A 57,671-nucleotide genomic window follows, 5' to 3' on the forward strand; every position below is an offset into this window, starting at 1 on the left:
ACAATTACCCAAAGGGGTCAATATGCTCCAGAATGAATCAAAAATAAATGTCTAGGGGGTCAATATACGCCAGAATGTCACTAGAAAACAAGCCAATAATGTGCTTTTAGCATTCATTATTACCCTGAGTACAAGGGGTCAACATGCTCCAGAATATCCACTCAATGCCGTTGTTCTATACAGTTATCAAAATAAAGAAGTTCTGGAACTTCAGGGCTCCGTTTTTGGCTCTACCAACATACACCAATACTATTGTGATGGGGAGAAACTGGATTTGTTAGACCCCGTCCAATATGAAGATTTTAAGCAGAATCGCCTTGAAAAGTCAGTTCTGTACGGTACAAAAGTTTGGAACTAATTACCTTTTTAGTGCCACGCACAGATTATCCCTTTGGAACTTTTAACCCCTTAGTTGCTGTCTCGTTCTCAAATGAATCGGACAGACATATGATTAAGAAAATAGGATTTTTATCTTTCGGGCATTGGTCGCACCAGCAGGCTTATAATGCCCAGACGGCGAGTGACACGCTGCTACAGTCCATAGACCTGGCCGTGGCTGCCGAAGAGATCGGTTTAGATGGGGCTTATTTTCGGGTGCATCATTTTGCCTCTCAATTAGCATCACCATTTCCGTTGCTTGCGGCTATAGGCGCCAAAACAAGCAAAATAGAGATTGGGACGGGGGTAATTGATATGCGCTATGAAAACCCACTCTATATGGTGGAGGATGCCGGAGCGGCAGACTTGATCTCCGAGGGGCGGCTGCAACTGGGGGTAAGCCGGGGTTCGCCGGAACAAGTGATAGACGGCTGGAGGTATTTTGGATATGAACCGGCTGAGGGAGAGACCGATGCGGATATGGGACGCCGTAAGGCCCTCGAATTCCTGGAAAGGCTAAAGGGCAAGGGGTTTGCTCAGCCCAATCCGAACCCGATGTTCCCGAACCCTCCTGGCCTATTGCGGTTGGAGCCCCATTCCGAAGGATTACGGGAACGTATCTGGTGGGGTGCCGCCTCCAATGCAACGGCCGTTTGGGCCGCCGAAAATGGAATGAACCTACAAAGTTCGACCTTGAAATATGATGAAGGGGGTAAGCCTTTTCATGTGCAACAGGCGGAGCAGATTAGGCAATACAAAGATGCCTGGAAGAAAGCGGGATACCAGCGCGAACCAAGGGTGTCGGTAAGCCGGTCTATATTTGCATTGGTAAACGATCAGGATCGCTATTATTTCGGTCAGGAAGCGAATCGGAGAGATAAGATCGGAAATATCGAAAGGGGCAAGCAGGCGATTTTTGGTAGAAGCTACGCCGCAGAGCCCGATCAACTCATCAAAGAGTTGGCGCAAGACGAAGCGATTCAGGAAGCCGACACCCTCCTCTTGACGATACCCAATACGCTGGGAGTCGACTATAATGTACATGTGTTGTCCTCTATTTTGGACCATGTGGCACCTGGATTGGGTTGGCGCTAGCAGTGCCTCATGGCATGGCAAGGCCGAGTTAAGCAGGGCGCTGCCATGCCATTTGGAGTATAGCTGCATCCAGCGACGGCGCGGGACTACCAGTCTTTTATCTACGCTAATCTGCCAGATCAGCTCCGGATCTCCCGGCGCATGAAAAGGTAGTAAGACAGTGCAAAACATAAAACCGTAGCTGCTAGCAATCCGCTAACCTGAGGCCAGACGATCATCAGGCTTTCCTTGAAGGGTAGGGGGGAAGGAATAGCCATGGCCATTTGCTCCATGGTTAACGGACCCAAACTACGAACCGAGGGCATCAACAAGGTGGTGGTAGCGTCGGTGTAAAGTTGGCTGGGGTCTAGGCGTAGAAAATTACTTATCAACTCTTGGTAAGCCAATGCCTGCTGGGGAGCAAGAAATGCTGGATCGGGAAACAATGCTTTGGTTACCAGATTGACGACAAGCTTGTAAAACACCGTTAGGAAAAGCCAGATGCCAATGCCCGTAAGGGCAGAGGTGGCCGTTTGCTTGAAGCGGATGGAAAGTAAAATGGATAAACTAAGCCAAAATCCAACATAAACGAAGCTAATAAAAACGAAGGCGAAGATACGTAGTACCTCTTCGGGTTCAATTTTGACTCCCGTGATGAGCAGCCCTGCACCGATCATCAGCAAGGCAAGGGACACGAAGAGGCAGCCTACCATGACCATGGCGCTTACGAATTTTGATAGTATCAAGTTATCCCTATAAAGCGGCTGGGCCATGAGGCGCGTTAGGGTGCCGGCATTTTGCTCCGAATTGATGGTGTCAAACCCTAGGCTAATCCCTAACAGTGGCCCCAAAAAGCTAAGAAGTACATGAAAAGGAGGCAAGGTGCCATCGGTTGTGGTGAGGAGTTTCAGGTATAAAAATAGGCGATCGGGATCTTGCGTATTGGAGACGGCCGATTTGATATTACTTAATGATACATATAGGGCACCGAAAAAAGTAAGCCCTATCAGCGATAACAAGACGATAAAACGCCAGCTGCGTAGGTGGTCGGCAATTTCCTTCCCTACCATAATGCTGAATGGACTTGCTGGAAATACAGCTCCTTCAGACGAATGATTGTAATCTTTATTTTTTAAAGAAAGACTTCTGGAAAACACGGTTAGGCTTTTCATTGGTATTACTTTCTGCTAAGTTGTTTTCAAAATATTTCTCGTATATATCATCGAGTCCATATTCCTTTTTATGGACCCCCGTCACATCCAGACCTTTATGAACAAAGAACCGAACGAGGCTGGGAGTAATATCGCTGAGGCACGAAATCTCCACCACATTATCGGTTACGGCAACTCGTTGTACTCGTTCGAGTCGATGCAGGTCGTCTTCAAACTCCCAAGGGGTAGGTACTGCCTCTGCTAAGCTGATACTAACCACGTTCGTTTCATTTTTGAAAAGACTTCGGGAAAGTTTATCGACACTCCCTTCTACCAGCATTTTACCACCTACGAATATCCCAACACGGTCGCAAACCTGCTGTACCTGATGCAGATGGTGTGATGATAATAGTACGGTGATTCCATGTTGTCGGCTGAGTTGACGAATCAGTTTTAGGAATTCTTTGACCCCGCTGGGATCAATCCCTAGCGTAGGCTCGTCGAGTATGATGACCTCCGGTTGCTTAATAAGCACATCGGCCAGGCCTAGCCTTTGCTTCATACCCCTGGAAAATGCGGAGGTCTTTTTGTCGGCGGCGTCACGGAGTCCGATGGCCGTCATGACTTCAAAGGCACGGTCTTTAACTTCGGCTTCTGGAATACCATTGAGCCTGCCGATATAAGTTAAATTTTCGAGAGCCGTCATGCTATCATAAAAGCCGACGCTGTCGGGCAGATAACCTACTTTTCTTTTTACAGCGATGGGGTTGGTGGTGGCATTATAGCCGCAAACGGTAGCCGTTCCTGCCGTGGGTTCGGTAAGCCCTAGCATCATCATAATGGTGGTGGTCTTTCCCGCACCGTTGGGTCCTAACAGACCGAATATCTCCCCTTTTTGAATGGTTAGGTCCAGGTTGTCAACGGCCTTTAGGCTACCATAGCATTTTGTCAAACCCCTCAATTCAATGATTGGCTTCTCCATAATACTTATCGTCTGCCGTATTTACGAATTAAAGAATATACAAGACCTATCGAGAGCAATATGACTATGATGCCGATCCAACCCGAAAGGAGGGACGTTTTAACGGTAATTCTAAAAGTCGAATTGGCGGATGCATTCGTATTCTTAGCAGTAAACGTGGTGATATAGTCGCCCGCGATCGTTTTGTCGGGGACTTTTACCTTCGCCTTAACGTCAACCGTTTTATTAGGATCGAGTCTGTCGATTTTGGATGGCTCAAAGGTCACGTCCCAGTGGGAGGGTGACTGTGCGGTCAACTCTACGTTTTCTAGCGGTAGGGTGGCGCTATTTCTGACGACCAGGTGTATCTCTTTGGTGCTTCCCTCAGTAAGTTCATCACTCAGCCGACCGGTAGGGGTAGTCAGCTCTATGCCATAGGCTCCTTTTAAGGCCGCCTCCAAATTGAGGGTCAGACTGTCACTAGCCGATGTAGCCGTCACCAAAACACTGTATTTGGAAGGTTTTGAATCGGGGCGTGCTTTTAATTCTATGGTAACATCCTGCGATTTTTTTGCCTCGACACTGACGGAGGTAACCGGGCTACCCATAGTCATGTAAGTAACCGACCATCCGTCTGGTACCTGTGCCTGCAATTGGTAGATTTTTGTTTCGGACGTCCCGTTATATAGGACGGTGTTGTACCTGAACGTTTCATTGGCAGTGGCCTCTATATTCATGAGGTTGGCTTTGAAGGAGGATGTGCCGCCCGTGGCGTTGGGTACTTGAGCGAAGAGGTGGGTGGTGGTTAGCAGTCCAGAAATAAAAAACACTAGCAAACCATAAAACTGTAGATTGTACTTTTTTGAATTGGGACAAATAGTGGTCATGATCTAATAAACAAAAGGTATTAAGTTCGATTTATTAAAAAATGGTTTGACTGGTCCTAATGGAAGAACAGTCCTGAAATCTGAACCCAAAAATAATAAAACGCTAAAATTTCAAAAAAAATGAAATGGAATTTTTTTTTGAAATTTTTCGAGTTTTATTTGGATACTAAGCGAGCCAAAACAGCTCATGTCCGAAATAATGAGCGGGCTTGTATTTGAAAATGCTCGTTGGGTAGCGATTGTATTAGCTTGGTTCTATAATTCAGCTTAAATCCCCCTGCGAGTACAAAATGAGCCCTTGTTTATCGGATAGGTCAATCGAAAATAAGGATCATATTGATTAACACCCTGCATAGGCCGCCCGGAAAACTCCATTGAGGGCGATGATTGTGTTTTCTTCGATTATCCTGCCATCGTTGAGTGCTATATATGGATTTGGAACATCCCTATGAATTTCCTGAATAATTCCTTCGGCTCGTTCCAATCCGTTGAGGTCCAAAATCATTTCTGCTTTTGCCCCCCGGTTTTTACAATCGATTAACATTTCCAGAAAGGTTTCGGTCATTGATAAGGTTGTACGTAAGTCCATATATTTTGTGGTGGTTTCTTGCTGGTCAAGCAGATGGGTGAAACAAAATATTTCCTCTTTGTATACGCCACTACGTCACAAATGGTTCAATCCCATTTTTCGATACTTTCAATCATGGATTTGTGCTAACATCTAAGGGCTGGCGTCTGTCTCCGGCCTTTGACATTAACCCATCCATGGATCAAGATGGTCTTGCTATCAATATCGATATGGATGATAATTAACTGGATGTCGAGATAGCAAAACAGGTTGGAATATACTTTCGTCTGGGTGAAAAGGAGATGAACCAAATCATAGATCAGGTCCAATCATCTGTTTCAAAATGGCAGGTGAAATAGGGATTTTCAGGGCTGAGCAGATATTGATGACTTCTGCTTTTCGGGTGTCCTATTTGGTGCTATGATACTCCTATTTTATTAGAACAAATACGGGTAGGAATGAACTCAGCCCTTATCGACCGGGTTGTTGCCGTAAGCCGTAAGCCGTAAGCCGTAAGCCGTAAGCCGTAAGCCGTAAGCCGTAAGCCGTAAGCCGTAAGCCGTAAGCCTATTAAAGCCCACAAAAAAAGACTGCCTAAAAAGACAGCCTTAAAACTGGGAGGAAGACGGGTCTCGAACCCGCGACCTCTAGAACCACAATCTAGCGCTCTAACCAACTGAGCTACAACCTCCGTTTGAGGTCACAAAAATACAAAAAGGTTTACAGCTTGCAACAAAATGGATAAATATTTTTTTGCTGCTGTAAACCTTTTTTATGATCTATTAAATTATTTTGCTGCAACAAACAGAGCGTCAGCGGCTTTCCAGTCTACTACGTTCCAGTAAGCATCGATATAATCGGGGCGCTTGTTTTGGTATTTTAGGTAGTATGCATGCTCCCAAACATCCAGTCCTAAGATGGGGCTGCCTTTTACCTCAGCAATATCCATTAAAGTATTGTCTTGGTTGGGGGTAGAAGTTACCGCCAATTCACCATCTTTTACGATAAGCCAAGCCCAGCCCGAACCGAAACGGGTAGCGGCGGCTTTTTTGAATTCTTCTTTAAAGGCTGAGAAAGAGCCAAATTTGGCGTCAATGGCCTTAGCAAGCTCACCAGTAGGTTCACCACCTCCGTTAGGAGAAAGTGACTTCCAGAAAAAGCTGTGGTTGAAATGACCACCTCCGTTATTGCGAACGGCTGCAGGAGCCTTGCTGATTCCGCTTAATATATCTTCAATGCTTTTACCCTCAAGTTCACTACCCGCAATAGCGGCGTTCAGATTGTTTACATAAGCCTGGTGGTGACGGTCATGGTGTATTTCCATGGTAAGTGCGTCGAAGTTAGGCTCCAATGCATTATTTGCGTATGGTAAGGGATCTAGTGTAAATGCCATCTTAAAAATGAAGTTTATGGTTAATATGATTAAACAGTAATTCTCTAACAATAGATAGTGGGATTATGTTCTTAGCTTCGAAAAAAAGTTCTGCAATAGCGCTTTGCTTTCCTCAGCCATAATGCCTTCTATCAGTATGGTTTTAGGGTGTAAAAGATTCATGCCATAGCGGCGAAACCCTCGTTTTTCATCAGTAGCACCCATGACGACCCGGCTAATCTGCGACCAGTTGAGCGCTCCCGCACACATTACACAAGGTTCGAGGGTGACATATAGGGTGCAATTTTTAAGATATTTGGCACCCAAATGATCGGCAGCGGCCGTAATCGCCAGCATTTCGGCATGGGCAGTCACATCCTGAAGGCGCTCGGTTTGGTTATACCCTTTGCCCAATATGCGCTCTCCATGCGTTACCAAAGCTCCTACTGGTATCTCCCCCACTGCATAGGCTTCTTGAGCCAGCCTATAGGCCTCTTGCATAAAGTAATGATCCATTAAATCGGCTTGTATATTCATTTTTCTTTTGAACTGCTACCTAAATTCTAATAAAGAGGATCGGGACTTTTTGTCGCGATCCCCTTTATTCAGGCCTAGGGCTTAAATACTCTCTGTACCTGGTTGAGGTCACCATTCTCGATACGGATCAGATAGATTCCCGACGACATAGCCGAGAAATCGAGTTCGCTAAATGCTTCCCGAGTAGTCTTCTTTTTCAATACCACGCCTCTCGTATCGAGCAGCTGTATGGTAGCGCCCTCTCCCACAATCGTGTTGGTGATTTCTATTAAACATTTTTGTTCGATTAGGGTAGGGTATACCTTCACCCATTCGGTTACTGGAGGTTCTACACCCAAAATGGGGTCTACCTGTACCCGAGCGGTCCCTTTTCCTAAGCCAGTTCCGCAGCCATTACTTACGGTAGTAATAGCATATGTGGTGGTTTTGGCAGGGGCCACTTCTATACTATAAGGAGTAGTGGTAGCCGTATAAAGACTGTCGGTACTGCCGTTGTTGACATAAAACTGCCAGGGTCCTATTCCCGTGAGGGCCACATTCAATTGGGCCTTATCGCCGATGACGATCGTCTGGTTACCCGTTATTGTAGCAGTAGGAATCGGATTGATTTTTAATGTAATCTCACTGATGGTTCCTGGCTGGGTGAATTCAGGGTTGGGATTCTCACTGGCTACCCGTACATAATAGGTACCTCCTTGGGTACTATCGGGTATGGTGGCCACTATCGACGAACCTGTTACCAAGGAAGGGATTGAATAGAAGGTGCTATCCCAAGTGGAAGTGCTGAGTTGTACGACCATTTTGCTGTCGGTAGGGAAGTCGCCAGATTTTTGGAAAAGAATCTGGAAATCGCCTCCTGCACAGGCCTCTGCCACCGACGGGTTGCCCGTGGTGATGGTGGGAACCAGTACATTGACAATGGCTACCCCCAATTGAATCCCCTTACCACAGGCATTGGAGACTTCGGTAACCGAATAGGTGGTGGTAACGGCCGGTTGAACGGGTACTTGAGTCGTGGACGTTGTAGAGGTTCCTGTCGTTCCGTCCGAAAGGGTATAGCTCCAGGGACCATCGCTGGTGAAGGCCAGTTTGACCGAAGCGGTTTCACCAAATTTGATGGTAGAGTTTCCTGAAATCGTTGCGGACGGGAAAGCCTTAATATGAATTTTGATCTCTTCTTTCGGACTCTCACATCCATTTACTTGTCCTGTTTGGGTAACATAGAAAGAGTAATCCTCTACCTTCTCCGTAAAGGGAGTAAAGGGGTAGCCCTGCCATTCTCCGTCTACTGTGCGGTACCATTTTAGCGCATAACCAGTGGCGTCCAAAATAGGAGCGGTCTCGCCTTGGCAATAAGCCAGGGAAGTGGTGGTGGCGGGTTTGGGAGTGGTGTTGACTTGTACGTCTATTTTGGTCCTGTCACCGGCACAGCCGTTGAGGGTTTGTCCAACATAATACGATGTGGTTCCTCCTGTTTCCGTCGATGGAACGGGGGCCGTTGGGCTGGCGGTACCTCCAGTAGCTACTGTTCCAAACCAATCGAGGGTGGCCCCCGTTTGAGGAGTGGCTTGTAGGGCAACGGCCTTGTCGAACTGGCAATATACCAGGCTTGGCTGAGGCAAGACCGGTAAGGCAGGAAGTGGCTTGACGGTGATCGTTTTCGCTACCCGAGTAGCACTCTCACAATTTTTGGCACTTACCTGTACTGCATAATAGGTAACGTCACCAGGAGCTTTTAAGTTGACCGTTGGTGTGGCCGTTAATGCGGTACCTCCTGTTGCTGCCGTATACCAGGCAATGGTGTTGCCGGTGGTAGGTGTTGCAGCAAAAGAATAGGTCTTATCGGCTTTTTCTTGACAAAACTCCTCGCCAATAACGGTGGCTGCCGTAGGTGTGGGGTTTATAACGACACTTACCAGGCTCCGTGGCCCTTCACAGACCAGGTTGGTGGTGCCAACTGGATAGGTGGTATTTTGAGAAACATAATAATTGGTGGTTCCAGCAGTAGTCGTTGAGGGTACAGGGGTACTGCTCAGCGGGGTAGTGGCTGTGGCTGTCGGATACCAGCTGTAAGCGGCACCAGAAGGTGTAAGGGCCGTGGCTGTGGTTCCTACACAATATTCGATTTGCGGAGTTACGGTCGGTGCCAGCGGTGTATCTTTTATGACCACGTCAATTTTAAGACGTGGACTTTCGCAGGCATTGGTCGTCGTTTGACTTACATAATAGCTGGTGGTGCCTACGGTAGTCGTTGGCGGTACTGGAGCGCTAGCGAGAGCCGTAGTTGCTGTGGCGGTGCTGTACCATTTTAATGCGGTTCCGCTAGCAGTAAGTGCCGCTGCGGTGCTATTTTGGCATAGCGTAACGGTAGGCATGGTGGTGGTAGGAAGTACAGAGAGGGCCTTCGTCGTCACTATAATTTCTGCCTTTTCACTTTCACAACCATTGACCGTCTGGGTTACAAAATAACTCTTGACTCCGGCTACGGTAGTAGTTGGTACGGGTGCAGTGGTCGAAGAGGTCGTGGCTGTTGCGGTGCTGTACCATTTAAGTGCCGTACCCGTTGCTGTAAGAGCCGTAGCGGTTTCGTTTAAGCAATAGGGGGCAGGGGTACTAATTACCGGAACTGCCGTTTCTATGACTACTACATCTATTTTGGCCCGAGGACTTTCACAGGGGCCGACCGTTTGCGTTACATAATAGCTTTTGGTTCCTACCACAGCAGTTGAGGGAACTGGAGCCGTAGCTGTTCCCGTTCCGCCGGTGGCCGTCGTATACCATTTAAGTGCGGTGCCAGTCGCAGTAAGTGCCGTTGCGGTTGCTCCCTTACAATAGGTGATATTGGCGACTGTCGGTGCTAATACCGCACAAGCGGACACGGTAACGGTGATCAGTGCTCTCGCACTTTCACAGCTACCTACTGTTTGAGTGACCCAGAAACTCTGCGTACCAGCTGCTGTGGTAGAGGGTGTCGGTGCGGTAGTGACCCCTGCACCTCCTGTGGCAGTAGTATACCATTTAAGTGCCGTACCCGTTGCCGTCAATGCTGCTGGGGTATCGCCGACGGTATAGGAAACATTGGCGACGGTGGGTGCTGCCGGCGGCACACAAGCGGACACGGTTACGGTGATGAGTGCTCTCGGGCTTTCACAGCTGCCTACTGTTTGGGTTACCCAAAAACTCTGCGTGCCTGCGGCCGTGGTAGTGGGTGTCGGTGCGGTAGTGACCCCTGCACCTCCTGTGGCAGTAGTATACCATTTTAGTGCCGTACCCGTTGCCGTCAATGCTGCTGGGGTATCGCCGACGGTATAGGAAATATTGGCGACGGTGGGTGCTGCCGGCGGCACACAAGCGGACACGGTAACGGTGATAAGAGCTCTCGCACTTTCACAGCTGCCTACTGTTTGAGTGACCCAGAAACTCTGCGTACCTGCTGCCGTGGTAGTGGGTGTCGGTGCGGTAGCGACGCCTGCACCTCCTGTGGCAGTAGTATACCATTTTAGTGCTGTTCCAGTAGCGGTTAGTGCTGCTGGCGTGTCTCCAACTGTATAGTTTACATTGGCAACGGTGGGTGCTGCTGGCGGCACACAAGCGGACACGGTAACGGTGATAAGAGCTCTCGGACTTTCACAACTACCTACTGTTTGGGTTACCCAAAAACTCTGTGTACCTGCTGCCGTGGTAGTGGGTGTCGGTGCGGTAGTGACCCCTGTACCTCCTGTTGCAGTAGTATACCATTTAAGTGCCGTACCCGTAGCCGTCAATGCCGCTGGGGTATCGCCGACGGTATAGGAAACATTGGCGACGGTGGGTGCTGCTGGCGGCACACAAGCGGAGACGGTAACGGTGATCAGTGCTCTCGGGCTTTCACAGCTGCCTACTGTTTGGGTTACCCAGTAGCTCTGAGTGCCTGCCGCCGTTGTAGTGGGTACTGGCGCTGCTGCTAAGGCGGTTCCTCCTGTAGCTACGTCATACCATTTTAGGGCTGTTCCAGTAGCCGTCAATGCTACTGGCGTATCTCCAACTGTATAGTTTACATTGGCAACTGTCGGTGCCGCTGGTGGTGTACAAGCCGCGACTGTCACGGTAATGAGTGCTCTCGGGCTTTCACAGCCTCCAACGGTTTGTGTTACCCAGTAGCTCTGAGTGCCTGCCGCCGTTGCGGTGGGTACTGGCGCTGCTGCTAAGGCGGTTCCTCCTGTAGCTACGTCATACCATTTTAGTGCTGTTCCAGTAGCCGTCAATGCTACTGGCGTATCTCCAACCGTATAGTTTACATTGGCAACTGTAGGAGCTGCTGGCGGTGTACAAGCCGCGACTGTCACGGTAATGAGTGCTCTCGGGCTTTCACAGCCTCCAACGGTTTGTGTTACCCAGTAGCTCTGAGTGCCTGCCGCCGTTGTTGTGGGTACTGGCGCTGCTGCTAAGGCGGTTCCTCCTGTAGCTACGTCATACCATTTTAGGGCTGTTCCAGTAGCGGTCAGTGCTACTGGCGTGTCTCCAACTGTATAGTTTACATTGGCAACGGTGGGTGCTGCTGGTGGTGTACAAGCCGCGACTGTCACGGTGATGAGTGCTCTCGGGCTTTCACAGCCCCCAACGGTTTGAGTGACCCAGTAGCTCTGAGTGCCTGCGGCCGTTGTGGTGGGTACTGGTGCTGCTGCTAAGGCTGTTCCTCCTGTAGCCACGTCATACCATTTTAGTGCTGTTCCAGTAGCGGTCAGTGCTACTGGCGTATCTCCAACTGTATAGTTTACATTGGCAACTGTCGGTGCTGCTGGCGGGGCACAAGCGACTGTCACGGTAATGAGTGCTCTCGGGCTTTCGCAGCCTCCAACGGTTTGTGTTACCCAGTAGCTCTGAGTACCTGCTGCCGTTGCGGTGGGCACTGGCGCTGCTGCTAAGGCGGTTCCTCCTGTAGCCACGTCATACCATTGTAAGGCTGTTCCAGTAGCGGTCAATGCTACTGGGGTGTCTCCAACTGTATAGTTTACATTGGCGACTGTCGGTGCTGGCGGTAGGGCTGATATCGTAACTGCAGCACTCTCGGTACCCGTCACGGCGGGAGTGGCGCTAGTGATTCTAATTTTGTAGGCCGTACCTGCGGCGGCGGCGGCGGGAATGGTAGCAGTAATGGGTGTGCTAGTGCCAGAACCTATGGCCGTTGGGCTCGTAAAATCACCGGCATCATCGGAAAGTTCTACGGTATAGGTCGTTGAGGTAGGGAAAGTTCCGGTCGTTGCAAAGGCAACGGATACGGTGCTTCCTGCGCAAACTGCGCCCGGAGTAACGGTTCCAGTGGTGATAGTCTGTGCAAATGTGGTGGCCGCAAATAATACGAGCATCAGATTTACAAGAATATTTCTGGGGGTAAACAATTTTTTCATGTACAGGTTTATATTACTTTACCAGATTTCAGTTTAACGGTAAAGTTAGATATAATTTTCAAATACACGGACTTAGGGTAGGATGCTTTTGTGATCGGTAATAGAGGCATAGACCGTATCTTGAATTCTACGTCTAATTTTATGGGTGTTAATTTGGTTGTTTCTGGCTGAGGGATATACCCGGTTAGAAAGGAAAATAAATGTCAAATCTTCATCTGGATCCATCCATACCATGGTTCCTGTAAATCCGCTGTGGCCAAAGGAGTTGGGCGAAACCATGTCAGAAACGTAGGAGCTATTGCCGGAGCTAGGCACTTTATCCCAGCCTAAGCCGCGATGATGGGCTTCATCGTATAGCCTACTGAAATAGGGTACCGTTTCTTTTTCGAATATTTTTTTATCGCCATACTGTCCTTTCCATAGGTTCATCTGGCAGAGGATAGCCAGGTCTTGAGCCGTACCAAATAGCCCTGCATGACCAGATACTCCCCCTACCTCGGCGGCCATTTGATCGTGAACGGTGCCTTGAAGGAGCTGGTTTCGATAATGATGATCGAGCTCGGTAGGGGCTATTTGATCGGACGAAAACTGGTTAAGTGGATTGAATACGAGTCGTTTAAGGCCTAAAGGTGCGTAGATATGGTCGTTAACAAATTGGTCCATGGGGGCTTTTGTGATCCTTTCCACTACCTTTTGAAGGGTTAGGAACCCTAGGTCGCTATACAAAAAACCATATTGGCCCGATCGTAGCCTTTTGGTGTTTAGCGGGGATTCGACAACCCACTTCCAAACCGAATCCTTGATAGCCGCTTTGGCATAGAGCTTGGGGGCGATGCGTAAGGAATAAACCGAATCGGGCTGGGAGCTATAGTACTCAGGCAAAAGTCCTCCTCCTTTGGTTTTGGTCCTATTCCACAGGGTGGGGTAAAACGATAGGAGTCCTGACTGGTGCAGCAGCAGGTTTCTAATGGTGATTTTTTCTTTGTTGGTTCCGATTAGCTCGGGTAGATAGTACGATGCACGCTGGTCGAGGTCTATTCGCTTTTGGTCATACAAAAGCATAATGGCCTGGAGGGTTGCCGTAACTTTGGTTAGCGAGGCTAAGTCATATAAAGTTTGATCGTTAACCTTGTCTGTTGTGCGATAGTCCAAGGTGCCAAATTGACGGTTGTATACGATCTTTCCTTGACGAGCCACCAAAATCTGACAACCAGGAAAAGCCTTTTGGCTGATACCGTCCTGGGCTATGGATTCGATTTTTTGAAGCGTTTTGGAACTCATTCCTACCTTTTCTGGGTGGGACGATGCCATTAAGTTTTCGCTAGTTGTATGCATCTTGATCCCTGTTCCCGCCTTGAAAGCATGGGTAGAGACCGGTAGCAAGCCCTTGGTAGGGGTTTCTCCAAATAACATTTGAGGAACAATTTCGAGTTGTTCAGCGCCACCGGCATTGGCGCATAAAAGGGCATCTACTTCTGGGAAGTAAGAAAGGCTATAGGCGGGGCCAAATACACAAAGTACCACCTTTTTGCCCTGGCCTTTTAATTGAGAAATAAAGGATACCGCTTTAGGGTTTACCCGGTAGTTGCGATTAGGCCGGCTGGAAAGTCCTTGTACCCCCACAATCACGGTCTTATAAGGTGCCAAATGGTCGAGCATTTCTGCGATTTCTTGCTGGGACCCTGGGCCATCATAGAAATTGTACCGGGGTATGGGGCTGATGGAGGTCACGCTCTCGTTGAAGGTAGAAGAGAGACTTCTTTCGCCAATAGAGACTACGGCTAACTCTTCCTTTTGGTCTACCGGAAGGGGGAGAAGCTCTTCGTCGTTTTTCACTAAGGTGATCGACGCCTCACAAAGGGCTTTATATAGTGCCTGGCTGCTCTCCTGATTGAGATCGGCATACAAACCATCGATTTTTATAGGCTCGTAGTGATTTAGTCCCGCCCAATATTTACCCTGTAAGATTCTTTTAACCTTATCATCAATTATTTTTTCACTGATTTCTTTTTTAGAAATCGCTTGTTTTATTCTTGCAATAGTTTCCCCCACATTTTCGGGGAATAGGAGTACGTCGTTACCAGCGATAAGGGCTTTAAGGTTAATTTCGGGGGCTTTTCCCGTTTTCGCTACGCCTCGCATATTCATGGCATCGGTAAATACAAGACCACGAAAGCCCATCTCTTTCCGGAGTAGGCCATTGATCACCTTGGTCGACAAGGAGCTGGGAAGCTGAGGGGTATTGTCCAAAACGGGTACATATAAATGGCCGCTTAATACTCCCATAAGGCTGTCGGCGATCAATCTTCTATAGGGATAGAGGTCTGTCTCTTTGAGCTGTTCGCTAGAGTGGGTGAGTACGGGTAAGGTATAGTGAGAGTCGGTTCCGGTGTCGCCATGGCCAGGGAAGTGCTTGGCGGTGGCGATTACCCTTTCCTTTTGCAGCCCCTTCATATAGGCCACTGCCTTGCGACTTACATTGTCCCGGTCTTCGCCAAATGAGCGAACGCCTATTACCGGATTGTTGGGGTTACTATTGATGTCGGAAACTGGGGCGAAATTAATATGGGTCCCCAAGCGCTTACATTGACGACCTATGTCCTCCCCCATCTGATAGATGAGTTCGTCGTCCTGAATAGCGCCTAACACCATTTGTTTGGGGTAAGATATAGTGCTGTCTAAGCGCATCCCCAAGCCCCACTCGGCATCGATTCCTATAAATAAGGGGACTTTTGATTCGGATTGATAACGATTGGTCAGGCGCGCCTGACTAATAGGTCCCCCTTGAAAGAAAATTAAGCCTCCTAAATGGTATTCATTAATCAGTTTGTCGATATAATTGTAATGTCGGTTATCGCGGTTCGAATAGGTGGCGACCATAAATAACTGGCCGATTTTTTCATCCAAGGAAAGGGAGGAAAGGGTACTATCCACCCATTCGGCCTCGGGTAATACCAAGATCGGACCATTGCTTTTTTTTGCCTTGACCACAGCCGGAGCTGCCACCTTTTTCTTTGTCTCGTGGGGCACACCTATCTTGTTGTTGATAAGCATGAGTGCTCCGGTTACGGCTGGGCAAAGTACAATGAGTGCCAGTACCGTAAGCGACGCAAACGAGCGTTTTTTTAACCAAAATTTCATATGCTCTTGTATTTATTGAGCGTGGGTAACTATGAATTAAACGTTGAGAAGTTTAATAAGTAACATAGTGTCTTAAAATTGCTGTTCTACAATAATAACCATTTTTTATAGGAAAAAACTCCTGAAAGGGGCCTTTTAAGCTAATTCTAATAAATAGAGCTCCCCCTTACTTAGGTCTCAATACTTCGGGTAAGAGAAGCAAAGACTGCTTCGAGAGACTGCCCCGACTGCCTCAGGTTGTCTAACGTGTCGTCCACAACGAGCCGTCCCTGGCTGATGAGGATCACACGGTCGCAAAGGGCCTCCACCTCTTGCAATATATGTGTCGAAAAAAGGATGGTCTTCTGTTGGCCCACTCGGCGTATAAGCTCTCTGATTTCGAGTATCTGATTGGGATCCAGCCCTGTAGTGGGTTCGTCCAGTATGAGCACTTCGGGGTCGTGTAGCAAGGCTTGTGCAAGGCCGACCCGTTGGCGGTAACCCTTAGAGAGTTGACCTATTTTTTTTCCTTTTTCGGAGAGCAATCCACATTCCTCCATGACCTGCAGGCTGCGTTGGGCCAATAGATCCCCTTTGAGCCCGTTGAGTTTTCCCGAAAATTCTAAAAATTCTTTAACATATAAATCCAGATACAGCGGGTTGTGTTCTGGAAGGTACCCTATCTTACTTTTTGCTTGTAGCGCCTCTATACTGAGGTCATGACCGGCCACGATGGCCGACCCCGAGGTAGGGCTCAGGTACCCCGTAAGGATTTTCATGGTCGTGGACTTACCCGCTCCATTCGGCCCTAAAAAACCAACTATTTCGCCTTTGGATAGGGAAAATGATAAACCGTCTATGGCCTTTTGGGCGCCGTAATATTTGGTTAGCTGATGAACTTGTAAGGACATTTTCAGGCAAAATTATATTTTGTGAAAGCAGGAATTCGCTCGATGCATTCCCCTGCTTCCACAAAGTACCTGTTTTAAAGCTATACTTTCAAAAATAATTTCTTTTTAAACAGGTAATACATAAAGGCCCATTGAACTCCGATAAAGGCGAACACTTCTCCCATTTTCTCAAGGGGGTCCGGAAGAAACTCTAGTAGCCCCCCAAATAGGGCATGGGCAGTATAGCTAAAGTTGATAAAGTCGCCTACCATATAAATGACAATCGAGTTCATCCCGATGACCACGAAAAAGAACGTCCATTTACGGTAGTTTAATACGTCGATAATCCAATAAAACAGTGCTAGTAATAAGGTGCTAAATCCTCCGGCACAGAGCACAAAAGAACTGGACCATAGGTTTTTGTTGATAGGGAAGAAATAGTCCCAAACCACACTCAACAATAAACTAGTGATACCAGCAGCGACCAAATAAACGACTTTGCTATTCTGGCTGATAACTTCGTTTCCTTTCCTTAAAAGTTCTCCTGCAAATATGCCCATTAAGCCTGTGGCGATAGCCGGAATGACGGACACTAAGCCCTCGGGGTCGTGTATGGTAAGGTATAATTTTCCTGGGATTAACATTTGATCGAAATAACTGGCAGGGTTACAGTCCATCGTGAGTAGGCCTGCACCGCAGCCGGGTACCGGATAGAGCATCATAAAGGCATAATAGCCCAAGAGTAAGCCTGCAAACCAGATCCATCGGGCTTTCCAACTAAAATATAGGAAAAGGATTTGGGCAAACATTCCAGCGAGCCCTATACGAGCCAGCACACTACCATAGCGCATATTTTCCCATTCCGTTTGGAATATACCGTTATTATAAATGATCCCTAGTAATACCAAGATGATGCCCCTCTGTATGACTTTCCTGATGAGGTCGGAGGGGGGGATTCCTTTCTCTAAGCGACTTCCCAAAGAGAAGGGCGTAGATACTCCGGCCAGAAATAGGAAAGTAGGGAAGATAAGATCGTAGGCCCTGAATCCATGCCAATCGGGGTGAGTGAACTGATGCGCTAAGGCGATGGCCCAAGACCAGCCAGTAACCTTAGCCAGTACAAAAAATATTTCTTCTCCCCCGGCTATCCAGAACATATCAAAGCCTCGAAGGGTATCCAGAGAAAGCAACCGTTGGCTTTTACTTGGTTTGTTTGTTTGGGTTGGCTCTTCTACGAGCGAATTTTCTTTGGTGTTTGGCATGTCCCTGCGTTCGTTAATTCATTATATAGCTATTCTACTGACAAATTCGCCAAAGATACTAGCCAAATCACGGGGAAATTATTTGGAGTCGAGAGATGTGGATGACATAGTTCGAAAAAACTGAAGTGAAGATTGGCCGTTTAATCAAATATTATAGGATTTATTCTATGGGAGTGGTTAAATTGTGGAGTCGTTAGTGTGGTTTTACTAAAGTAGATTAAACTTGGAAAACATTTTGTTTTTTAAAGGGATTCTCTTGTTTCTTTTCCTGGCCATTACCTGGTTATTATGGAGGCACTCAATGAGGCGACAGCTTCAGGGCTCATCCGTGTCCCATAGCATGGTGTTAGCTGGCTTATTGCTACTTATTTTCCTATCCCGATGGATATATATGGTCAATGTGGAGCCTAATGTAGATGCTAGCACTTGGCTGGCGGCTTCACATTCCATCAGCTCCCTGCCCGACAAACTTTGGCTGATCCTCAATTATACCGATTCACGTCCCTTAACGGTCCTGCCTCTCTGGATGTTGCAGCTTTTGGGTGTGCCGCTGAGCTATCCCATGGCTGAGACCGTAGGGCTGGTATTTTGGCTGGTTACCATTATTTACCTCTATCGAACCTTTTGCCTATTCCTGCCGGCAGACAGAAGCCTGCTATTGGTATGGGTGATGGGTATGCTAATAGCAACTACATGGTACAACGATCATATAGGGTATAACTCCGAACATTTGAGTGTGATGTGCATCACCGTTTGTTCTTATTGGTACCTTCGTTTAGAAAAAAAGGGGAGCATGGAGTCGTGGCAAGTAGCTTTGCTGGGTGTCGTACTGGGAAGTCTACTCTATATCAAATTTCAAAATGTACCGATGGGGCTGGTAATTGCCGCTATGGCTCTTTGGAAGCTAGTTGGACAAAAAAAATGGGCACAAGTTATTTTGCTCACGGTTGCGGGAGTAATGCCCACGCTCCTGATGAATGCCTACTTTTTTGTAAAAGGTAAAATAGGAGATTTTTGGGTTAATTATTTCTGGAACTACTTTTATTATTCCTATAGTACGCAGTTCCAGCCTATGCCAGTTGTCGAGCGCTTTGGGCCCTTTCGTACCCTTAGTTTTATGCTCAATAGTACCCATTCCAGATACTATTTTTTAGGAATACTTATAGGCCTTTTACTTTTGGTTTTATGGCCCAAAGATGGTCGTAGCCAGAAGGACAGGTTTTTGAAAATGAATAGAATCTTTTCGGTATTGTTGCTACTGAGCAGTCTCTATGCGAGCCTTCAAGCGGGAAATAATTTTGAGCATTATATCTTATACTTATTCGTCCCCCTGTTGTATTGTTTAGTGGTGTGGCTAGCCCATGCTCAGGTGCCAGCTCAAGGGTGGGCATTGGGGGTGCTTTTGGGCTTTTCTATGCTTCAGACTGCCCGAAATACCCTGACCAGGCACACCCTTGAAGCTCTGCCGAGTGGAGAGGAAGATCTGGTGATCATGAGAACGATTCAGGACAACACCCAACCCACAGACCCCATTGTACTTTGGGGCTGGGCCGATCGGTTATATTATTATACCCTTCGGCCATCGGGATATAGGCTTCCCCATACGCATAATCTATTTTTGGATTCAGAATTGTTAGATTACAGGGTCAAGAATTTTATGGATGATATCAAAACGACTCGACCAAAATTGATCATTGATTTGGCCCGTACTCCCTATTCTACTTTCAGCAACTTAGGAAAAGAGATAGCGCAATATCCGGTTATAAACGATTATATTAGAATGAATTACCAGTATAAAAAGACCAAAAATGGAATCGTTTATTATATCCGGAAATAAGAAAATGACGACAGAGTGGGCCCGTTGAATATCATTTTTATCTAACTGTTCGTTTGGAAAGGCATAATCAATTATATTCTGCAGCCATGAAATCGAATTACAAAAATCTTTTGTTGGGGGTGATCGTGCTTTTATGCTTTTCTGTCATGCCTTCTTTAGCTCAAAAAGCGAAAGATGGCCAGGCTATCGAGCAGACGACCTCCAAGTTGAATAACCGCCGTTTAGATAAGAATTTGGAACGGTATAAGGAGGAACTCGATCTTTCTAAAAAACAAATCAAGCAGCTTTCCAAAATAGATAAACGCTATGCACGTTTAGAGCGGAAGGTGGACCGTAAGGACGGCACGCGCAAGGATAAAAGGCTGCTTTCGGAACAAAAACGTGAGGAGATGATTGAGGTGCTCAATGAGCAGCAGCAGGTTAAGCTGCAAGCATTGATCAAAAAAGGACGGTTTAGTTTCGATCAGTGGTTTGGCAAGTAGTACGCTTGGCGCCTAAGCGCAATGACCTATGTTTACTTTTCGGGGCTATAGCAGCCCCGAAAAGTAAATTATAACCAACTCGGGATAATTTTGCTTCCTGTTTCGCTTTCTTCGATTTTTAAATACGTCTGTATTTCCTGTTGGAGATCTTCCACATGGCTGATGATCCCCACTATTCTATGCTCTTTCCTCAGGGTTTTTAGGGTTTCAAACACCGTTTGCAATGCGGCTTTATCGAGGGAACCAAAACCTTCGTCGAGGAAGAAGAAATTATGTTTGGACGCATTTCGTACGTGAATATGATCGGCTAGGGCCAAAGCCAGCGAAAGGGCGGCTTGGAATTTTTGTCCTCCCGAAAGGGTCTTTAGCAGTCGTAAATGGCCGCCATTGAGTAGGTCTCTTACCCAAAAGCTATTTCCCTCACCGAGCTCCAGGTGAAGCTGTTGGTGGGTCATTTGATGGAACCGACCATTGGCAGCCTGTATCAGATTCTGAAGATAGATACTGGAAGCATAATCCACGAATCCACTCGAACGGAATAGTTTTGCCAAATCGTTGAGGTGGTTTTTCCGGATGTCTAACCGCTCCTGTTCTTGGAGTAAGGTGGTTCTTTTGATGAGGTCCTCTTTGAGCTGCTTCAGAAGTCCTTCCAGGCGTCCCTCTTCTTTGGTCAATGTTTGTAATTGCTTCTGGAGGTGTTGGAGCTTACGGTTGGTAGCCTCATGCTGTTCGGGGTCGTAAGCAGAAATGGGGTTTTGTTCTTTCTGGTTTTGAAGGTCACGACGAATGGTATGGATTTGCAGGTCGAACCGGTCCAATGCGTTTCTTTCCGTACCAATATCCAGGTCGGAAAGAAGGACCTGCCCCACCCATTCTTCCGACTCGTAGGCATGTTGCAGTAGCCTTTGCTGAACGGCCTGTCCCAGGTTCTCAAACTCCGCTTGGTGCCGAGCTCTACTTTCTAGTAAGCTACGTTGCTCTCCGCCGAGTGCATGAATTTGTTTCTCCAATTCGGCAATTTCCTTTTCGGTATGCTCGAACTTGGTTTTGACTTCCGTATATTTTTTTCGTAAATTCTCTACTCGATCAGTGAGTGCCTCGCTGTTTTTATGTCGATAGTCATCCAGTTGAATATTCGTTAGCTGGCCCGTTAAGGTGTCAATGGTGCTCTGCGCCTTGAGTACTTCATCCTTTAAGGACTGCAAGGGCGCTTCGAGTTTTTGCTGAATTTCTATTTCTTCCGCTTCTATGGCCACACTGGCTTCTTTGAGTAGTAGCTCTTGCTCCTTGATCGTCTTTTGTAGCTGAACGGTTTGCTCAAAGTAGCTTAGAAAACGGGCTGAGTCTTTCCTGTCAAATTGGGGCCAGACAAATAATTGATCGTGTTCCTCCAAGGCGACTTTCTCTTCGTTCCAACGCGACCTGATGGTCGTTTTTTGTTGTTCAAAACTAGAAATTTGCTGAAAAAGTCGGTCGATAGGAGGCTGAGCCTTTCTAAGCTCCTTTTCTTGTTGTTCAAGAAAGGCTTTTCGATCGGTCAGCTGTTTTAGCTGGGTATTGAATTCGTCGTTAGGATGCAGCAAGGCGGGGTGGTGTTCCGACCCGCAAAGTGGGCATGGTGCTCCGTCCTGTAGCTCGGTGGCGAATTGCTGTAGGCGCGCCTTGGTCTGCACTTCAAGGAACTTAGCCTCCAATTCCTTCTTCTGTCCTGAGTGTTGCAAGAGCCACTTTTCTATGCTTTTTTCAAATTCTGAAAGTCCGCTGTCCGGTGCCAGTTCCAATTGGAAGTTAGTGGTCAGTTCGAGGAGGTATTTGCGCTTAAGCTCCTCCACTTCTTTTTGGTTTTGGTTCACCTGGTTGGCCTCTTCCAAGGTGGCAGTTTTCTTTTTTGTCAGTATTTCCAGCTTGGTATACCAGGCTTGTATCTTTCCTGTTTCGGTGAGGTCAGGAAGTTTGTTTTTATGGGCACTGGTTTCTTTTTCTAAGGCCGACCGGTCATTTTTTTTCTTTAAAAGGGCCTCTTTCCTTTCCTTTAAGCGCGCCTCCCCCCTCGTAAGGGCACCCATTTGCTGGTCGATCTGCTTGTTTTTTGAGGCGATAATAATGACCTTCTCTAGCTCCATAGCCTGATGAAGCAAGGCTTCACGGTTTTCGTAGGCTGGTAGCAGTCCAACTCTTTCCGACTGACGTTCGGTACGTGTAGTGGATAGTCGGTCGATCTGTGAAGCGAGTTTTTCTAGTTGTGACTCTTCTTGATGGAGGATCTCCGCAAGTCGTTTTTTTTGATCGAGTAGCGGTTTGAAATGAAGGGAGCATATTTCAAAAATTGCCAAGGAGGCTCTCCGTTGTTTCATTTGGCCTTCTTGGGCTTCCAGATCCTTGAGTTGCTGGGTCAGGATTCGAATATTTTCTAGAGCCAGTTTTTGTTTCTGAAAGGTCTCCGCCAGTAGTGTTAGGCTATTCACTTGCTCACTGGCCTTTCCTATTTCTAGTCGTACGGCCTCGTACATGCCCTCTTGCTGGGCGATGAGCTCGGTAGTGACGGCGGTCATGCCGGTAAGCTGCCCTTCCACATGGGCAATCGCCTCCTTGTTTTTCCCCATGAGGGTAGCCACTTTTCGGCTTAAATCGTACTTTTCCAATTGGAAAAGTTCTTTCATCATCCGGGTACGGTCGGCGTCGCGGAGCTCAATAAATTCTTGAAACCTTCCTTGAGGGATAATGATAGTCCGCCGGAAATTATCGTAACTGAGCCCTATGATGTCTTCAATGCTTTCATTCTCCGATAGGGGTACCCATTGCTCTTCTTTCCAGGAATAGCCTTTCCTTTCGAAAGTCTTGACGTCTTTAAAGTTTTTACTGTTTCTACGCCCCCTTACAGTAAACCGATACCTGTTTCCATTCTTGCCGGCAATGCATTCGAAGTCTATTAGCAACTCGTCGGAGCGCAGGTTCATCATATTATAGGTCCGGTCGTCGCCCGATTTGTTGAGCCGTTCCGTATCCCCATAAAGGGCAAAGGTTATGGCTTCTAAAATAGAGGACTTGCCGCTACCTACTGCTCCGAAAATACCGAAAAGGGAGGCATTGGTAAGGTCGTCAAAATGTATTTCCTGCTCTTGTTGATAGGAATAAAGTCCCTTTATTTTCAGGTACTTAGGAATCATGAATGAAATGTAGAAGGTAAAAGATAGAACCGGGGTTAGGCATTAGAAGGTTGGTCGGCCAGTATCGCTAGCAGATCGTCCAGGTAGCTCCTGTCGTTGCTCAGCCTGGGGACTTTATTTTGCCCGCCCAATTTGTTTCTACTTCCCATCCAGCTATAAAAAGTTCCTGCCGGGGCTATATGGATGAGTGGAGGTAAGAGGGCCATGTCTTTATAGCGCTTGGCGTCGTAGTCCGAATTGACCTCTCGAAGCGATTCGTCTAGGATCCTGTTAAATTCCGCCTGGTCTGTTGGACTTTTGCTAAACTCGATGATCCACTCATGCCGCCCCCGGGAGCCGTCGCCCATGTATACCGGCCCGGCCGTGTAATTGGCTACCAGCGAATCGGTGCTGTTGGCCGCCGTCTTGATGGCATGGTCGGCGTTTTCTACGATCACTTCTTCTCCGAATGCATTGATAAAATGCTTCGTACGACCGCTAACCTTCAGACGGAAAGGGTCGATAGAGGTGAACTTGATGGTGTCGCCAATTAAATAACGCCACAGGCCGGCATTGGTAGAGATGACCAGGGCGTAGTTGACACCCACCTCCACCTCGTCGAGCAAGAGAGCCTTTGGGTGTTTCTGTCCTACTTGGTCGAGAGGGATAAATTCGTAGAAAATACCATAGTCGAGCATGAGTAGCATTTCTCCGATCTTATCTAAGTCGTCCTGAATGGCAAAGAAGCCTTCGGAGGCACTATAGGTCTCTAAATAACTGACTCCCTTCGAAGGGAAATATTTTTGGATAAACAAGTCGCGATAGGGTTCGAAAGATACCGCACCATGAACGAATACCTCAAAATCGGGCCATATTTCCAATAGGTTCGTTTTGTTATTCCTTTCCATGATGAGGTCCAGCAGTACAATGGTCCAAGTGGGTACGCCGAGGATACTCGTTACGTTTTCTTCAGAGCATATTTCTGCCATTTTCTCTAGCTTACTTTCCCAATGGTCCATCAGGGCAACGTCCAATGGCGGAGTGCGCATGATTTCCCCCCAGGCGGGCAGGTTCTGCATGATTACCGCCGACACATCGCCTACCTGGGTATAGTCGTCGAAGGGATTGGCGTGGAGAGTTCCTCCTATAGACAAGCCTTTTCCATCGAAAACTTTAGTGTCGGGGCGGTTCTGAATCAGCAGGGTCATCATGTCCTTGCCGCCTTCATAATGGCATTCTTCAAGCGCTTCGGGCGACACGGGAAGGAATTTACTTCGTGCGTTGGTCGTTCCCGACGACTTAGAAAACCATTCTATGGAAGAGGGCCATAGCACGTTGGCCTCTCCTTTGAGTACTCTTTCAATGTAAGGATACAGATCCTCATAGGTCGACACGGGCACCTGTTGCTGATATTCACGGATCGTTTTGATTTGGCCATAATTGTATTTGGAACCCCATTCGGTGTACCGTGCCGTTTCAAGTAACTCCGTAAACATGCGCTGCTGTGTTTCGATAGGTCTCTTCTTGAATTGTTCTATCCTCTCGTAGCGGCGATTGAGAAACCACACCGTCATGTCATTTACCAGCTTCATAAGCTTATCAATAGATTGAATTGTGACTTTGAAGTTATAAAAGTACTAAATAAAAATGGTGGAAGACTCGCTTCGAAACGATTCCTCCACCAAAATTAAGCTGATATTTATCAGGACTTCTTACTAAACTTTCGGTATAAAAATAGGAGTAGTACCGAACCTAGGACGGCTATGAATAAGCTTCCCAGGTCGAAACCGTCTACTGCACCAAAGCCAAGCATAGAAGAGATCCATCCGCCGACCACTCCTCCGGCAATACCAATGATGATGGTAACAAAAAAACCCCCAGGATCTTCGCCAGGATGGATGGCCTTGGCTATGACACCCGCTATAAGACCCACGATGATCCATGTTAAAACGCCCATAATTCTTTAAGTTTTGGTATGTAAGTGATATAAAACCTAAATATAACAAAAACTGTGAGAATGCGTGATTTGGCTTCGGGAATCTTAATGATAGGTGCTATTTCAGTCGAAAAACATATTGTCCCCTCCTGCTTTGTGGGACATCGTCGACATGATCTCGCTATGGGGTAGTTCCTTAGGGCCGGGCGTAAGGCTGCGTCTGGTAGTTCGGCTGCCGACGATTTTGAAGAGGGCCTCGCCGAGCAGCGGGTCGCGAGGGTCGCCAAAGGGATATAAGTTTAATCCTTCTACTGCGGCGACGTCTGGCACGAACCCCAGGTTATAATCCGACTTCATCTGACTGTTAAAGGATTTTGTCACGATAGGTTGAAGTCCATACGTGATCCCCGCTTTTTTATTGGTAAGGGAGATGGAACCTACATTTTTTCCTACCGTCTTACCCCCGATAACCGTTACGGTCATAAAAGGCTTCAGTCCATTAATGAGCAGCTCACTAGCCGATGCGGTGCCAGTGGACGTAAGGATAATCAGGTTTTCTAAATCCTGGCCTATACTCTGGTCTTTCAGCGCAAAGGTGTCATAGAAAAATGTAGCTCCATATTCCTTTTCAAGATCTGGAGTGACTGTTTTATTATACTCTTTGATATAGAATTTATCTTTGTTGGTAACCTTGCCAATCAGACTCGCCAAATGTGTGGCAGAACTCACATAGCCACCCGGGTTGTAGCGTAGGTCCAGGATAAGGTGCTTTACTCCATTATCTTTGAATTTTCCAATTACTGCCGTGAGCTCGTTGTCGTATAAGTCGTTATCGGCTTCATAGGGCTCTGGGTTAAACCTGTTATAGACCAGGTACCCGATGTTTTTTCCTTGGATCTGATAAAGGCTGTCAAAATATACCGGATCGGTTTGTAAGGTGAGTTTTTCTAGGGTTTTGGACTGGGTCGTGTTCACTTGGCCGAGGGAGTCCAAAGCCCCTAAAGTAAGGGCGAGTGGGCCGTCGGTATTCAGCAGTCGCTGATAATTGTCGCCAGTAAGGGCTTCGTTATTAATCCCAGTAAAGATGTTTCCTCTTTTGATACCCGCAGCCGATGCGGGGGAGTTGGGCCATACGTAGGTGACTAGGCCTATGACGTTTTTGGTTCCAGAGGGGTAGTACGACAGTTTGAATTCCATACCCGTTGTTTTTTCACTCCCACCTAGGCCAGCCAGTAGTTCGTCGGCACTTTCCTGAATCCAAGAAAACCGATCGCCGTCGGGCCTCAGGGTGGCGTCGTATTTATATAAAAGGGAATTGAATAGGTCTGTAGGAGACTGGGTGAGGTCGGGGGGTTGCGGTAGCTGATCGTTCCAGTAGTACCAATATTTCATCTGATCGTATATCCACTGGTTGGTTTCGGATACCGTGGCAGGCTCTACAGACTTCTCCTTGCACGACAAGGAGAAGGCAGTTAGTAAAAGGAATATAACAACTATTTTTGAGCGCATGGGGCTATTTATTGGAAGTTTAAAAATACCTCGGCAATGATGTCGCAAGCTTGATTGATCTGCGGGGCGTCGATAACCAACGGAGGTGCAAAGCGTATTTTGTTTCCATGCGTGGGTTTGCAAAGTAGGCCTTTTTCCATCATCTGGTAGCAGAGTTGATTAGCCGTATCGCTCTCTTCGGTATCGTCGATTACGATGGCGTTCAACAGCCCCTTACCTCTAACGATTTTTATGAGTGAACATTGTTGCTGTAGCTCTTGAATTCGACTCCTAAAAATTTGTCCCATGGCTTCGGCGTTATCCGCCAATTTCTCCTCCTCTACTACTTGAAGGGCGGCCATGGCTACTGCTGCGGCCAGGGGGTTACCTCCGAAAGTGGAGCCATGCTCACCGGGTAAGATCGTCAACATGACTTCGTCGTTGGCCAATGCCGCCGAAACCGGGAATACCCCTCCAGAAAGGGCCTTGCCCAAGACTAATATATCGGGTTTTACCCCTTCCCAGTCACAAGCCAATTTCTTGCCGGTGCGGCCTATGCCCGTTTGCACTTCGTCGGCAATAAACAGTACCTGGTATTGGGTACATAATCGGCGGACTCCGGCCAAATAACCCTCGTCGGGAACTACCACCCCTGCTTCACCCTGGATGGGCTCTACCATAAACCCAGCGATATTGGGGTCGTTTTGGAAGAGCGTCTCTAAGGCTGCCAAGTCATTATAGGCGACTATCTCGAAGCCAGGCAGAAAGGGTCCGTAATGACTGGTGCTGGATGGGTCGGTGGAAGCGGAAATCGCCGCCAAGGTTCTTCCCCAAAAGTTGCCAGTGGCATATACCGTTTTGGCCTGATTCGGTGCAATCCCCTTCACTTTATAAGCCCATTTACGGGTTAATTTTAAGGCGGTTTCTCCGGCTTCTACTCCCGAATTCATCATCAATACCTTGTCGTAGCCGAAATACTCGGCCATATATTGCTCACATACCCCCAACTTGTCGTTATAAAAGGCGCGAGACGTTAGCGTCAGTTTTTGAGATTGCTCAATGAGGGCCTGAACGATTTTTGGATGACAATGGCCCTGGCTTACTGCGCTATAGGCCGATAGGAAATCCAAATACTGCTTACCGTCTACATCCCATACATGCACCCCCAATCCCTTTGTAAGCACCACAGGCATGGGTTTGTAGTTATGTGCTCCGAATCGAAGTTCTAAATCAATGGTGTTCTGGGTGGTGGAACTGGTCGTTGTTTCAGCAAATGCAGACATAGGTAGGCCGTTTTTTATGATTGTAATATGTAAAAATACAAAATACTTGGTGGATATGTAAAATGACGACCTCCTTGTAACATACATTTTTGTAGACTACCTTTGTGTCAAAATCTCAAAGGGGTGCCCTACCAAACGGGCTGAGATCATACCCATAGAACCTGATCCGGGTAATGCCGGCGAAGGGAGAGAAAGTTTCTCCAGAGCAATTTAATGGCCTTTTTGGTCCATCTTTTTTGTGGGAGTAAACTGGTAAATTTCAACTTTTTATATCACAAATAGGTGGCCCTTTGCCTGTTTCTAACACGTTACCAGCATGTTGCGATACGTCTATGCCTTTATGGCTATCTGTTTGTTTTTATTTTTGTCGGCCGGCAGTGCCCTCGCCCAGCGCACCATTTCGGGGCGTATTACCGATGCCGCCGATGGAAAGCCCCTGCCCGGCGCCACCGTCCAGGCTGGGGATATCCGCGGAACTTTCTCAACCGAATCTGGAGCTTTCGTTCTGGAGGGGATTTCTGAAAATATCACCTCCCTCAAAGTCTCCTACGTAGGCTATTCCACCATGGCGATAGCCCTTAAGCAGGATACTCAGAACCTCGATATTCGGTTACAAAAGAGCACCTTACAGGCCGATGAGGTAATTATCCATGCCACTCGGGTCAACGAGAAGAGCGCAATGGCCTATACCGATGTAAGTGCGGCCCAAATAGAAAAACAGAATCTGGGCCAAGACCTTCCTGTATTGCTCAATTTTACCCCTTCCTTAGTTAGCACCAGCGATGCGGGAGCAGGGGTGGGGTACACGGGTATCCGTATTCGAGGTTCCGATGCTACCCGCATCAACGTGACGGTGAATGGTATTCCCTATAACGATGCCGAAAGCCAGGGGGTGTATTGGGTCAATATGCCCGATTTTGCCTCTTCGGTAAGTAGTATCCAAATCCAACGGGGGGTAGGGACCTCTACCAATGGTGCCGGAGCCTTCGGTGCCACCGTCAATGTGAACACCAATAGTTTTCAGCCTGAGGCTTATGCCGAATTGAATAACTCGGCTGGGTCGTTCAATACTTTTAAGAATACCCTGAAGCTAGGTACCGGCCTCATCAAAAACAAATTCACAGTCGATGCCCGTTTGTCGCGTGTATCTTCGGATGGGTTCGTCGATAGGGCAGAGTCGGAGTTGCATTCTTATTACCTTTCGGCGGGGTATTTTGGCAAAAAGAGCTTTGTAAGGTTTAATATGTTTTCGGGCAAGGAGCGTACCTATCAGTCTTGGTATGGAAGTCCCGAAGCCAAGGTGCGGGGGGATCGTCAAGGGATTCAGGACTATATCAGCCGCAACTATTTGGACGAAAAAGACGCCGCCAATCTGTTGAATTCTGACGACCGAAGCTATAATTATTATACATACAAGGATGAGGTCGACAATTACCGACAAGACCATTACCAGCTGGTGTCCTCGCATAGCCTTAGCGATGGCCTGACGCTCAATGTCAACGCTTTTTTGGTCCGTGGGTTAGGGTATTATGAGCAATACAGGACTCAGGATAGCTACAGTAGCTACAACCTGCCCAATGTGGTAATAGGGGCCGATACTCTCCAGTCTACCGATTTTATCCGTCGCCGGTTCTTAGACAATTACTTTATGGGTACCACCTTTTCGGCCGACTATAATAGCTTTAAGAAATTTACGGCTAGTGTAGGGGGTGGTTATAACCGCTACGACGGCGATCATTATGGACGGGTAATATGGGCTCGCAATGCCGGCCCTATTGAAAAAGACCACCAATACTACTTTAGTAACGGGCTCAAGCAAGACCTGAATTTCTATGGTAAGGGGTACTATCAGTTTACTGAGAAGCTCAATGCCTATGCCGATTTGCAAATGCGCTTTGTTTCTTATGGTATTGAGGGAGTGGACGATCATCTGGCCACTTTGGATATGGATCAGCAGTATACTTTTTTCAACCCCAAGGCGGGATTGAATTATGACTTTACGCCGGGAGGCGCCTTATATGCCTCTTATAGTGTGGGTAACCGAGAGCCTAACCGGAGCGATTTTGTAGATGCCAGCAGAGGTTTGCTGCCCAAGGCCGAGCGGTTGCAGGACCTGGAGGCAGGTATGCGACTTCAAAAGCGTAATTGGGCATTTTCTGTGAACTATTATTACATGCATTATAAGGATCAACTCGTACTCACCGGGCAGATCAACGACGTAGGAACGGCCGTAAGAGCCAACGTGCCCAAGAGCTTTAGGATGGGTGTGGAACTGGAGGGGGCCTTGGCTCTGAGTGATAAACTGAAGTGGAATGTCAATGCTACTTTTAGTGAGAATAAAATTGCCAATTTTACCGAATACATACCCGATTACGATAACGGCGGGTATCAGACCTTCGATCATGGTCGTTCGGATATATCCTTTTCTCCTAAGATAATATCGGGTAGCCAACTCAGTTACTCATTAGCCAAATCGCTCGAACTGGCCCTGTTGAGCAAGTACGTCGGCAAGCAGTACCTAGACAATACCAGCAATGACGACCGCCGATTGGATGCTTATTTTACCAATGACCTACGCCTTACCTATACGCTAAAACCGAAATGGGCGCGAATGGTGGTGCTCAATGCGATGGTTAATAATATTTTCAACGAAAAGTATGAGTCCAATGGCTATACCTTCGGCTATATTGCCGGAGAAAGACTCATTCAGGAGAATTTTTACTATCCTCAGGCCGGCACCAATTTTTTGGTGGGTGTCAATTTGAAATTCTAAAGTAAGGAAGTTGTCTACAAAAGCCTGGGTGGTGGAGCTAACCCAGGCTTTTTTGTTTTCATACCTTAATAAAATAATAAAAGGGCATTCATTTCTAAGAATGGATAGGCTTCCACTAACGAGTTTCTATTTACCTTTGCGGCATGAAATTAGAAAATGACCTTTTACTTCGGGCAGCACGCGGTGAGAAAACCGAACGTACACCCGTTTGGATGATGCGCCAGGCTGGGCGGATTTTGGCCGAATACCGGGCAGTACGTGAAAAAGCCGGCAGTTTTATACAGTTGGCCACTACGCCAGAGTTGGCTGCAGAGGTAACCCTCCAGCCAGTGGACCTGCTGGGCGTCGATGCTGCCATTATTTTTTCTGATATCCTGGTGGTTCCCGAAGCCATGGGCCTTCCCTACGAAATGGTGGAACAAAGAGGACCCGTGTTTCCGAAAACGGTAAAAAATACCGAGGAGCTAGCCAAGCTACGCATTGCCGACCCCGAAGCGGACCTCGGCTATGTGCTCGAAGCCATAAAGATTACCAAAAAGGCGCTGAATAATCGGGTGCCGTTGATCGGCTTTGCAGGTGCTCCTTTTACGATCTTTTGCTATATGACCGAAGGCAAGGGTTCCAAGACCTTTTCGGTGGCGAAGAAACTGCTATATACCGATCCCGTTTTTGCGCATACTTTGCTTCAAAAAATTACAGATAGCACCATAGCCTACCTAAAGGCACAAGCCGTAGTTGGTGCTAACTTACTGCAGGTGTTCGATTCTTGGGCGGGAATCCTTTCGCCGGCTCAGTACCGGGAATTTTCTTTGCCCTATATCAAGCAAATCTGCGATGCCATAACGGAAGTGCCCGTTACGGTATTTGCTAAGGGGGCGTATTTTGCCCGGGCCGAAATAGGTCAGCTGAGCTGTTCGGTGGTAGGCTTGGACTGGAACATGGATATTGCGGAGTCGCGCGCTTTGATTCCCCATAAAACCTTACAAGGTAACTTAGACCCCTGCGTACTCTATGGCTCTTATGATCAGATAAAAAAGGAAGTAAGACAGATGATCGGTCAGTTTGAGGGGCAACCTTATATTGCCAACCTAGGGCATGGGGTATACCCCGACACCAACCCCGATAAGGTGCGGTGTTTTATAGAAACCGTCAAAGAATATAGCCTCTAAAGGCGCCAGATGCTATTGCTAAAAAGAAACTGATTTTAGCAATAGCATCTTCATTAATATAAAAATAGCATGGGTGTACAACCGAAAAATAAATGCGTATTTCTAGATAGGGATGGCGTTTTAAACGAAGATCTGAACGATTATTTATATAAACTGGAAGATTTAGTCATTCCTGATGGTGTAGGAGAGGCTTTACAAGCACTCAAAAAGGCAGGTTATTTGTTGATTGTAATTACCAATCAAGCGGGTATTGCCAAAGGGTTGTACCAAGCCGATGCCGTATATGCCATTCACGAGCGCATACAACAAGCCGGTGGCCATGTGATTGACGATCTCTATTTTTCTCCCCATCATCCGGAGTATTCGGGGCAGTCGCTCACCCGCAAACCCGACTCTTTGCTCCTCGAAAAGGCCATGGCCAAGTATCATATCGATCCCCTTCAATCTTGGATGATCGGGGACCGCTCTCGCGATATGCAAGCCGGTAAGAAGATCGGTGCCCAAACGATCCATATATTGCCGACCCCAGAAGGGAGTACCGGCGACTTCCATGCCACCAGCCTCCTAGAAGCCTCCAAAATTATATTGTCAGAAAAGGCCTAATAGGGCCCTAGGTACTGTCGATTGATGTATGCCATAGGCATGTGGGATGGGTATGTCCAAATACTAGATCTAAATATAATATCAGATAATTTTGTTATTGTGCAATTTTACGACCATATATTTTATATTATCATTATTTTTCGAAATAAATTATATATCCATTAGGGGTATGGCGAAATAAAACGACTCTCTATGGGTAAAGGGACGAAGTTTGTTCTGATTGACTTAAAGAGATTGCTAAGAAATATGGGTATTTCAAAAGACTTGGTCATTCGATTTTTTAAGAATAACTGTTCGCCGCAGGAAGAAAGGGAATTGACAAATTGGTTGGCGGAGTCTGATGAAAATATTCAGCGCGCATTGCGATGGGTCGAGTCGTTATCCGACGAAGATGAGAAGCTTTTTCTAAAACTGATGTTATCGTCTGGTGAAGTGTGGGAAAAGGCCTCAGAAAGTATGGATCAAGATTTGCCAGGGGACAAGGTTATGGCCAAGGAGAAACCATTTCGGGGGTATATTCTAGGCCATATGCGTCGATATGCAGCTATTTTTATTGCATTCGTCGTGCTATCGGCCACGCTATTGTTTTATTATAAGTTGAATTACATCCATATCGCTACAGGATATGGAGAAATTAAGAATATTGAATTACCCGACGGATCGAAAGTGGTTCTGAATGGCAATAGTAAACTCCACTATAGCCTCCTTCATGGGGGATTTAATAGAGAAGTTTGGCTCGAGGGGGAAGGCTTTTTTGATATCAGTCATACCACGGACCATAGGAAATTTAAGGTTTTTACCGAAAGTGGAAAGACTATTGAAGTGCTCGGAACGGAGTTTACTGTACTCGAACGAAGTGATATCAGTAGGGTCGTCTTGCAGTCGGGAAGTATCAAGCTCAGTATTCCTGAAACGGAGGATTTGATGATGCAGCCGGGGGATCTGGTGGAGATATCCGGGAATCAATTGCATACCGCCCAGGAGCCCGAAAAGGTTCGAGTCGATCCAGAGACGTATTCGTCTTGGACGACCGGTAAATGGAAACTTGAGGGTACCTCTCTTCAGGAGCTCTTACAAAAAGTTGAGAGCTGCTATGGAGTTCAAGTGACTGTCGATGATAAAGCCTTATTAGAGAGGCGGGTTTCAGGTTCTATTCCGTTGACGGATATAGGGTCCGACACGTTATTGCAAGATATTGCTGACTTATTTCAGCTGAAACTAATTCGAAATGATAGGGAGCTAATTTTAAGTAAATAATAGCCATATGGCATTCCTTTTATATTTATATACGTCTGAGCCGCACGCAGATGTGAAGTAAGTTATTTCATTCTCACACACATATTGGATGGCAACCGAGGCGCCTACGGCATCTACGGTAGCGTGTGCCCTCTTAAAAAAGGGGCGAAGCTGTTGCGTATAGATTAATAAGTCAAACATTTTAAGTCATTCCTATGAAAATTTCTCACAGAATTTGGTATTACTTTTTACTAGGTATCGCCATGTTATCCGTGGCAAGCCCGGTGTCGGCGGGCAGCCCCATAGCCTCAGACGAGTCGAAATTCCAACAGGTTTTTTTGAAAGATCTTTTACGGGAATTAGAAGGGCGTTATAATGTATCCATTGCGTATGAAACAGGCTTGCTAGAGAATATTTGGGTAAGCAAGAATGAGATCGATATCTTAAAGAACACTAAGAATATCGATCAACAACTGGAAAGGCTCTTGAAGCCTAAAGAGATTGGGTATCGTATGGCCAGAAAGGGGTTCTATGTATTATATAAAAATGATTCCAAGAAAGAAGCAGAGACTCCTAAGGCCACTTCAAGCCAAGTAACGGAGATTTTGAAGGCCGATTTGACGTTATCGTATCAGAGTAAGACACTTGGGATTAGTGGGACGGTTACCGATAAGGGGGGTGCCGAAGGTATACCAGGGGTCAATATCTTATTGAAAGGCACCAATATTGGTAGTGTCACCGATGCCTCTGGAAAGTACACGATAGAGGTTCCCAATAGTGAGGGAGTACTCGTATTTTCGTTTATAGGATACAAGACCCAGGAAGTTCCCATTGCCAATCGGAATGTGGTGGATGTGGTCTTGATAGAGGATGTTCAGGCCTTAAATGAAGTAGTCGTAACGGCCTTGGGTTTCAAAGAAGTTGCCGATCGCTTGGGATCGACCAGTAGCAAGGTGAATGGAGATGCCATTGCCAAATCGGGGGAGACTAGTGTAATCAATGGTTTGGCAGGGAAGGCTGCCGGGGTACAAATTTCGCGGGCCGCTGGCGATCCGGGAGCCGCCTCTTTTATTCAGATCCGGGGGCAAAACACCCTTACAGGAAACACCCAGCCCCTCATCGTAATCGATGGAATACCAGTTAGCAATACCACCGAAGGAGGTACCTCGGGTGGAGTAGTACCTCAGTCCCGCCTCAATGACATTAATCCCAATGATATTGCTTCTATGCAAATTTTAAAGGGGGCATCAGCAGCGGCATTATGGGGGTCGCGGGCGGCCAATGGGGTAATTTTGATAACGACCAAAAGGGGAGCGGAAGGTAAAATGAATATTTCATTCTCTTCTACCCTGTCTTTGGATAAAATTAATAAATACCACCCCTTTCAGAGTAATTATGGCCAGGGGTCGGCTGGTGTATACAATCCCTTAGGGGCCAATGCCTGGGGCGATAAAATCGCCGACCGTAGCGGCGGAGCCGATGAAGTCAATACCAGTGGCGCATATTTTCAAGCCGAAGACGGCTCCCTTTATTACCCTATTATCACTAAGAACTCTAAGGAAGTTTATAACGATTCGAATTTTGATAAGGTTTTCCGCACGGGTTTATATGTGGACAATGCCATTAGTATCAGTGGGGGCGATGCTAAAACCACTTATTTCCTAAGCATTGGTGATGTCCGCCAAAAAGGGATTCAACGTGGGAATAGTAGTTACAACCGTACCACTGCGAGGCTTAATGTGGAGAAAAATTTTACTGAAAAGTTAAAACTCTCTACCAGCACTGCATATACCAAAAGTTATTCTGACCGGATCCAAAGAGGGAATAACTTGGCAGGAGCCATGGTGGGCTTGGCAAGAAACCCCGCCGACTTCGATATTTCAGACTACAAAGGGAGCTATTATAGTAGTCCGACTGCTTCGCCCATAGAAGGCCGGCAGCGTGGCTACAGGAGCTACTTAGGAGCGGTGCCTAACCCTGCCAACAATAATGCATTATGGGCCTTATATGAGCAAGAAAACTCCACTGATGTGGATCGATTTATCAACAGCGCGGAGTTGTCTTTGAAGCCGGTTTCATGGATCGACATCATAGCCCGTGGGGGCATCGACACCTATACCGATCAACAGGTGAACTACTTCCCAGTCAACGATATCGTGGGTGCGGGGCAGGGCCAGTATAAGGATCAAATTACCAAGGAGACCCAGGTTAATGCCGATCTATTGGCTCGGGTAACCAAGGATATTAGTCCCAATATCACTTCTACCTATGTGCTTGGGTTTAATATTAACAACCGCAAATATTATAATGTGGGGGTGACCATCAATGATTTTCTAGTGGCCGATGCACCAGTCAACTTTGCTAATGCGACCACCCAAAATCGTACGCCAGTAAATTCTCGGAGTGAGGTACGAACCACCCGTACCTATGCCACAGCCAATTTTGGACTCTATGATGCCGTATTCTTAAACTTATCTGGGGCGGCGGAGTCGGCCTCTTCATTTGGTAGCCTTTCCGACAAGACCTTCTATTACCCATCGGCCGACGTAGCCTGGTTGTTTACGAAGCTCCCCCTGTTCGACAATATTAGCGGGGTAGATTTTGGTAAACTTCGGGCGTCTTACGGGGTGGTAGGGGTGCAACCCTTACCTTACCGTTCCAATACGGTATTTTCGTCGGCTTCCTTCTCGGCCAGTCCATGGGGCGACAACTTGGTAGGCTCGCAGTTTGGAGAAGGGGCCTATGCCCAAAGCAGTTCTTTGGGAGATCAATATTTGAAACCCGAAAGAAAGACAGAATACGAGATCGGCATGGATCTTCGGTTTTTTGGCTCTCGCCTAAGAACTGGACTTACCTACTATAATAATAAGGTCAAGGATGTATTGGTACCTGTTACATTGGCTCCATCTACGGGCTTCGCTACCAAATATACCAATGCTGCCGTATTGCAGAACAAAGGTTTCGAAATGGATATGACCTACGATGTGATTAAAAAAGGGGCCCTGACTTGGTCGCTTAGGGGCAACTTTACCCGCAACCGTAGTGAAGTACTCGACTTGGCAGGAACACAATCGCTCTATTTGGAAGGCGGTATCGAAAACTTTATGGATGCCAGAGCGGTTGTTGGCCAGCCTATAGGCGTGTTTTGGAGTAGTAAATATGCCTTGAATGAGGATGGTACCCGTCAATTCGATAGCAATGGATTCCCTATTGCCGATCCCGTAACGGGTGTTGTAGGGAACCCCAATCCTGACTGGATCGGTGGCTTTGGAACCAGCTTGACCTATAAGAAATTTGGATTAGATATCCTCTTTGAAACCTCTCAGGGAGGGGACTACTTTAGCGGTACCCGTGGAGTGATGTACAATTTCGGTACCCATGGGGATACCGGGAATGAAGTGACCTTGACTACCGATTTGAAAAACTATGCCGGTGCTACCATCCCTGCCGGTTCTACCGTAAGAGGTAATATAGAGGACTTCGGTGCTGGACCAGTACTTTTGGATCAAAGCTGGTATACCACATTAGGAAGTGGATTTGGTTCTCTGAAGGAGCAGTTTATAGAAGATGGTAGCTGGACCCGCCTGCGCCAGCTTTCCTTGTCGTACCGTTTGGATAGTGACAAGTTCAAGGAACTTACCAAGTTACAGTCTGTAGACTTCGGAGTAACGGGAAGAAACTTGCTTTTATGGACCAAGGTAGTTGGCATTGATCCCGACACCAATATGTCGGGTGGACCTACCGGCCGGAATATGGACTATTTTAATTCCCCAGGTACCAGATCGTTCATCTTCTCCATAAAAATTAACTACTAATTCAATCTCACAACCTTGGAGAAGTTTTAAAGCTCCAAATGATAAATCTTCAATGAATATGAGACGAAACCATCTATCGAATAAGCTAATTCTGCTAATGCTGTTGGGTTTGTTTTCTTGTGAATCTCTAGTAGATAACATGAATACCGACCTGAATAACCCTACTGATGCATCGGCCACCTTGCTACTTACCGCAGCAGAGCTTGGAAACGTGTCGGTACAAGAGGGGCATTTGGCCAGGGTAGCCAGCATGTGGTCGGGATATTTTACCGGGTCCGATCGCCAGTATAAGGATATCTATAATTATAATGTCACCGGAGCCTCCTTCAATGATGTTTGGCAGTTTGTTTATCAATCCGTTGTAGAACAGACTCAGCTTATTATTGAGAAGTCGGAGGCGAGTAACAACCGTCTGATGCAAGGTATTGCCAAGGTGATTACCGCTAATGCCTTGGGGACTGCCACTGCTTGCTGGGGGGATATACCGTTTTCGGAGGCAGCAGACATAGAAAAGTTTCCTAACCCAGCGTTCGAATCTCAAACTGTCGTGTATGGTAAACTACAGGCCCTGCTCGACGAGGCCATTGCCGACCTAGAATCGGGGGCTGGAACCAGCCCGGGAGTGGCCGACATACATTTTGGAGGAGATTCCGATAAATGGAAAATGGCAGCCTATAGCCTCAAAGCTAGATTTTTCATGGAAACCAAAGAGTATGCACTCGCTGCTGCTGCTGCCGAAAAGGGTATCAATGCGCCTGGAGCCTCTTGGGTAATGTATCATGGAAATACCCTGAATGTTAACGAGAACTTGATGTATGCCTATATAGCCAGAAACAGGGTGGGCGATGTGGATGCCTCTTTGGCTTTGGTACCTAACTTGCTTAACCCTGGTAGTGCCACCTACAAAGGAAATGCGAAGACCGACGAAACCGCCCGTTACAAGTATCAATATATGACCGTGAATGCTTCTGGTTCTGCCATACCCGTAACTCCCAACACCAGCAGTACTACTACGGCCAGAGGCCTATTTGGGCAAACGACCTCCTATCCGATGGTGAGCTATTCCGAAACTCTGTTGACGGCCGCTGAGGCTGCGGCTAGGACCAAAGGATTTGACGAAGGCCTTGCCAAACTGAACCTGTACCGGGCCTATTTGAATGGCGGTGGTGATCTAGATGCTACCTATAAAAGTGCCTATACCTTTAAATATGAGCCCTATGTTGAGGCTGATTTTGAACCTGGGGGCATGCTAAATCCCGATAATATGTCGGCTCAAAGCGCTTTGTTAAAGGAGATATTGATGGAACGCTACGTTAGCTTTAACGGGCAGATTATCGGTTTTAACGATCTACGCCGTACCCGCAACGAAGCGGAAGGGGTGCAACTCCAGCCAGCAACAGGCTCCTCTCTACCAGAAAGGATGATATACAGCGAGGCGGAAATAAACTCCAATACCAGTGCGCCTAACCCGGTGCCAGGATTGTTCGTTCCCACTGCGGTTAATTTATAGATATTTACCCTAACGGGTGGATCCTTGCCAAGCCCTTGAGCTTGGCAGGGATAAGATTTACCAATACTAAACAAATTAGGTCATTATGCTTATGCCAAAGTACAAATCCCCTTTTAGCACGGTTTTTATTCGACAAGTTAAGCTGTTTCATGGCTTATGCCTTATTCTATTTTCTTTGGGAAATAACCCGGCAAGTGCTTCGGTAGGCGACACCACCCAGGTACGCCTGGTGGAAGGGACCAATATGGCCATAGCCGTTTCGCCCGACGGACAACAGATCGCCATGGATGTGCAGGGGACTATCTGGGTGGTGCCAAGAGCCGGTGGAAAAGCCAAGCCCATTACGGATGGTATGGGCGACGACCGCCAGCCTAGCTGGTCGGTCGATGGAAAGCGGGTGGCCTTTCAGTCTTTCAGAGACGGCTATTACCATATATGGGCCGTCAATAGCGATGGGACCGGTCTTGAGCAGCTCACTAGAGGGGTCTTTGACGAACGGGAACCTCAGTGGTCGCCCGACGGTAAGTCTTTGCTTTTTTCATCGGATCGTGCAGGGAATTATGACATTTGGAAAATGAACCTAGAGACTTTTGAGCTCACACAACTCACTACCGACCTAGCTAACGACTATTGTCCTGCTTACTCTTCGAATGGAGATGCGATCGCTTTCGTTTCGGAACGTACTCAGGCACCTGGCATATATCAGCTCACCAAAGATGGAAAAGAAACGCTTTTGGCGGCTCAGGCGGGTAAGCTCTATGCTCCCTCTTGGAATCCCGATGGTACCCATGTTTATTTTAACGCTTTTACGGGCAGTAGTAGCAGCCTCCTGGATATTGATGTGAAGCAACAAAAGGCGGTAGCTGTAACTCCTCCTGAAGAGGATGTATTTCCGTTCAGAACGAGTTGGTTGTCTGGAAAGGAGTTTGTTTATTCGGCCGACGGAAAAATAAAAAAGAAAATAGTAGGGAAAAAGGATGCCGAAATTATTCCCTTTGAGGCTTTAGTGACGGTAACGACCCCCAATTACACCCGTAAGCCTTATGATTTCGACAAGGGGGCTGGAAAGCCTGTGAAGGGAATAAAGGGACTGAATGTGTCGCCGGATGGTACCAAATATTTGTTCTCGGCGCTCGGCGATATATGGATGCTAAAAAAGGGGGAAACGGTACCAACTCCATTGACCAACGATCCTTATTTGGATGCTGACCCAACCTGGTCGCCCGATGGAAAGACCATCGCCTTCCTAACCGACCGCACGGGACAGATGACCCTATGGCTGCATGATGTAGCTTCGGGAGAGCAAAAAGAGTTGGTAAAGCTGGATTACGATCTGAACTACCCGAGCTGGTCTCCTGATGGTACCCGAATTGCATTCTATATGGGGGACTCTAGGAATTCGTGGGGGATGGGGACCTTGCAGGCTGTAGATGTCAAAACAAAGGAGATCACCAAGCTTCACGATGCCCTATTTGTACCCAGCCAGCCGAGCTGGTCGCCCGATGGGAAGACCATCGCCCTATCCGGACTACAGGTTTATTCCACCCGCTTTAGAGAGGGTATTAACAAGATTATGCTCGTGTCGCTGGAAGGCGAGCCCGACCGATACGTATCCCCAGTAGAAGAGCGCTCCTTAGGAATGCGTGCCAAGAATGGTCCCGCCTGGTCACCCGATGGCAAATCGATGGCTTACGTTCAAGACGGTTCATTATGGGTGATTGCCGTTGATAGAAAAGGAGGGTTAGTAGGCCCCCCTCGCAGGCTTACCAACGAATTGACAGAAGTGCCTAGTTGGACTGCCGATTCTAAAACTTTGGTATACATGGCCACCGATAGTATCAAACAGATCCGTCTTTCGGATGGTGCCATAGAGGCTATACCACTTACACTGAATTGGGATTATAAAGCAGGTCAAGGGGTTACCGTGGTTCATGCAGGAAAGGTATTTGACGGGAAAAATGATCGGTACCTTATGAATATGGACCTTATCGTCAAGGACAACCGGATTCAAGACATTCTGCCTCATAAGGCGGGAAGAGCGGGAAACTTGGTAGACGCCTCGAATAAGACGGTTATCCCGGGATTATTTGAAATGCATACGCATCAGCATGCCATGACTGGGGAAAAGTTGGGTAGGTTATGGCTTTCCTTTGGGATTACATCCCTCAGAGAAACGGGAGCGGATCCCTATGATGCCTTAGAAAGGAAAGAGTCGTGGGATAGTGGTTCGCTGGTAGGTCCTCGCGAATTCTTTACCGGTGGACTTACCGATGGGAGTAGAATCTACTATGGACTAGCCAATAGTATTCATTCCACCGCTCAGCTGGATATGGAGTTGGAACGTTCCTCGCGCTTGGGTTACGATATGATCAAGACTTATGTACGGATGCCCGACATCTTGCAGCAAAGAATTACCGCCTTTGCTCATGCTCATGGAATACCCGTTTCGTCTCATGAAATATTCCCCGCCATGCGTTATGGGGTCGACCAAGTAGAACATATCGGCGGTACTAGCCGGCGGGGTTATTCTCCCAAGATCACTGCGATGAACCATACCTATCAGGATGTATTGGAGTTGCTTAAAAAATCGCAGATGAACATCACTCCAACCGCTTCTTTACAAGGAGGTTTCTATGCCATGGCGGCCAAGAACCCTAGTTTTTATGATAACGTCCAATTCAATACCTTTTATACTCCTGAGTATATTAGTATCATGAAAAATGGGGCAAGTACCATTGAAAAACGGTTGCCGGGGTATCTGAAAAACTTTGGTCAAATTCAGAAGACCGTAAAAAAACTCATTGACGGTGGGGCTAGGGTAACTGCTGGTACCGACAGCCCATTTATCCCCTATGCGATGAGCCTGCATTCGGAGCTGCAATGCTGGGTAGATGGGGGCATTACTCCCTTCCAAGCCTTACGTTCGGCCACCATCTGGTCGGCCGAAGCGGTGGGGGTGAGTAAAGATCTGGGTTCTTTGGAAAAGGGAAAATTGGCCGATCTGGTGATTGTCGATGGGGACCCTTTGAAGAAAATAGAGGATGCCTGGAATATTCAAATGGTGATGAAGAATGGTATTTTATATACGCTAGATCAGCTGCTGAAACGTCCCTAGCCCACTCTTTCTGGTCAATTTTAGGAAAAACAATATGCCAATGGTTCATTGGTGTATTGTTTTTAAATTTTATTTTAGGCCCGTCCTCCTCACACATTCTATTTAAGATCATAAAATTACTAAACCCATGTTCAAACGGTACCTCGCTTCTCTACTCTGTGTCTTCATTTATTTGCCAAGTTTACAGGCTCAAACTTACCTCACCGATTCTGTCCGGGTCCGGTTGTCGGAAGGTACCAACATGGCAGCAGCCCTTTCCCCCGACAAGTCGACCATAGCGATAGATCTGCAAGGGACGATTTATTTGGTCCCTGTTGGGGGAGGCACAGGGATGGCCATAACCGATGCATTAGGCGACTGTCGACTTCCAACTTGGTCGCCTGATGGGGAGCGAATCGCCTTTCAGTCCTATCGCGATGGGAACTACCATATCTGGGAGGTGAATCGGAACGGGACTCAGTTACGACAACTTACCTTTGGGGTATTTCATGACCGAGAGCCAGACTATTCGCCCGATGGGAAAAAAATTATTTTCTCCTCCGACCGCAGTGGGAATTATGACTTATGGACAGTAGATGTAACAAATAATAACTTGAACAGGCTCACGACGGGGTTAGAAAATGAATACTATCCTTCCTACAGTGCCGATGGTTCCAGTATCGTATATGTTTCTGAGAATAAAAGTCAGCCGGGGCTCTACCGTCTCGATGGGGAAAGTGCGCCAAAGCTTATTTATGAGACCAAAGAGAAGGTTCATAGTCCGGTATGGAATGCTACGGGCAGCCAAATCTTGTTTACCAAAGCTACCCATCAATGGAGTACCCTTGAGGCGCTGGATGTTTCGACAAGGCAAACCACGCTGCTTACCGATTCCCTAGTGGATATATTTCCTTTTAAGGTAAGTTGGCTTACCGACACCGACTATCTTTATACAGGCCAAGGGAAGCTCTGGAAGGGGAGCCTAGCCAATTCCGAAAAGGATAGCATTCCTTTTGAGGTTAACTTAAGCCTAGGGCGCCACCGTTACACGCCTAAACAGCGCTCGTTCGACTTAAGTGTCTCCTTTAAGGTGCAGGGAATAAGAAGCCCGGTGGTATCGCCCGATGGGCAAAAGGTAGTCTTTACGGCCCTAGGCGACCTTTGGGTGCTCACCATAGGGCAAGCGCTCCCAGTTCGTATCACCCAGGGCCCTCACGTTAAGCTCGATCCGGTATGGTCGCCAGATGGTAAGCTGATAACCTATACCTCCGACAAGAATGGAGGAATGGATATTTGGAGTGTCGATTTGAAAAGTAAGAAAGAAGCGGTTCTGATACAGGCGGAGTCGTTATTGAAATTCCCCTCTTGGTCTCCTGATGGGCGGTATTTGGCGTACTATCAGGCTCAGGCGAATTCATACAGTAAATATAGCTTGCAGCTATGGGATAAAACCACGGGGCAATCGAGGGCTATTGAGGCCGATTTTTTTGAAGGTTCTCAACCGACCTGGTTTCCAGATAGCAAGTCTATAGCCATTTCGGCGGTAGACCCTTTTTCGACCCGTTTTAGGGAAGGATTGAATAAAGTTCATATTTATGGGATTGATGGTACCTTCAAAAATAAGTTTTCACCCGTAGCTGATAAAAGCCTAGGAACCAGAGGTAAAAATGGTCCCTTCGTTTCTCCAGATGGGAGTAAGATGGCCTACATTCAAGATAACCTTTTATGGATGGTACCTTTAAGTAGCCAGCAAGAAGTGGCTGGTCCGCCAGTTTGTTTGTCGTCGGAGCTGGCCGAGTCTCCTAGTTGGTCTGGAGATAGTCAACAAATCCTCTTTTTGAGCTCCGATCTCTTAAAGCGTGTTGATGTAGTTAAGGGGACCTTAGAGGCGATCCCGTTCGATCTGGAATGGAAAGCTAAAGGTAGTGACCAGCTCATGGTAGTCCATGCGGGCCGTGTGTTCGATGGCAAAAATGAAAAGTATTTACTCAATCAAGATTTGGTAATCAAAGGCAATCGGATCGAAGGAATATATCCACATCAGGAGGGTAGAGCGGGCCAGTATATCGATGCCTCCATGCTGACGGTCATGCCCGGGATGTTTGAGATGCATACACACCAGAGCGCTTATCTGGGCGAAAAAGGTGGACGATTGTGGTTGGCGTATGGGGTTACTTCCATTAGGGAGCCCGGTACCGACCCCTACGATGCCCTCGAACGAAAAGAAGCTTGGGGAAGTGGAGCCCGGCTGGGGCCCAGAACGTTCTTTACCGGAGGGCATATGGAAGGGAATCGGGTTTATTACAACCGAAATACCAGTAACGTAGGTGGGTCTCAACTCGACCTAGAACTAAACAGAGCCGCTACGCTGGGTTACGATATGATAAAGACCTATGTAGGATTATCGGATATGCTGCAGAAGCGTGTCACCGACTTTGCCCATCAAAACGGAATGTCGGTTTCCTCCCATGAACTTTATCCTGCTGCAGGTTATGGAGTCGATGCCGTAGAGCATATGGGAGCGACTAGTCGACGAGGCTTCTCTCCCAAACTTACGGCTTTGAACCATAGTTATCAGGATTTTATTACCATCATCGCCAAGTCCGGTATGTACATCACCCCAACCATCTCCTTACACGGTGGATTCTTTGCCCAGGTTTTATCGGATACTTCCTTTTTTAATCATGACCAGTTTAAGCTATTCTATCCCGAGCGTTTAGGCAAACAGTTGGCGGCTACTTCCAGGGCCATGCAGAGCCGGTTGGTTACCTACCCCCATGTAGAGTCGACGCTGAAAACTTTAATTAATTCGGGGGCACGGGTCACTCCTGGTACCGATTCGCCGATATTGCCCTCTGGCCTCAGCTACCATGCTGAGTTAAGAAGCTGGGTGAAGGCGGGAGTCAGTAATTTCCAAACGCTCAGGGCGGCTACCCTGTGGTCGGCCGAAGAAATAGGAGTTAGTAAAGACTTGGGAACTATAGAAGCCGGTAAGCTGGCAGATATGGTGCTTATAGACGGAGATCCACTAGTACATATCGAAGATTTGATAAACGTAAAAGGGGTGTTCAAAAATGGAACCTACCTCTCCGAAGAGCGACTTCGACATCCATAGTGACGAGGTGGTAATTATTTATGTTTTAAGTGGTTACTACAATAGTGCTGGATGATATTTGTGATAAAATATAAATTAAGTATAATAATAAGTATATTTTAGAAAAAGACTTTTGATTAATTTAAAATTTGTATTTTATGCTTGGTGGCGATTTATTATATTTATAAGCAAATTATAGACAGAATAATATTTTGAATGCATTTTCGCTACTGATATATCTTTTATGAAAAAAGCCATATTTTCGGATCGGGAGATTTTATCTCAAATAGCCAAGGATGATAAATCTGCATTTAAGATTTTATTTGATCAATACTATCCCATTTTAATACGGGTCCTGATGCAATACTCCAGGGATGAGGAGCAAATAAAGGATTGGACTCAAGAGATATTTATGAATTTGTGGATGGCCAGGCATACCTCGCACTTTCAAGATATCGAAAATGTAAAGGCCTATATGATTGTGGTGGCCCGTAACTATGCCATTCGGGTGTTGGGTAAGAAAAAACAATTGGTCACTCAAGCCTATAGTGAATCGGCGGCTGAGGAAATCGCTGATCCTAATATTCAGGATCGGGTAGAGGAGTTGGAGCTTTTGAAGGCCTATCAAGACGTAGTGGCTAAGCTTCCTCCTCAGACTCAAAAGGCCTATTTACTCAGTAGAGAAAAAGGACTTACCTATACTAAAGTAGCGGAAGAAATGGGGTTGTCCGTTCGCACGGTAGAAAATCAAATTTCACGGGCTTTGGCTATCTTACGCCAAGAGTTGACGTTGCTAATCGATTAACGAATATTGGACCGATACAAGGATACGATACCTGCCAAGGGCTCCACGAAAACAGCGCGCAGCTGAGTTTGAATTCCCTTCCTAAATAGCCATGGTACTATACCGACTGCTGAGTAGCAGGAGTAGCTTTCTGAAGCGATCCGTAAGCTGGGCAAGCGTGCTTAGTACAAGAAGAAGCGGCAAGGGTGCCGCAGAGGGCCAATAAAACGAACAATTTTTTCATGATACTGCTTTTAGATGAGTATTAAAGGCGTTGATTGCGGTGAATTAACATTGCTGACAGGCCAAAAATAATGAAAAGTTCTTTGAATAGTCGTATCAATAACGAACTCATTCAAAGAACTTTATATTTTATTTTAATTTTTTGTTTCTTCCAATACCTCCACCTTACTCTCTTGAGAGGTTCCGGATTCTGTTTTTTCAGAGACGAAAGAGTCTTCCTTAAAACCTAGAATACGTAGCATGGTGTCGCTATTTTGTTCCGGAGCAAATACCCGTGTCACAATTTTTCCGTCTTCGTCCCGGTCTACCAACACATGTTTTGGAGCTGGGATAAGGCAGTGTTGTATGCCACCATAGCCTCCCAGGGATTCCTGGTAGGCACCCGTGTGGAAGAAACCAATGTACTGTGGTTTGTCGTCTTCAAAGATCGGCATGTACAAGTCGGCGCTGTGCATCTCACTATTATAGAAATCTTGAGAGTCGCAGGTCAGGCCACCCAAATTGACTTTCTGGTATGGACTATTCCAATTGTTGATCGGAAGCATGATGTATTTCTGATTCATGCCCCAAGAGTCGGGAAGTTGTGTAATAAACGACCCGTTGATCATATACCAAAGCTCCTTGTCATTTTGTAGCTTTTTATCGATCACCTCGTAAATCACCGCCCCACTTTCCCCAACGGTATAGCTGCCAAACTCCGTAAATATATGGGGTACGGGTACATTATTCTTGTTGCAGATCCATTGGATGTTTTCCACAATCTCGTCGATCATCTGCTGATAATCGTAGTTGGACTGCAACGAAGTTTGGATCGGTAATCCACCACCAATGTCGATAGAGTCGAGATCGGGGCAGATCTTTTTCATCTCGCAGTACTTGAACATAAAGCGGGTAAGCTCACTCCAATAGTAGGCGCTATCTTTAATTCCTGTATTAATAAAGAAATGCAATAACTTGAGCTTAAACTTGGGGTTTGGAGCTATCTTCTCCTTATAGAGTTCATTTACGTCATTATAGCGTATTCCAAGTCTGGAAGTATAAAAAGCGAAGTTCGGTTCCTCGTCGGTGGCAATCCGGATTCCCAGATTCATAGAATCGGCGGTGACCATTTCTTCATATGCTTCTATTTCCTTCAGGTTGTCCAAGATGGGCATACAGTTGAAGCCCTCATTGATCAGCTCACTCAAATACTGGGTATATAGGGGGCGTTTGAAGCCATTGGCCAATATATACGTGTTTTTGCTGACCTTCCCTCTCCGGTATAGCTCCCTTATAATGGGTACATCGAATGAAGAGGAAGTCTCCAGATGTATATTATGTTTTAAAGCTTCTTCGAGCACAAAACTAAAATGCGACGATTTCGTGCAATAACAATAGGTATAGCTGCCCTTGTAATTATGCCTCTTGAATGCATTCCTAAAGAACATATTGGCATTCTCGATGTGTTCTCCAATCTTAGGGAGGTAGTTCAATTTCAATGGCGTACCGTGTTCCTTGATGATGTCCATCAGGGGTACATTGTTGAACAGCAATTCATGGTTGTCAACGTTAAACTCCATCGTGGGAAACTCGAACGTTTGCTGAATCAGGTCAATGTAGCTTTTCATTTATTTTATGTTCGCGGATAGCTAGTTAAAAACTGTGAGTATTTATTTCGGTACAAATATCTACAAATTCCGTTCTCTACAATTTTTTTTTGGAAAAGAACTTGTTAAGATCATATAGGCAAGCCTTAACTGGGGGAAAATATGATATATGTTTTGATCTTTTTGCTAACAAGATTATGCCTTGAATCATTCCATACCCGATCAATTCATCCTTTAAAATATGGCCTTTATCTTCGGATACCCCAAGGTCGTACCATAACGCTTGGCATACTGGTTTTACAAAAATAGTTTTGCAAAAGGAATCAGGAGCAGTTCAAAGCGGTTAGAAGATAAGTATATCAATAAAAGACATTTTGATAGGATTATTATAATTGTACACGCCGCATTGTATGTGCCTAATATAGAGGATATGATTTACTAGTGTAAATAATTAGGAACTGATATAGCAGGAATATATTAGTTCAATTCATTGATAATAAAATAGTTATGAGGATTTATTCTATTGTAGGTATATATGGGGGCGAAATTCACGATGGAAACTTTGAACAGTTTTAAAGTTTTCTTAGTTTCTTTCATTGAAAAATCTAAAATTTGATCCGTGAAAGAGAGAATAATACAGTCATCTATGAATTTGTTTTGGCGATACGGCATTAAAAGCGTCACGATGGATGATATTGCCAAAGATTTGGGGATTTCTAAAAGGACTATCTACCAGCATTTTAAGGACAAGAATGAAATAGTAGAGAAGGTCATCAAAAGCAAGTTGAATGACGAGGAATGTCAAATGCAGGAATTAGAAGAGAACTCGCTAAATCCTATTGACGAAATCGTAAATATATCTACCCATATCAGGGAAAGCTTGGGGAGTATGAACCCCTCCGTTTTATTTGATCTCAAGAAATACCATCCGGAAGGTTGGGCCTTGTTCCGTGAATTCAAAAAATCAATGGTCATCCAAAGTGTACGCGACAACCTGATAAAGGGCCAGCAAGCGGGATTGTTTCGACTCGATATCGATGTGGAGGTCTTATCACGGCTGCGTATCGAGCAGATCGAGATGGCTTTCGATCCGAGTATTTTTGCCTTCGGACAGTTCGATATTGTAGAGGTACAAATACAGTTTCTAGATCATTTTGTAAGGGGAATTCTAAGTCCCGAAGGTTTTAATTATTACAATCAATTACCTAGTACAGCAACACAATCAAATACCCATGAAAAATGAACGAAACCTTTACAGTCGATTGATGGCGATTGTAATTGTCTTATTTGCCGTTCAGAGCCAGGCACAAGATGCCGGCTTTTCGGTCCATGAGGCCATCGATTACGCTATCAACCACAATTTAAACATTAAAAGTGCTAAGCTGGACGCCGTGTCGGCCGAAGCGAAGATCGGGGAAGTCCGTGCTGCGGGTTTACCTCAGGTTGCGGCCAATGTTAACTTGACCGATAACCTGATCATTCAACGTTTCTTTCTTCCCGCCAACTTTGCCGATCCCAACGCAGCGGCCGACGCCCCACCGGTAGCGTTAAAATTTGGGGTAAAATATTCGGGAGCCGCATCGGCAACTTGGAATCAACTCTTGTTCAATGGGACTTATCTGGTAGGCCTCAAAGCGGCTGCCACCTATCGGGAGCTGGCCCAAAAGCAGGTAAAACAATCGAGAGTGACCGTGGCTGAAGCAGTGTCCAAAGCCTATTATTCGGCTCAGGTAGCCGAAGAGCGGGCCAAAGTGCTGGATTTGAATATTAGTAGAATCGACTCGCTGATGGCTGAAACCAAGGCCATGAATGAGAGTGGCTTCGTGGAGCTGCTCGATGTGAACCGTCTGGAAGTACAGCTCAATAATTTGCGTACCGAACGACAAAATGTTCAAAACCTCATCGAGCTTAGCTATACCCTGCTCAAATATCAGATGGGAATGCCTCTGGATGAGCCCATCCGTTTAAAAGACTCCATCAAACAGGAAAATGTAGCGGCTATCAAAGCCGAGCTAGTACAGCCTCAGGTCGACTATAATAACCGCATCGAGTACAGCTTGATGGATACCCAAAGGAAACTGGCCGATCTAGATCTTCGCAGCATTCGGAGTGGGTATCTGCCGGTATTGTCGGCCTCCATTGGCTACGGTCATAATAATGGCCGGGATAGCATGTCCGACTTATTTACTTCCAAATGGTTTAATAACTCGGTGCTGAGCCTAAACCTGCAAATTCCTATTTTCGACGGTTTGTCTAAGAAATACCAGATCGATCAGAAAAAGCTTGCATTGGATAAGGTTAAGGTAAACCAAACCCTACTGGAGCAATCCATTGATTTGGAATCGGCACAGGCCGCCATCAATATCAAAAATGCAGTGGGCTCCTTGGAGAGTCAGGAACGAAACCTGGCTTTGTCTAGAGAGGTAGCTCGGGTCTCCAAAATTAAATACCAAGAAGGGGTAGGCTCTAATATAGAGGTTATCAACGCAGAGTCCTCTTTAAAAGAATCGGAGACCAACTATTTCGCTGCACTTTATGATTTGATTATTGCAAGAATCGATCTCCAAAAATCGAAGGGAGAGTTATATACCGGTAAGGAAAACTAATCTATTAAGAATTTATATTTGAAACTGCTACTTATAAATATCATGAAAAAAAATATGTTATTGCTCGCTACCCTGGCCGTTCTATTGACAGCTTGTGGTGGTGAAAATAAGGAGGGACTTGCTGGTAAAAAAGAAGCCCTGGCCCAGTTGAAGGCCGAACAGAAAGAGGTGGAAAGCAATATAAAAAAGTTAGAAGCTGAAATAGCTCAATTAGATACGACTGCCACGGTTCAAACCAAAGTGAAGGCCGTGACCGTAGCGACCCTATCCGCCCAGACTTTTAAGCATTATGTAGAGTTACAAGGCACGGTAGATGCCAAAAATAGTATATTGGTGACTCCGAAGACTGGAGGGGCCATCACTGCCATGAATGTTAAAGAGGGAGATTATGTGAAAGCCGGGACGGTTATTGGCCGCATCGACGACAATATCCTCAGAGAGTCTATCGAAGAACTGAAAACCCAGCTTTCTTTGGTGACGACCTTGTATGAAAAGCAAAAAAATCTATGGGACCAAAAGATAGGGACCGAACTTCAATATCTGCAAGCCAAGAATAATAAAGAATCCTTAGAGAAGAAAATGGTGACCTTAAAGGCACAGCTGGCGCAAAATACCATCGTGTCGCCCATGGCCGGAGTAGTGGACCAAGTGAATGTTCGCATAGGAGAAATGGCCTCGCCCGGCATGGGGGTAGTGCGGGTGGTGAACCTAAGCAACCTTAAGGTAGTGGCCAAAGTGTCCGATGTATTTGCAGGAAGTGTTAAAAAGGGAGATGAGGTTATCATCAATTTTCCTGGTATAGACAAAGAATATAATGGCCGTATCAGCTTCGTAAGTACTACTGTCGATCCACTTTCGAGAACGTTTACCATAGAGGCGAACCTTCCTTCTGACAGGTCGCTGAAGCCTAATATGATGGCTCAGGTGCAGATCAACGATGTTACCAAAAAGGATGCGCTGGTGATCGAACAGAATTATGTGCAAGGAACCGAAAAAGGTCAGGTTGTATTTGTCGCCGAAAGCAAAGGCGATAAAAAGATTGCCAAGTCCAGGATCGTGAAGACGGGGTTGAACTATAATGGTAAGATAGAGGTAATCGAAGGGCTTAATGCCGGTGATCAGCTCATCACGATGGGATATCAGGAAGTGGCCGATGGTCAGGTTATTTCTTACTAAAAATAGAGGAAATGGTACTAGCACCTTGCTAGAGGCAACAACACCTCTGGCACTGAGCCCCCTACTTTCCTACATTTCCAACATTTAAAGCGCAGCAGACAAATGAAATTTGATGAATACAAAACCTTGGGTTTTACCAATTGGTGCGTAGAGAATCGTACGACGATCTATATCTTTACGTTCATCATCACCTTGGCAGGCTTTTTGGTATATAACAGCCTGCCCAAGGAGCAGTTTCCCGACATTAAAATCCCTCAGATATATGTCAATACGGTTTACTTCGGAACAGCTCCTGCCGATATTGAAAACGTAATTAATAAACCCATCGAAAAGCAATTAAAGTCTTTGAGTGGGGTGAAAAAAATAAAATCCAATGCCTTGCAGGATGTATCGGTGATCCTGGTAGAGTTTACACCGAACGTTGAAGTGGAGGTGGCCCTGCAAAGGGTTCGCGATGCTTTGGATAAAGCTAAAAGCGACTTGCCACAAAACTTGGATTCGGGGCCTACTGCCCAAGATGTTAACTTTTCGGAGTTTCCTATTATGAACGTCAATATGGCGGGGAACTATTCTTTGAAACAACTCAAGGAGTTTGCCGAAGATTTGCAAGATGCGATCGAAGCACTCCCCGAAATAACCCGTGTGGATATATTGGGGGCCCTCAACCGAGAGATACAGATCAATGTGGATCTGAATCGGATGAAGTCCACGGGTCTTACTTTTTATGATATACAAACAGGCCTTCAAGGAGAAAATATCAATATTTCGGGAGGAGACCTCAATGTAGACGGGGTTCGCAGAACCTTACGCGTAAAAGGCGAGTATACCGATGTAAGCCAGATGTCCAACCTTCGTATCCGTACCGGAACAGGGGCGGTGATCAGGCTGGGCGACATTGCCGAGGTGATCGATAGCTTCGAAGAGCAGCAGGACTTTGCTCGATTGGATGGGAAATCGGTAATTACCCTTAACGTGATCAAGCGGTCGGGAGAAAACCTAGTAGAAGCCGCCGATAAAATAGAAACGGTGATAGCGGATTATAAAGAGAACCGCTTTCCGCAAGGGCTCGATATCAAAATCACCGCCGACTCCTCCATACAAACCCGCGCCGACCTGCATGACTTGATCAATACCGTGGTGCTCGGATTTATATTTGTGGTATGTGTACTCATGTTCTTTATGGGGATACGCGACGCCATTTTTGTGGCCCTGTCGGTACCTTTATCTGCCTTGGTGGCCTTCGTGCTGATGCCCATCATTGGGCCTATGATCGGTACGGAGTTTACGCTGAATACCATCGTGCTATTCGCCTTTCTGCTCGGTATAGGGCTGGTGGTCGATGACGCCATCGTGGTGATTGAAAACACCCACCGCTTGTTCAATCAACATAAGGATTGGACCATCCAACAGGCCGTAAAGGCAGCGGCAGGCGAGGTGTTTGTTCCCGTACTTTCTGGTACACTCACCACCGTAGCACCTTTCTTCCCCTTGCTTTTCTGGACCGGAATTGTGGGTGAGTTTATGAAGTTTATGCCGCTCACCCTCATCATCACCCTGGGTGCCTCACTCTTTGTGGCATATGTGATGAATCCCGTTTTTGCGGTGACGTTTATGGGAAGGCACGAAGACGAAAAAGAAGCCCATGATACGAGTTTTAAAGCCATTCGTCGGCCCGTTATTATTCTAGCGGTAGCGGCGCTTGTCGGTTATTTCATCGATCGCGGTGTGGGTAACTTTATGCTATTTATCATGGTGTTCTATATTTTCAACCATTATATCCTGACGCCGAAAATTCTGGTACCTTTCCAGGATAGTCTACTGCCGGCGTTGAAAAACAATTATAGGAAATTGATCGACTGGATGCTTAAGGGCTGGAGACCTGTTATTGCGGTGGTAGGGATGTTAGGATTACTTATTTTTTCATTTGTACTCACCGGCATCGTTAAGCCCAAAGTTCTCTTCTTCCCTAGTGGTGATCCCGATTATGTGTATGTATACAACAAACTACCTATAGGGACCGATGCCGTCGTAACGGACTCCGTGACGCGTATCATCGAGAAAAAGGTGTTTGACGTACTGGAGCGCGAAGATGCCATGGGAATTGTCAATTCAGTGATTGCCAACGTAGGTAAGAATGCCGGTGATCCTTATAACCCCGACCGCGCCGCTACTCCTCATAAGTCGAAGGTGACGGTGGCCTTCGTATATGGCACCGAAAGAGGTGGACGCTCGTCCCAGGAAATTCTAAACAAAATTAGAGACGAGGTGTCCGGAATACCAGGAACTGAGATTTCTGTGGAAAGAGAAGCCGTAGGGCCTCCTACCGGGAAACCGATCTCCATTGAGATATCCGGAGATGAGTTCCCCATACTTCAGGCATTGCAGCAGGATGTGTTGGATAAAATCGCCGATTCTGGTATCCAGGGGATCGACCAGCTACGATCGGATTTGGTGACCAACAAACCTGAGATCGTTATCGATATAGATCGCGAAAAGGCACAAAGAGAGGGGATCAGTTCCCAGCAGATTGCAGGCTCAATCCGTACCGCACTCTTCGGCTTGGAAGTGTCCAAATTCCGCGACCAAAAGGATGAGTATCCTATTATGGTGCGGTTAAAGAAGGACGATCGCGAGCAAATAGAGAATCTGCTAAGTATGAATATCGTTTACCGCGATATGAATATGGGAGGGGCTCTTCGCCAGGTGCCTATTTCCTCGGTAGCTAGCATCCGTTATTCTACTACTTTTAGCCAGATCAACCGTAAGGACCAGCGCCGCATCGTTACCCTTGGTTCCGATGTTGTGGATGGCTATAATGCCAACGAGATCGTGGCTCAGATAGAAGCGGAAATTAAAGAGATGGACGTTCCTAATGGCTATACCATCAAAATGGGTGGGGAACAAGAAGAACAAGATGAGTCGATGGCTTTCTTAGGAACGGCCTTTGGTGCTGCCATCTTACTAATCTACCTGATTCTGGCTACTCAGTTCAATTCGGTGGTGAAGCCATTTATTATCTTCTTTACCATTTTGCTGTCGCTTATTGGGGTGCTATTAGGCTTTATTATCTTCAAAAAGGATTTCTCGGTGATTATGTCGGGAGTAGGTATCATTGCTTTGGCCGGTATTGTGGTTAAAAACGGGATCCTGCTCATCGAGTTTATCGAAGAGCTCCGAGGGAGGGGTTATCCCATGCGGGAGGCAATTATAGAAGGTGGGGCTATTAGGCTCACCCCCGTATTACTAACGGCCTCTGCCGCAGTATTGGGCCTTATCCCGCTAGCCTTGGGGATTACCGTCGATTTCGTAGGGCTGCTGCGCGACTTCTCTCCAGACCTCATCATCGGAGGGCCGAGTGCCGTGTTCTGGAATATCCTAGCCTGGACGATCATCTTCGGTCTTACCATCTCAACGGCTCTTACGTTGATCATGGTGCCCTGTATGTACTACCTCAACGAGCGCATCCGTGACAAATGGTTCCGCAAAGGCAAAGTCGAAGAGGTGAATCCTAACTGGAGAAACGAGACGATTTAGAGTATAAACTAGCTGATTTTTAAAACATCCATCTTTGAGATAAAAAAAATATTTCATGGATGGATGTTTTATGTAAAAGATTGCTACATTTGCAACCCAATCGGGATGTGGCGCAGCTCGGTAGGGTGTCCCGCAGGGCGGAAAGGTCGCTAGAGTAAAAGAATATAAGAATAGAATAAGTAGTCACGGGATGTGGCGCAGCTCGGTAGCGTGTCCCGCCAGGGCGGGAAGGTCGCTAGAGTAATAGAATTAAGTAAACAGTCACGGGATGTGCTCGTGTTAAATATTTTCGGGATGTGGCGCAGCTCGGTAGCGTATCCCGCAGGGCGGGAAGGTCGCTAGAGTGATAGAATTAAGTAAATAGTCACGGGATGTGGCGCAGCTCGGTAGCGTGTCCCGCCAGGACGGGAAGGTGTCAGAGTAATAGAATATAAGAATAGAATAAATAGTCACGGGATGTGGCGCAGCTCGGTAGCGTGTCCCGCCAGGGCGGGAAGGTCGCTAGAGTAATAGAATTAAGTAAACAGTCACGGGATGTGCTCGTGTTAAATATTTTCGGGATGTGGCGCAGCTCGGTAGCGTACTTGCATGGGGTGCAAGAGGTCGCAGGTTCAAATCCTGTCATCCCGACCAATAGTTTAAATGCTGTCTGAATGGACAGCATTTTTGTTATAGCGTAGCTCGGTATCGTGTCCCGCCGCGGCGGGAAGGTCGCAGACTAGGCGTCCCCGATCCAATCCTGTCATCCCGACCAAATTGAAGAAAGGCTGTCTGCAAAGGCGGTCTTTTTTTATTTAGTGCATCTCGGTATCGTATCCCGCCGCGGCGGGAAGGTCGCAGACTAGGCGTCCCCGATCCAATCCTGTCATCCCGACCAAATTGAAGAAAGGCTGTCTGTAAAGGCAGTCTTTTTTATTTAGCGCATCTCGGTATCGTGTCCCGCCCCGGCGGGAAGGTCCCAAATAAATCCTGTCATCCCGACTAATTATCGAAAGGTTGTCTTAAAATAGACAGCCTTTTTTCGTAACTTAACAATATGAACTTCGTGGTTTATATCTTGTTTAGTGCCTCTTTAGGTAAATACTATGTGGGTCAAACTCAGGACTTGGAAGTCCGTTTGCAGCAGCATAATTCAGGAAGGGGGAAGTTTACTTCTACAGGGGCTCCGTGGGCGGTTGTACACCAGCAGACCTTTGCAACTAGAGCGGAGGCTGTAAGGCTCGAAACTACCATTAAGAAACGCGGGATAAGGCGGTACTTAGAGGCTATCTAAGGCCTTAGACTTTACCGACTCAGACTATGCCCCCCCAATCAGCGACCAATTTACACCCCACTTTTGGTAGACGTCCGATTGGCCACTGGTCGCGGCGAATACTTGTCCATACCCTGAGTCCTAATAAATGCGGTAAGGGTTTGTACGGGTAGAATCCCGAATGCGGATAGCCTTTTATTGGAATGGATGCCCGTTCGTTCTAATATTTTAAATTTTATTCTTTAAATTCAATTTTATTGCAAATTCGCTACTCATGATTCATCGATTTACTATCAACAGATTGCATAAAGTCGGCGGCTGTAAGCTGCAGTTAAGCTCATTCATTGGGAAAATAATCATTTGCCTGTTTCTTATTTCCGCATTTGTAGGATCATCAGCCATGGCCCAGGAGCTTAGAGAACAATACCGCCCCCAGTTTCATTTTACGCCAAAAGCCAACTGGATGAATGATCCGAATGGTATGGTCTATCATCATGGTATATACCATCTTTTTTTTCAATACTACCCACATGACAAGGTCTGGGGGCCCATGCACTGGGGGCATGCCACGAGTAAGGACATGATTTCTTGGGAAGAACAGCCCATTGCCCTGTATCCTGATACGCTAGGCTATATTTTTTCTGGTAGTGCGGTGGTGGATAAAGCCAATACGGCCGGTTTTGGTAAGGATGCCCTGGTAGCCATTTTCACGCACCATGACCCGGTGCAGGAAAAACAAAAAACAGGTAGGCACGAAACCCAAAGCATTGCATACAGCCTGGACGATGGTAAAACCTGGACGAAATATGAAGGAAATCCAGTGATCGAAAACCCGGGAATAAGCGATTTCCGTGACCCCAAAGTAAGGTGGTTTGAGCCTCAGAAAAAATGGATCATGACCTTGGCAACCAAAGATCGTATCACCTTTTATTCCTCACCGAATCTTAAATCATGGACCCGTGAAAGTGATTTTGGAGCCAAGGAAGGGGGGCATGGCGGTGTATGGGAATGCCCTGACCTATTTCCAATCATGCATGCTGGAAGACAAATTTGGGTGCTGATCGTGAACATCAACCCGGGTGGACCCAATAAAGGTTCGGCAGGCCAATATTTCCTTGGAGATTTTGATGGTAAAACTTTCACTCCCAACTCCAAAGAAACCAAATGGCTGGATTTTGGAACGGACAATTATGCTGCCGTTACCTTCGCCAATACTGGTAGCCGGCAAATTTTGTTAGGCTGGATGAGCAACTGGCAATATGCCAACGTGGTGCCGACCGATCCATGGCGTAGTGCCATGACCATCGCTAGAGAACTGGGCCTGAAAACCGTAGGAAAGGAGATTTACCTTACCTCTCTCACCGTAAAAGAACTGGATGTGCTGAACAGCACAGGCTTTTCGTTGAATCGTGTAAAAGTAAAAGGCCAACTCGATTT

At 46.7% G+C, this 57,671-nt stretch carries 36 protein-coding genes, 2 tRNA genes and 1 riboswitch (1 of these 39 running past the window's edge); of the genes, 20 read left to right on the forward strand and 18 right to left on the reverse strand.

Features of this window, described 5'->3' with window-relative positions; translation table 11 throughout:
• The first annotated feature begins 100 nt into the window (after positions 1-100).
• Together CLV98_RS20465 and CLV98_RS20470 are read left to right on the forward strand one after the other, a co-directional pair.
• The gene (locus CLV98_RS20465) at positions 101-358 is read left to right on the forward strand and encodes a hypothetical protein (RefSeq protein WP_109677510.1); all 258 of its coding nucleotides are present in this window, start codon (positions 101-103) and stop codon (positions 356-358) included.
• 92 nt (positions 359-450) lie between these two features.
• Complete coding sequence (locus CLV98_RS20470; protein WP_109677652.1) at positions 451-1,473, forward strand: LLM class flavin-dependent oxidoreductase; 1,023 nt, start codon at positions 451-453, stop codon at positions 1,471-1,473.
• A gap of 119 nt (positions 1,474-1,592) precedes the next feature.
• Here CLV98_RS20470 and CLV98_RS20475 read toward each other — a convergent pair whose 3' ends face one another.
• From CLV98_RS20475 to CLV98_RS20530, 11 genes are all read right to left on the reverse strand, one after another.
• Positions 1,593-2,624 carry an ABC transporter permease gene (locus CLV98_RS20475; protein ID WP_109677512.1) on the reverse strand — a complete coding sequence of 344 codons (1,032 nt, stop codon included), beginning with the start codon at positions 2,622-2,624 and terminating at the stop codon, positions 1,593-1,595.
• Positions 2,578-3,585 carry an ABC transporter ATP-binding protein gene (locus CLV98_RS20480; RefSeq protein ID WP_109677514.1) on the reverse strand — a complete coding sequence of 336 codons (1,008 nt, stop codon included), beginning with the start codon at positions 3,583-3,585 and terminating at the stop codon, positions 2,578-2,580. Before CLV98_RS20480 ends, CLV98_RS20475 begins: the two co-directional genes overlap by 47 nt.
• Positions 3,586-3,590: 5 nt before the next feature.
• Positions 3,591-4,451 (reverse strand): COG1470 family protein, encoded by an 861-nt coding sequence (locus CLV98_RS20485; protein WP_109677516.1) that lies wholly within the window; start codon positions 4,449-4,451, stop codon positions 3,591-3,593.
• Between the two features lie 340 nt (positions 4,452-4,791).
• The gene (locus CLV98_RS20490) at positions 4,792-5,040 is read right to left on the reverse strand and encodes a hypothetical protein (protein WP_146202317.1); all 249 of its coding nucleotides are present in this window, start codon (positions 5,038-5,040) and stop codon (positions 4,792-4,794) included.
• Positions 5,041-5,635: 595 nt separating this feature from the next.
• A tRNA-His gene (locus tag CLV98_RS20500) sits at positions 5,636-5,711 on the reverse strand.
• Between the two features lie 95 nt (positions 5,712-5,806).
• Positions 5,807-6,412 carry a superoxide dismutase gene (locus CLV98_RS20505; protein ID WP_109677523.1) on the reverse strand — a complete coding sequence of 202 codons (606 nt, stop codon included), beginning with the start codon at positions 6,410-6,412 and terminating at the stop codon, positions 5,807-5,809.
• Positions 6,413-6,475: 63 nt separating this feature from the next.
• Positions 6,476-6,928, reverse strand: coding sequence for a nucleoside deaminase (locus tag CLV98_RS20510; protein WP_109677525.1), 453 nt, complete (start codon positions 6,926-6,928; stop codon positions 6,476-6,478).
• 74 nt (positions 6,929-7,002) lie between these two features.
• Positions 7,003-12,315: a T9SS type A sorting domain-containing protein gene (locus CLV98_RS20515; RefSeq protein ID WP_109677527.1), complete on the reverse strand. Its 5,313-nt coding sequence runs from the start codon at positions 12,313-12,315 to the stop codon at positions 7,003-7,005.
• Positions 12,316-12,387: 72 nt separating this feature from the next.
• Positions 12,388-15,456: a serine hydrolase domain-containing protein gene (locus CLV98_RS20520; RefSeq protein WP_109677529.1), complete on the reverse strand. Its 3,069-nt coding sequence runs from the start codon at positions 15,454-15,456 to the stop codon at positions 12,388-12,390.
• 170 nt (positions 15,457-15,626) lie between these two features.
• Positions 15,627-16,346 (reverse strand): ATP-binding cassette domain-containing protein, encoded by a 720-nt coding sequence (locus CLV98_RS20525; protein ID WP_109677531.1) that lies wholly within the window; start codon positions 16,344-16,346, stop codon positions 15,627-15,629.
• Positions 16,347-16,426: 80 nt separating this feature from the next.
• On the reverse strand, positions 16,427-17,587 hold the full coding sequence (locus CLV98_RS20530; RefSeq protein ID WP_109677533.1) for an acyltransferase family protein: 1,161 nt from the start codon (positions 17,585-17,587) through the stop codon (positions 16,427-16,429).
• 301 nt (positions 17,588-17,888) lie between these two features.
• Between CLV98_RS20530 and CLV98_RS20535 the strand changes: the two genes are divergently transcribed.
• The gene (locus CLV98_RS20535; protein WP_109677535.1) at positions 17,889-19,424 is read left to right on the forward strand and encodes a hypothetical protein; all 1,536 of its coding nucleotides are present in this window, start codon (positions 17,889-17,891) and stop codon (positions 19,422-19,424) included.
• Between the two features lie 86 nt (positions 19,425-19,510).
• On the forward strand, positions 19,511-19,906 hold the full coding sequence (locus tag CLV98_RS20540) for a hypothetical protein (protein ID WP_109677537.1): 396 nt from the start codon (positions 19,511-19,513) through the stop codon (positions 19,904-19,906).
• Positions 19,907-19,974: 68 nt separating this feature from the next.
• On the opposite strand, the gene CLV98_RS20545 is transcribed toward CLV98_RS20540, so the two are convergent.
• The 5 genes from CLV98_RS20545 to rocD all read right to left on the reverse strand — a co-directional run bounded on the left by CLV98_RS20545 (position 19,975) and on the right by rocD (position 27,759).
• The gene (locus tag CLV98_RS20545; protein ID WP_109677539.1) at positions 19,975-23,073 is read right to left on the reverse strand and encodes an SbcC/MukB-like Walker B domain-containing protein; all 3,099 of its coding nucleotides are present in this window, start codon (positions 23,071-23,073) and stop codon (positions 19,975-19,977) included.
• A gap of 35 nt (positions 23,074-23,108) precedes the next feature.
• Positions 23,109-24,644, reverse strand: coding sequence for a GH3 auxin-responsive promoter family protein (locus tag CLV98_RS20550; RefSeq protein WP_109677541.1), 1,536 nt, complete (start codon positions 24,642-24,644; stop codon positions 23,109-23,111).
• A gap of 110 nt (positions 24,645-24,754) precedes the next feature.
• The gene (locus CLV98_RS20555; protein ID WP_109677544.1) at positions 24,755-25,009 is read right to left on the reverse strand and encodes a GlsB/YeaQ/YmgE family stress response membrane protein; all 255 of its coding nucleotides are present in this window, start codon (positions 25,007-25,009) and stop codon (positions 24,755-24,757) included.
• A 102-nt stretch (positions 25,010-25,111) separates the two neighbouring features.
• Positions 25,112-26,497 carry a S41 family peptidase gene (locus tag CLV98_RS20560; RefSeq protein ID WP_109677546.1) on the reverse strand — a complete coding sequence of 462 codons (1,386 nt, stop codon included), beginning with the start codon at positions 26,495-26,497 and terminating at the stop codon, positions 25,112-25,114.
• An 8-nt stretch (positions 26,498-26,505) separates the two neighbouring features.
• Positions 26,506-27,759 (reverse strand): ornithine--oxo-acid transaminase, encoded by a 1,254-nt coding sequence (gene rocD / locus CLV98_RS20565; protein ID WP_109677654.1) that lies wholly within the window; start codon positions 27,757-27,759, stop codon positions 26,506-26,508.
• Between the two features lie 109 nt (positions 27,760-27,868).
• Positions 27,869-27,964, forward strand: a riboswitch (TPP riboswitch).
• 111 nt (positions 27,965-28,075) lie between these two features.
• Between rocD and CLV98_RS20570 the strand changes: the two genes are divergently transcribed.
• From CLV98_RS20570 to CLV98_RS20610, 9 genes are all read left to right on the forward strand, one after another.
• Positions 28,076-30,532 carry a TonB-dependent receptor gene (locus CLV98_RS20570; protein ID WP_109677548.1) on the forward strand — a complete coding sequence of 819 codons (2,457 nt, stop codon included), beginning with the start codon at positions 28,076-28,078 and terminating at the stop codon, positions 30,530-30,532.
• Between the two features lie 143 nt (positions 30,533-30,675).
• On the forward strand, positions 30,676-31,701 hold the full coding sequence (gene hemE, locus CLV98_RS20575) for a uroporphyrinogen decarboxylase (RefSeq protein ID WP_109677550.1): 1,026 nt from the start codon (positions 30,676-30,678) through the stop codon (positions 31,699-31,701).
• A gap of 69 nt (positions 31,702-31,770) precedes the next feature.
• Positions 31,771-32,304: a D-glycero-alpha-D-manno-heptose-1,7-bisphosphate 7-phosphatase gene (locus tag CLV98_RS20580; RefSeq protein ID WP_109677552.1), complete on the forward strand. Its 534-nt coding sequence runs from the start codon at positions 31,771-31,773 to the stop codon at positions 32,302-32,304.
• A 192-nt stretch (positions 32,305-32,496) separates the two neighbouring features.
• Positions 32,497-33,561, forward strand: coding sequence for a FecR family protein (locus CLV98_RS20585; protein WP_109677554.1), 1,065 nt, complete (start codon positions 32,497-32,499; stop codon positions 33,559-33,561).
• 194 nt (positions 33,562-33,755) lie between these two features.
• Positions 33,756-37,355, forward strand: coding sequence for a SusC/RagA family TonB-linked outer membrane protein (locus tag CLV98_RS20590; RefSeq protein ID WP_109677556.1), 3,600 nt, complete (start codon positions 33,756-33,758; stop codon positions 37,353-37,355).
• Positions 37,356-37,413: 58 nt separating this feature from the next.
• On the forward strand, positions 37,414-38,865 hold the full coding sequence (locus CLV98_RS20595; protein ID WP_109677657.1) for a SusD/RagB family nutrient-binding outer membrane lipoprotein: 1,452 nt from the start codon (positions 37,414-37,416) through the stop codon (positions 38,863-38,865).
• 91 nt (positions 38,866-38,956) lie between these two features.
• Positions 38,957-41,980, forward strand: a complete 3,024-nt coding sequence (locus tag CLV98_RS20600) for a DPP IV N-terminal domain-containing protein (RefSeq protein WP_109677659.1) — start codon at positions 38,957-38,959, stop codon at positions 41,978-41,980.
• A gap of 127 nt (positions 41,981-42,107) precedes the next feature.
• Complete coding sequence (locus tag CLV98_RS20605; RefSeq protein WP_109677558.1) at positions 42,108-45,074, forward strand: DPP IV N-terminal domain-containing protein; 2,967 nt, start codon at positions 42,108-42,110, stop codon at positions 45,072-45,074.
• 223 nt (positions 45,075-45,297) lie between these two features.
• The gene (locus CLV98_RS20610) at positions 45,298-45,858 is read left to right on the forward strand and encodes a sigma-70 family RNA polymerase sigma factor (RefSeq protein WP_109677559.1); all 561 of its coding nucleotides are present in this window, start codon (positions 45,298-45,300) and stop codon (positions 45,856-45,858) included.
• Between the two features lie 97 nt (positions 45,859-45,955).
• Here the strand turns inward: CLV98_RS20610 and CLV98_RS24030 are convergent, their stop codons facing one another.
• Both CLV98_RS24030 and CLV98_RS20615 read right to left on the reverse strand, forming a co-directional pair.
• Positions 45,956-46,081, reverse strand: coding sequence for a hypothetical protein (locus CLV98_RS24030; protein WP_262512159.1), 126 nt, complete (start codon positions 46,079-46,081; stop codon positions 45,956-45,958).
• 133 nt (positions 46,082-46,214) lie between these two features.
• A complete protein-coding gene (locus tag CLV98_RS20615) occupies positions 46,215-47,687 on the reverse strand; it encodes a type III PLP-dependent enzyme domain-containing protein (protein WP_109677561.1) in 1,473 nt (490 codons plus the stop codon).
• Between the two features lie 598 nt (positions 47,688-48,285).
• Here CLV98_RS20615 and CLV98_RS20620 point away from each other — a divergent pair.
• The 7 genes from CLV98_RS20620 to CLV98_RS20650 form a co-directional block, all read left to right on the forward strand.
• Positions 48,286-48,909, forward strand: a complete 624-nt coding sequence (locus tag CLV98_RS20620) for a TetR/AcrR family transcriptional regulator (protein WP_229203503.1) — start codon at positions 48,286-48,288, stop codon at positions 48,907-48,909.
• Positions 48,899-50,272 (forward strand): TolC family protein, encoded by a 1,374-nt coding sequence (locus tag CLV98_RS20625; RefSeq protein ID WP_109677563.1) that lies wholly within the window; start codon positions 48,899-48,901, stop codon positions 50,270-50,272. The genes CLV98_RS20620 and CLV98_RS20625 overlap by 11 nt, the downstream gene beginning before the upstream one ends.
• 42 nt (positions 50,273-50,314) lie before the next feature.
• Positions 50,315-51,448, forward strand: coding sequence for an efflux RND transporter periplasmic adaptor subunit (locus CLV98_RS20630; protein WP_109677565.1), 1,134 nt, complete (start codon positions 50,315-50,317; stop codon positions 51,446-51,448).
• 102 nt (positions 51,449-51,550) lie between these two features.
• Positions 51,551-54,982: an efflux RND transporter permease subunit gene (locus tag CLV98_RS20635; protein ID WP_109677567.1), complete on the forward strand. Its 3,432-nt coding sequence runs from the start codon at positions 51,551-51,553 to the stop codon at positions 54,980-54,982.
• Between the two features lie 556 nt (positions 54,983-55,538).
• Positions 55,539-55,615 (forward strand) — tRNA-Pro (locus CLV98_RS20640).
• A 403-nt stretch (positions 55,616-56,018) separates the two neighbouring features.
• Complete coding sequence (locus CLV98_RS20645; RefSeq protein ID WP_109677569.1) at positions 56,019-56,255, forward strand: GIY-YIG nuclease family protein; 237 nt, start codon at positions 56,019-56,021, stop codon at positions 56,253-56,255.
• A 379-nt stretch (positions 56,256-56,634) separates the two neighbouring features.
• Positions 56,635-57,671, forward strand: the 5' portion of a protein-coding gene (locus CLV98_RS20650) for a glycoside hydrolase family 32 protein (RefSeq protein ID WP_211320089.1). The gene runs 409 nt beyond the window's last position; 1,037 of the gene's 1,446 nt are visible here — the first part of the coding sequence; it begins with the start codon at positions 56,635-56,637; the stop codon falls past the right edge of the window.

The organism is Dyadobacter jejuensis (genome assembly GCF_003149085.1).
GTDB classification, from domain to species: Bacteria; Bacteroidota; Bacteroidia; order Cytophagales; family Spirosomataceae; genus Dyadobacter; species Dyadobacter jejuensis.

Excerpts from the sequence above, each read along its gene's own strand:
- CLV98_RS20475 (WP_109677512.1), bottom strand. The coding sequence starts at position 2,624 with ATGAAAAGCCTAACCGTGTTTTCCAGAAGTCTTTCTTTAAAAAATAAA.
- CLV98_RS20480 (WP_109677514.1), bottom strand. The coding sequence starts at position 3,585 with ATGGAGAAGCCAATCATTGAATTGAGGGGTTTGACAAAATGCTATGGT.
- CLV98_RS20485 (WP_109677516.1), bottom strand. The coding sequence starts at position 4,451 with ATGACCACTATTTGTCCCAATTCAAAAAAGTACAATCTACAGTTTTAT.
- CLV98_RS20490 (WP_146202317.1), bottom strand. The coding sequence starts at position 5,040 with ATGGACTTACGTACAACCTTATCAATGACCGAAACCTTTCTGGAAATG.
- CLV98_RS20505 (WP_109677523.1), bottom strand. The coding sequence starts at position 6,412 with ATGGCATTTACACTAGATCCCTTACCATACGCAAATAATGCATTGGAG.
- CLV98_RS20510 (WP_109677525.1), bottom strand. The coding sequence starts at position 6,928 with ATGAATATACAAGCCGATTTAATGGATCATTACTTTATGCAAGAGGCC.
- CLV98_RS20515 (WP_109677527.1), bottom strand. The coding sequence starts at position 12,315 with ATGAAAAAATTGTTTACCCCCAGAAATATTCTTGTAAATCTGATGCTC.
- CLV98_RS20520 (WP_109677529.1), bottom strand. The coding sequence starts at position 15,456 with ATGAAATTTTGGTTAAAAAAACGCTCGTTTGCGTCGCTTACGGTACTG.
- CLV98_RS20525 (WP_109677531.1), bottom strand. The coding sequence starts at position 16,346 with ATGTCCTTACAAGTTCATCAGCTAACCAAATATTACGGCGCCCAAAAG.
- CLV98_RS20530 (WP_109677533.1), bottom strand. The coding sequence starts at position 17,587 with ATGCCAAACACCAAAGAAAATTCGCTCGTAGAAGAGCCAACCCAAACA.
- CLV98_RS20535 (WP_109677535.1), top strand. The coding sequence starts at position 17,889 with ATGAGGCGACAGCTTCAGGGCTCATCCGTGTCCCATAGCATGGTGTTA.
- CLV98_RS20540 (WP_109677537.1), top strand. The coding sequence starts at position 19,511 with ATGAAATCGAATTACAAAAATCTTTTGTTGGGGGTGATCGTGCTTTTA.
- CLV98_RS20545 (WP_109677539.1), bottom strand. The coding sequence starts at position 23,073 with ATGATTCCTAAGTACCTGAAAATAAAGGGACTTTATTCCTATCAACAA.
- CLV98_RS20550 (WP_109677541.1), bottom strand. The coding sequence starts at position 24,644 with ATGAAGCTGGTAAATGACATGACGGTGTGGTTTCTCAATCGCCGCTAC.
- CLV98_RS20555 (WP_109677544.1), bottom strand. The coding sequence starts at position 25,009 with ATGGGCGTTTTAACATGGATCATCGTGGGTCTTATAGCGGGTGTCATA.
- CLV98_RS20560 (WP_109677546.1), bottom strand. The coding sequence starts at position 26,497 with ATGCGCTCAAAAATAGTTGTTATATTCCTTTTACTAACTGCCTTCTCC.
- rocD (WP_109677654.1), bottom strand. The coding sequence starts at position 27,759 with ATGTCTGCATTTGCTGAAACAACGACCAGTTCCACCACCCAGAACACC.
- CLV98_RS20570 (WP_109677548.1), top strand. The coding sequence starts at position 28,076 with ATGTTGCGATACGTCTATGCCTTTATGGCTATCTGTTTGTTTTTATTT.
- hemE (WP_109677550.1), top strand. The coding sequence starts at position 30,676 with ATGAAATTAGAAAATGACCTTTTACTTCGGGCAGCACGCGGTGAGAAA.
- CLV98_RS20580 (WP_109677552.1), top strand. The coding sequence starts at position 31,771 with ATGGGTGTACAACCGAAAAATAAATGCGTATTTCTAGATAGGGATGGC.
- CLV98_RS20585 (WP_109677554.1), top strand. The coding sequence starts at position 32,497 with ATGGGTAAAGGGACGAAGTTTGTTCTGATTGACTTAAAGAGATTGCTA.
- CLV98_RS20590 (WP_109677556.1), top strand. The coding sequence starts at position 33,756 with ATGAAAATTTCTCACAGAATTTGGTATTACTTTTTACTAGGTATCGCC.
- CLV98_RS20595 (WP_109677657.1), top strand. The coding sequence starts at position 37,414 with ATGAGACGAAACCATCTATCGAATAAGCTAATTCTGCTAATGCTGTTG.
- CLV98_RS20600 (WP_109677659.1), top strand. The coding sequence starts at position 38,957 with ATGCCAAAGTACAAATCCCCTTTTAGCACGGTTTTTATTCGACAAGTT.
- CLV98_RS20605 (WP_109677558.1), top strand. The coding sequence starts at position 42,108 with ATGTTCAAACGGTACCTCGCTTCTCTACTCTGTGTCTTCATTTATTTG.
- CLV98_RS20610 (WP_109677559.1), top strand. The coding sequence starts at position 45,298 with ATGAAAAAAGCCATATTTTCGGATCGGGAGATTTTATCTCAAATAGCC.
- CLV98_RS24030 (WP_262512159.1), bottom strand. The coding sequence starts at position 46,081 with ATGAAAAAATTGTTCGTTTTATTGGCCCTCTGCGGCACCCTTGCCGCT.
- CLV98_RS20615 (WP_109677561.1), bottom strand. The coding sequence starts at position 47,687 with ATGAAAAGCTACATTGACCTGATTCAGCAAACGTTCGAGTTTCCCACG.
- CLV98_RS20625 (WP_109677563.1), top strand. The coding sequence starts at position 48,899 with ATGAAAAATGAACGAAACCTTTACAGTCGATTGATGGCGATTGTAATT.
- CLV98_RS20630 (WP_109677565.1), top strand. The coding sequence starts at position 50,315 with ATGAAAAAAAATATGTTATTGCTCGCTACCCTGGCCGTTCTATTGACA.
- CLV98_RS20635 (WP_109677567.1), top strand. The coding sequence starts at position 51,551 with ATGAAATTTGATGAATACAAAACCTTGGGTTTTACCAATTGGTGCGTA.
- CLV98_RS20645 (WP_109677569.1), top strand. The coding sequence starts at position 56,019 with ATGAACTTCGTGGTTTATATCTTGTTTAGTGCCTCTTTAGGTAAATAC.